This window comes from Streptomyces sp. NBC_00096 (assembly GCF_045041305.1).
Lineage (GTDB): Bacteria > Actinomycetota > Actinomycetes > Streptomycetales > Streptomycetaceae > Streptomyces.
Genome location: NZ_CP108221.1, coordinates 3,600,244 through 3,657,668, shown reverse-complemented (window position 1 = coordinate 3,657,668; position 57,425 = coordinate 3,600,244). Strand labels below are relative to the sequence as shown.

Annotated in this window: 49 protein-coding genes, 1 tRNA gene and 1 pseudogene (2 of these 51 only partly in view); 23 read left to right on the top strand and 28 right to left on the bottom strand. The window is 72.5% G+C overall.

All coding sequences use genetic code 11. The annotated features are described in order from the left end of the window. The 7 genes from topA to bldG form a co-directional block, all read right to left on the bottom strand. On the bottom strand, positions 1-846 hold the 5' end (the start) of the coding sequence (gene topA, locus OG904_RS16095) for a type I DNA topoisomerase (protein WP_405491482.1). It extends 1,953 nt beyond the left edge of the window; the window shows 846 of its 2,799 coding nt (coding positions 1-846); it begins with the start codon at positions 844-846; its stop codon lies off the left edge, out of view. A 608-nt stretch (positions 847-1,454) separates the two neighbouring features. After that, positions 1,455-1,652: a hypothetical protein gene (locus tag OG904_RS16090; protein WP_405491480.1), complete on the bottom strand. Its 198-nt coding sequence runs from the start codon at positions 1,650-1,652 to the stop codon at positions 1,455-1,457. A 149-nt stretch (positions 1,653-1,801) separates the two neighbouring features. Continuing rightward, positions 1,802-3,490, bottom strand: coding sequence for a methyltransferase (locus OG904_RS16085; protein WP_405491478.1), 1,689 nt, complete (start codon positions 3,488-3,490; stop codon positions 1,802-1,804). A gap of 377 nt (positions 3,491-3,867) precedes the next feature. Further along, positions 3,868-4,434 carry a small secreted protein gene (locus OG904_RS16080; protein ID WP_405491476.1) on the bottom strand — a complete coding sequence of 189 codons (567 nt, stop codon included), beginning with the start codon at positions 4,432-4,434 and terminating at the stop codon, positions 3,868-3,870. Between the two features lie 224 nt (positions 4,435-4,658). After that, positions 4,659-7,079 carry a sodium-translocating pyrophosphatase gene (locus OG904_RS16075; RefSeq protein ID WP_405491474.1) on the bottom strand — a complete coding sequence of 807 codons (2,421 nt, stop codon included), beginning with the start codon at positions 7,077-7,079 and terminating at the stop codon, positions 4,659-4,661. A 689-nt stretch (positions 7,080-7,768) separates the two neighbouring features. Next, positions 7,769-8,209, bottom strand: a complete 441-nt coding sequence (locus OG904_RS16070) for an ATP-binding protein (RefSeq protein WP_405491472.1) — start codon at positions 8,207-8,209, stop codon at positions 7,769-7,771. A 98-nt stretch (positions 8,210-8,307) separates the two neighbouring features. Continuing rightward, positions 8,308-8,649, bottom strand: coding sequence for an anti-sigma factor antagonist BldG (bldG, locus tag OG904_RS16065; protein WP_405491470.1), 342 nt, complete (start codon positions 8,647-8,649; stop codon positions 8,308-8,310). 144 nt (positions 8,650-8,793) lie between these two features. Here bldG and OG904_RS16060 point away from each other — a divergent pair. Further along, positions 8,794-10,163 (top strand): annotated as a pseudogene (locus tag OG904_RS16060) (DEAD/DEAH box helicase). A gap of 1,023 nt (positions 10,164-11,186) precedes the next feature. Here the strand turns inward: OG904_RS16060 and OG904_RS16055 are convergent. The 7 genes from OG904_RS16055 to ssd all read right to left on the bottom strand — a co-directional run bounded on the left by OG904_RS16055 (position 11,187) and on the right by ssd (position 16,591). Then, positions 11,187-11,558, bottom strand: a complete 372-nt coding sequence (locus tag OG904_RS16055) for an Rv3654c family TadE-like protein (protein WP_405491468.1) — start codon at positions 11,556-11,558, stop codon at positions 11,187-11,189. A gap of 412 nt (positions 11,559-11,970) precedes the next feature. Next, positions 11,971-12,300, bottom strand: a complete 330-nt coding sequence (locus OG904_RS16050; protein WP_405491466.1) for a TadE family type IV pilus minor pilin — start codon at positions 12,298-12,300, stop codon at positions 11,971-11,973. 10 nt (positions 12,301-12,310) lie between these two features. Beyond that, a complete protein-coding gene (locus OG904_RS16045; protein ID WP_112447489.1) occupies positions 12,311-12,508 on the bottom strand; it encodes a DUF4244 domain-containing protein in 198 nt (65 codons plus the stop codon). 75 nt (positions 12,509-12,583) lie between these two features. Then, positions 12,584-13,363: a type II secretion system F family protein gene (locus OG904_RS16040; RefSeq protein ID WP_405491463.1), complete on the bottom strand. Its 780-nt coding sequence runs from the start codon at positions 13,361-13,363 to the stop codon at positions 12,584-12,586. Next, on the bottom strand, positions 13,360-14,244 hold the full coding sequence (locus tag OG904_RS16035; protein ID WP_405491461.1) for a type II secretion system F family protein: 885 nt from the start codon (positions 14,242-14,244) through the stop codon (positions 13,360-13,362). Before OG904_RS16035 ends, OG904_RS16040 begins: the two co-directional genes overlap by 4 nt. Further along, a complete protein-coding gene (locus OG904_RS16030) occupies positions 14,241-15,389 on the bottom strand; it encodes a TadA family conjugal transfer-associated ATPase (protein ID WP_405491459.1) in 1,149 nt (382 codons plus the stop codon). Before OG904_RS16030 ends, OG904_RS16035 begins: the two co-directional genes overlap by 4 nt. Further along, positions 15,386-16,591, bottom strand: coding sequence for a septum site-determining protein Ssd (ssd, locus tag OG904_RS16025; RefSeq protein ID WP_405498049.1), 1,206 nt, complete (start codon positions 16,589-16,591; stop codon positions 15,386-15,388). The genes OG904_RS16030 and ssd overlap by 4 nt, the downstream gene beginning before the upstream one ends. A 490-nt stretch (positions 16,592-17,081) precedes the next feature. On the opposite strand from ssd, the gene OG904_RS16020 reads away from it, so the two are divergent. Then, positions 17,082-17,951, top strand: a complete 870-nt coding sequence (locus OG904_RS16020; RefSeq protein WP_405491457.1) for an HAD family hydrolase — start codon at positions 17,082-17,084, stop codon at positions 17,949-17,951. A gap of 461 nt (positions 17,952-18,412) precedes the next feature. Here OG904_RS16020 and OG904_RS16015 read toward each other — a convergent pair whose 3' ends face one another. Continuing rightward, positions 18,413-19,273, bottom strand: a complete 861-nt coding sequence (locus tag OG904_RS16015; RefSeq protein WP_405491455.1) for an oxidoreductase — start codon at positions 19,271-19,273, stop codon at positions 18,413-18,415. Between the two features lie 109 nt (positions 19,274-19,382). On the opposite strand from OG904_RS16015, the gene OG904_RS16010 reads away from it, so the two are divergent. After that, a complete protein-coding gene (locus OG904_RS16010; RefSeq protein WP_405491453.1) occupies positions 19,383-20,393 on the top strand; it encodes an ATP-binding protein in 1,011 nt (336 codons plus the stop codon). Here the strand turns inward: OG904_RS16010 and OG904_RS16005 are convergent. Next, positions 20,347-21,696 (bottom strand): hypothetical protein, encoded by a 1,350-nt coding sequence (locus OG904_RS16005; RefSeq protein WP_405491451.1) that lies wholly within the window; start codon positions 21,694-21,696, stop codon positions 20,347-20,349. The genes OG904_RS16010 and OG904_RS16005 overlap by 47 nt on opposite strands. A gap of 234 nt (positions 21,697-21,930) precedes the next feature. On the opposite strand from OG904_RS16005, the gene OG904_RS16000 reads away from it, so the two are divergent. The 5 genes from OG904_RS16000 to OG904_RS15980 all read left to right on the top strand — a co-directional run bounded on the left by OG904_RS16000 (position 21,931) and on the right by OG904_RS15980 (position 29,747). Continuing rightward, positions 21,931-24,339: a SulP family inorganic anion transporter gene (locus tag OG904_RS16000; RefSeq protein ID WP_405491449.1), complete on the top strand. Its 2,409-nt coding sequence runs from the start codon at positions 21,931-21,933 to the stop codon at positions 24,337-24,339. 175 nt (positions 24,340-24,514) lie between these two features. Further along, positions 24,515-26,518: an acetate--CoA ligase gene (gene acs / locus OG904_RS15995; RefSeq protein ID WP_405491447.1), complete on the top strand. Its 2,004-nt coding sequence runs from the start codon at positions 24,515-24,517 to the stop codon at positions 26,516-26,518. A gap of 291 nt (positions 26,519-26,809) precedes the next feature. Continuing rightward, complete coding sequence (gene nhaA / locus OG904_RS15990; protein WP_405491445.1) at positions 26,810-28,243, top strand: Na+/H+ antiporter NhaA; 1,434 nt, start codon at positions 26,810-26,812, stop codon at positions 28,241-28,243. A 53-nt stretch (positions 28,244-28,296) separates the two neighbouring features. Beyond that, positions 28,297-28,755, top strand: coding sequence for a phage holin family protein (locus OG904_RS15985; RefSeq protein WP_405491443.1), 459 nt, complete (start codon positions 28,297-28,299; stop codon positions 28,753-28,755). Further along, positions 28,752-29,747 (top strand): alpha/beta fold hydrolase, encoded by a 996-nt coding sequence (locus tag OG904_RS15980; RefSeq protein ID WP_405491441.1) that lies wholly within the window; start codon positions 28,752-28,754, stop codon positions 29,745-29,747. The genes OG904_RS15985 and OG904_RS15980 overlap by 4 nt, the downstream gene beginning before the upstream one ends. 408 nt (positions 29,748-30,155) lie before the next feature. On the opposite strand, the gene OG904_RS15975 is transcribed toward OG904_RS15980, so the two are convergent. From OG904_RS15975 to nth, 3 genes are all read right to left on the bottom strand, one after another. Beyond that, entirely contained in the window at positions 30,156-31,358 is a 1,203-nt protein-coding gene (locus OG904_RS15975) for a MarP family serine protease (RefSeq protein WP_405491439.1), read from the bottom strand. Positions 31,359-31,371: 13 nt separating this feature from the next. Next, positions 31,372-32,169 (bottom strand): NUDIX hydrolase, encoded by a 798-nt coding sequence (locus OG904_RS15970; RefSeq protein WP_405491437.1) that lies wholly within the window; start codon positions 32,167-32,169, stop codon positions 31,372-31,374. Between the two features lie 89 nt (positions 32,170-32,258). Continuing rightward, positions 32,259-33,062 carry an endonuclease III gene (nth, locus tag OG904_RS15965; RefSeq protein WP_405491435.1) on the bottom strand — a complete coding sequence of 268 codons (804 nt, stop codon included), beginning with the start codon at positions 33,060-33,062 and terminating at the stop codon, positions 32,259-32,261. 397 nt (positions 33,063-33,459) lie between these two features. On the opposite strand from nth, the gene OG904_RS15960 reads away from it, so the two are divergent. Both OG904_RS15960 and OG904_RS15955 read left to right on the top strand, forming a co-directional pair. Beyond that, positions 33,460-34,134 (top strand): Crp/Fnr family transcriptional regulator, encoded by a 675-nt coding sequence (locus OG904_RS15960; RefSeq protein ID WP_003981529.1) that lies wholly within the window; start codon positions 33,460-33,462, stop codon positions 34,132-34,134. Positions 34,135-34,248: 114 nt separating this feature from the next. Then, entirely contained in the window at positions 34,249-35,058 is an 810-nt protein-coding gene (locus OG904_RS15955; protein ID WP_405491433.1) for a nucleotidyltransferase domain-containing protein, read from the top strand. 82 nt (positions 35,059-35,140) lie between these two features. Here OG904_RS15955 and OG904_RS15950 read toward each other — a convergent pair whose 3' ends face one another. The 4 genes from OG904_RS15950 to OG904_RS15935 form a co-directional block, all read right to left on the bottom strand. Further along, positions 35,141-35,986, bottom strand: coding sequence for an MBL fold metallo-hydrolase (locus tag OG904_RS15950; RefSeq protein ID WP_405491431.1), 846 nt, complete (start codon positions 35,984-35,986; stop codon positions 35,141-35,143). Continuing rightward, positions 35,983-36,894, bottom strand: coding sequence for an NUDIX hydrolase (locus tag OG904_RS15945; RefSeq protein WP_405491429.1), 912 nt, complete (start codon positions 36,892-36,894; stop codon positions 35,983-35,985). The genes OG904_RS15950 and OG904_RS15945 overlap by 4 nt, the downstream gene beginning before the upstream one ends. A gap of 266 nt (positions 36,895-37,160) precedes the next feature. Continuing rightward, the gene (locus OG904_RS15940; protein WP_405491427.1) at positions 37,161-37,640 is read right to left on the bottom strand and encodes a RidA family protein; all 480 of its coding nucleotides are present in this window, start codon (positions 37,638-37,640) and stop codon (positions 37,161-37,163) included. Then, the gene (locus OG904_RS15935) at positions 37,637-37,801 is read right to left on the bottom strand and encodes a DUF4177 domain-containing protein (RefSeq protein WP_107089134.1); all 165 of its coding nucleotides are present in this window, start codon (positions 37,799-37,801) and stop codon (positions 37,637-37,639) included. Before OG904_RS15935 ends, OG904_RS15940 begins: the two co-directional genes overlap by 4 nt. A 76-nt stretch (positions 37,802-37,877) precedes the next feature. Here OG904_RS15935 and OG904_RS15930 point away from each other — a divergent pair, with 76 nt between their 5' ends. Further along, positions 37,878-38,858 carry an ArsA family ATPase gene (locus OG904_RS15930; protein WP_405491425.1) on the top strand — a complete coding sequence of 327 codons (981 nt, stop codon included), beginning with the start codon at positions 37,878-37,880 and terminating at the stop codon, positions 38,856-38,858. Continuing rightward, positions 38,855-40,219, top strand: coding sequence for an ArsA family ATPase (locus OG904_RS15925; protein WP_405491423.1), 1,365 nt, complete (start codon positions 38,855-38,857; stop codon positions 40,217-40,219). Before OG904_RS15930 ends, OG904_RS15925 begins: the two co-directional genes overlap by 4 nt. 29 nt (positions 40,220-40,248) lie before the next feature. Here the strand turns inward: OG904_RS15925 and OG904_RS15920 are convergent, their stop codons facing one another. Next, positions 40,249-40,599, bottom strand: coding sequence for a WhiB family transcriptional regulator (locus tag OG904_RS15920; RefSeq protein ID WP_405498047.1), 351 nt, complete (start codon positions 40,597-40,599; stop codon positions 40,249-40,251). Between the two features lie 386 nt (positions 40,600-40,985). Here OG904_RS15920 and OG904_RS15915 point away from each other — a divergent pair, with 386 nt between their 5' ends. After that, positions 40,986-43,295, top strand: coding sequence for a transglycosylase domain-containing protein (locus tag OG904_RS15915; protein WP_405491421.1), 2,310 nt, complete (start codon positions 40,986-40,988; stop codon positions 43,293-43,295). 167 nt (positions 43,296-43,462) lie between these two features. Next, a complete protein-coding gene (locus OG904_RS15910) occupies positions 43,463-43,927 on the top strand; it encodes a GatB/YqeY domain-containing protein (RefSeq protein ID WP_405491419.1) in 465 nt (154 codons plus the stop codon). Between the two features lie 102 nt (positions 43,928-44,029). Here OG904_RS15910 and OG904_RS15905 read toward each other — a convergent pair whose 3' ends face one another. Beyond that, positions 44,030-44,530 (bottom strand): hypothetical protein, encoded by a 501-nt coding sequence (locus tag OG904_RS15905; RefSeq protein WP_405491417.1) that lies wholly within the window; start codon positions 44,528-44,530, stop codon positions 44,030-44,032. 277 nt (positions 44,531-44,807) lie between these two features. On the opposite strand from OG904_RS15905, the gene OG904_RS15900 reads away from it, so the two are divergent. The 8 genes from OG904_RS15900 to OG904_RS15865 all read left to right on the top strand — a co-directional run bounded on the left by OG904_RS15900 (position 44,808) and on the right by OG904_RS15865 (position 51,198). Further along, complete coding sequence (locus OG904_RS15900) at positions 44,808-45,746, top strand: metallophosphoesterase (protein ID WP_405491415.1); 939 nt, start codon at positions 44,808-44,810, stop codon at positions 45,744-45,746. Positions 45,747-45,781: 35 nt separating this feature from the next. After that, positions 45,782-46,471, top strand: coding sequence for a Pr6Pr family membrane protein (locus tag OG904_RS15895; protein WP_405491413.1), 690 nt, complete (start codon positions 45,782-45,784; stop codon positions 46,469-46,471). A 40-nt stretch (positions 46,472-46,511) separates the two neighbouring features. After that, positions 46,512-46,585: transfer RNA gene (locus OG904_RS15890), tRNA-Pro, on the top strand. Between the two features lie 111 nt (positions 46,586-46,696). Further along, a complete protein-coding gene (locus OG904_RS15885) occupies positions 46,697-47,581 on the top strand; it encodes a pentapeptide repeat-containing protein (RefSeq protein ID WP_405491411.1) in 885 nt (294 codons plus the stop codon). Between the two features lie 130 nt (positions 47,582-47,711). Then, entirely contained in the window at positions 47,712-48,773 is a 1,062-nt protein-coding gene (locus OG904_RS15880) for a PucR family transcriptional regulator (protein WP_405491409.1), read from the top strand. A gap of 144 nt (positions 48,774-48,917) precedes the next feature. Next, on the top strand, positions 48,918-49,541 hold the full coding sequence (locus OG904_RS15875; RefSeq protein ID WP_405491408.1) for a metal ABC transporter ATP-binding protein: 624 nt from the start codon (positions 48,918-48,920) through the stop codon (positions 49,539-49,541). Further along, complete coding sequence (locus tag OG904_RS15870) at positions 49,538-50,428, top strand: metal ABC transporter permease (protein WP_405491406.1); 891 nt, start codon at positions 49,538-49,540, stop codon at positions 50,426-50,428. The genes OG904_RS15875 and OG904_RS15870 overlap by 4 nt, the downstream gene beginning before the upstream one ends. Next, entirely contained in the window at positions 50,371-51,198 is an 828-nt protein-coding gene (locus OG904_RS15865; protein ID WP_405491404.1) for a metal ABC transporter solute-binding protein, Zn/Mn family, read from the top strand. The genes OG904_RS15870 and OG904_RS15865 overlap by 58 nt, the downstream gene beginning before the upstream one ends. 99 nt (positions 51,199-51,297) lie before the next feature. Here OG904_RS15865 and OG904_RS15860 read toward each other — a convergent pair whose 3' ends face one another. Together OG904_RS15860 and OG904_RS15855 are read right to left on the bottom strand one after the other, a co-directional pair. Then, a complete protein-coding gene (locus OG904_RS15860; protein WP_405491402.1) occupies positions 51,298-53,034 on the bottom strand; it encodes a class I adenylate-forming enzyme family protein in 1,737 nt (578 codons plus the stop codon). Beyond that, a complete protein-coding gene (locus OG904_RS15855; RefSeq protein WP_405491400.1) occupies positions 53,031-55,007 on the bottom strand; it encodes a CoA transferase in 1,977 nt (658 codons plus the stop codon). The genes OG904_RS15860 and OG904_RS15855 overlap by 4 nt, the downstream gene beginning before the upstream one ends. Positions 55,008-55,175: 168 nt before the next feature. Between OG904_RS15855 and OG904_RS15850 the strand changes: the two genes are divergently transcribed. Next, on the top strand, positions 55,176-56,360 hold the full coding sequence (locus OG904_RS15850) for an acyl-CoA dehydrogenase family protein (RefSeq protein WP_405491398.1): 1,185 nt from the start codon (positions 55,176-55,178) through the stop codon (positions 56,358-56,360). A 611-nt stretch (positions 56,361-56,971) separates the two neighbouring features. Here OG904_RS15850 and OG904_RS15845 read toward each other — a convergent pair. Then, positions 56,972-57,425 carry the 3' portion of a sugar ABC transporter permease gene (locus tag OG904_RS15845; RefSeq protein WP_405491396.1) on the bottom strand. The gene runs 437 nt beyond the window's last position, so the window shows 454 of its 891 coding nt (coding positions 438-891); its start codon lies beyond the right edge, outside the window; its stop codon occupies positions 56,972-56,974.

Below are 57,425 nucleotides of genomic sequence, written 5' to 3'. Positions count from 1 at the left end.
GACGGCGAACGAGGTCTCCGCCAGCGCGGCGGCCAGCGCCCGCGCGTTCGTCTCGTCGAGGTGCAGCACCTCGCCCTTGAGCTGACCGGTCGAGCCGAAGTCGCGGCCCTGCGCGACGCGCTTGCCGTCGACCGTGTTCAGGCGGGCGACCAGCGTGGAGGGGTCGGACGGGTCGCCGGCGCGGCCGGTGGCGAAGGTGCCGGTCAGGTCCCAGTACTCGGCGGAGCGGAAGGCGATGCGCTCGCGCTCCTTCTCCACCACCATGCGGGTGGCCACCGACTGCACGCGGCCCGCCGACAGCTTCGGCATGACCTTCTTCCACAGGACCGGCGAGACCTCGTAGCCGTAGAGGCGGTCGAGGATGCGGCGGGTCTCCTGGGCGTCGACCATGCGCTGGTTGAGCTCGCGCGGGTTGGCGACGGCGTCGCGGATCGCGTCCTTGGTGATCTCGTGGAAGACCATCCGGTGGACGGGGACCTTGGGCTTGAGGACTTCCTGCAGGTGCCACGCGATGGCTTCGCCCTCGCGGTCCTCATCGGTGGCGAGGAAGAGTTCGTCGGACTCGGCCAGCAGCTCCTTGAGCTTCCTGACCTGGGCCTTCTTATCGGCGTTGACGACGTAGATCGGCGCGAAGTCGTGCTCGACGTCCACCCCGAGGCGGCGGACCTCACCGGTGTACTTGTCGGGCACCTCGGCCGCGCCGCTGGGGAGGTCGCGGATGTGCCCGACGCTCGCCTCGACGACGTATCCCGGGCCGAGGTAGCCCTTGATCGTCTTCGCCTTGGCAGGGGACTCGACGATGACGAGTCGGCGGCCGCCCTTTGCGGTCTCGCTAGTCGGGGACAACTTGGCTCTTCTCTCCGGTCGGCACTCGGTCGCAGTACGGCGACGCTGCGGAGTGTGACGGTACAACCCGCCCCCGTGTCAAACGGCAGAAGCCCGCAACGGCCACTCGAACGGTAACCCGACAAGTGCCATTTCTGCCGCCCGGATGTCGCGCCGGGCCCGCCGCACTCACCGGGCCGGGTGGCCAAAGGGCCGTCTGGCCCCGCCTCCGCACCCCTCCTCACGTCGGCGTTTACGGCCGTACGCACATCCGGGGAACCCGGCGAAACCCGGCGCGCAGCCGGGGGTACGGGCGGGGCGACCGGCTGCCCCGCCGGTGACGGCGCCCGTCCCGGGAGGGTCTGTACGCAGGCACCCGCCGCGGCGGCTGCGCGGGCCGGCGGGTCCCGGGCCGCTCGCCGGCCGGAGGCACCGCGACCCAGTGGCCCGGTGGCCCGGTGGCCCGGTGGCCCGGTGGCCCGGTGGCCCTGTGGCCCTGCCGCGTCGGGAGCCCGGCGTCACGGGCGCGGCCTGACGGGCGCCGCCTCACCGGCGTCACGGGCGCGGCGTCACCGCCCCGGCGTCACCGCCCCGGACCCGACCTCAGGACCGGCGCGACGAGAGCAGCGTCACAGCCGCCCGAGGCACCAGACCCCGAGGGCCAGCAGGGCCCCGCCGGCGAGCAGCGCCAGCGGTACGGACACGACGGGGCGCACGCCCTCGGCCACCGGCGCGCCGTGCCGGGCGCGCGCCCCCGTCCATGCCAGCAGAGCGGCCCCGAACAGCAGGAACACGGTCGCCGCGAAGATCGCCGGACCGCTCTCCATGCCGTTCCCCTCATCCCTGGGCCGCTCCCGGGATCCCCCCGGATCCCGCTGTCGCGGAGCATTTCAGGCGAGGGGATACACCAGCTGAACCTGGGGTTACATCCTGGATCCGGGCTGCCCGCGACGGCGTCGGCACACGCCCTCCGGGGCTACTCCCCGAAGCCCGGAGCGGAGCCGGGCGCGGAGCCCGGACCCGTGCCCGGACCGGTGTCCGGACCCGTGTCCGGAGCTGCCCCCGGAGCGGTGTCCGGAGCGCTGTCCGGAGCACCCCCCGGACCGGCGGCCCCCGTCAGCGGCTCCAGGAACCCCTGCTCCACCAGCATCCGGATCGCCTCGGGCGTCCGGTCCCGCAGGACCACCGGGTCCTCCTCCACCAGCTGCGCGATGGCGTCCAGGATCCGCCCCGCGCTCAGTGATCCGTCACACACCCCGGCGAAGCCGGCCCCGACCGTGTCGACCTTGGTGGCGCGCCGCATGCCGCGGTGCTGCCGGAGCACGACGTGTTCCGGATCCTCCGCTCCGGGCGCGCCGACCTGCTCCTGCACGACCTCCTCGGTCAGCCGGAAGTAGCCCGCGAGCAGGGCCGCGTCGTCGTGGTCTCGGAGGTAGTCCTGCCGGGCGAAGTGCGCGACGACGGCGTCCCCGAGCGGCTGTTCCACCGAGTGCGGCCACTCCTCGACCACGATCGACGGCTCGGCCGCGTCCGTGCGCCGCAGCGTGATCCAGCCGAAGCCCACCTCCTTGGTCTTGCGGGCCTCGAACTCGTCCAGCCAGTCCTCGTACCGCCGCTCGTACTCGGCGGGGCCGGTGCGGTGGTCGCCCGCGTCGCGCAGCCACAACTCCGCGTACTGCGTGACGTCCTGCACGTCACGCTGCACGATCCAGGCGTCGCAGCCGCGCGGCACCCAGCCCCGCACCCGGTCGTGCCAGTCCTCGCCGTCCACGTGCTGCCAGTTGCCCAGGAACTGCGCGTACCCGCCCGGGTTGAGCCGGGCTCCGGCCTCCTGGACCAGGGTCCGGCACAGGTCGTCGCCGCCCATTCCGCCGTCCCGGTAGGTCAGCCGCGCCCCGGGGGAGATCACGAAGGGCGGGTTCGAGACGATCAGGTCGTACGTGGCCGCGCCGACCGGCTCGAACAGGGACCCGGCGAGCAGCTCGGCCTCCGGGGCCCCCGACAGCGCCAGCGTCAACCGGGTGAATTCCAGGGCCCGGGGGTTGACGTCGGTCGCCGTGACCCGGGTGGCGTGCCGGGCGGCGTGCAGGGCCTGGATCCCGGATCCGGTGCCGACGTCGAGGGCCGAGCCGACCGGCGTACGGACGGTGATCCCGGCCAGGGTGGTGGAGGCGCCGCCGACTCCGAGGACCACGCCCTCCTCGCGGCTGCCGATGCCGCCGGCCCCGCCGACGGCGCAGCCGAGGTCGGAGACGATGAACCAGTCCTCGCCGTCCGGGCCGCCGTACGGGCGCACGTCCACGACGGCGCACACGGTGCCCTGGCCGTCCCCGCCGCCGTCAGGGGCTTCCTCCCGGCGCAGCCAGCCGTCGGCCAGCGCGGCGTCGACGGGCAGCGCGGCCGCGGCGTGCGCGTACGCCACCGGCTGCCGCAGCAGGAAGAGCCGGATCAGAGAGGCGAGCGGCCCGTCGCCGGCGCTCCGCGTGGCGCGCAGGGCGGGGACCGTCTCGCTGCGGGCCAGGGCGGCGTAGGCCGGGGCGCCGAGCAGGTCGAGCAGCCCGTCGGCGGTGAAGCCCGCGGCGAGCAGCGCGGCGCGGAGCTCGGCCGCGCGGGCCGACGAGGGGAGGCGGGCGGGCAGACCGGAGGGAAGGCTGGTGGTACTCACCCGCCCATTGTGGCCGCTGCGACCGCCGTTCCCCGCGCCAAACGGCCTGCGGCGCGGACGCCCGTCGCCGCCGGGAGCCGCCGCCCGGGCCCGGCGCCCCGGGACGGGCACCGCCCGTGCGGAGCTTCGTAAGGCCCGTGCCGCCTTGGCGGGCGGGCCGATCGTCCGCGCCGGGCGGTCCCCGGAAACGCCCCGGGGCGGCCGGGGTCCCGAAGGATCCCGGCCGCCCCGGTCCGCGTCGCGTCGGCGCGGTGCCGCGCGGCACCGCGCCGCGCGGCACCGCGCCGCACCCACCGCGTCGCACCCACCGCGTCGCACCCACCGCGTCGCCGCCGGCAAGGCAGCAGCGCGGCGGGCCGGCAAGGCGGCTGCCCGTGCTAGGACTTCGCCGGCGACGGCGTCGTCACCTGGCAGCCCTTCTGGCCGTTCATCGCCTTGTCCAGACCGCCCGCCTTGAGCTGGTCCAGCGCTTCCTTGCCGCCCTTGGTCGCTTCCTCCAGGCCGCTCGCCACGTCCTTGAGGCCCTCGGCGAACTTGCCCTGGTCCTTGGCGTCGAGGGCGTCCATCTTCGTCTTCAGAGCGGTGTAGCCCTTCGAAGTCGACTCGAACCCCATCACCGCGGCGGCCTGCGTCTTCTCGCCGTCCTTGACCGGTGGAACACCCGCGTTCTGCAGCGCCGTACCCATCGCCTTGTACGACCCCGACATGGTTCCGAAGGCCGCCGAGTCGGTCGTCTGGACCTCGTCGGGCTTGCTGCTCTCGGTCGCCACCCGCTTGATGTCGGCGTTCGCCTGCTCGATCTTCTTGAGCTCGGGCTGCCAGCTGTCGCAGACCTTCTTGGCCCAGGCGTCGGTCTTCTTGTCGCCGTCGTCCCCGCCGCAGCCGGACAGGACGAGCATCAGCACCGCACCGCCCGATACCGCGGCCGCAAGCTTCTTGTTCACCGGATTGGTCCCTTCGAAGACTCTCGGCCCGGAAGATACACGCCCGCCATCCGGGAAACGCAAAGGCGGACGGACGGCGCGTCAGTCCGCGCCCCCCGTCCGCCATTCGGGCGTACGGTCGAGTCAGGAAGAAACCCGGGTCGGAACCCAGGTCAAGTCCCGGGTCGGAACCCAGGTCAGGACCCAGGTCAGGACCTGGGTCAGGACCTGGATCAGGACCTGGATCAGGAAGAAACCGCCGCCGCCGGGTCGGCCTGCTGGGCCACCCGCTCGGCGGGCGCGCTCTCGTTCTCGCCCTCCCCCTCATCGCCCACGGCGATGCCGCGGCGCTTGGAGACGTACACCGCGCCGACGATGACGCCGATAGCGAGGACCGCGACGACGGCCCGCACGGTCGGGTTGGCGTCCGCGCCGTAGCTGAACTGCACGACGGCCGGGGCGATCAGCAGCGCCACCAGGTTCATGACCTTGAGCAGCGGGTTGATCGCCGGACCCGCGGTGTCCTTGAACGGGTCGCCGACGGTGTCGCCGATGACGACGGCCTCGTGGGCCGCGCTGCCCTTGCCGCCGTGGTGCCCGTCCTCGACGAGCTTCTTCGCGTTGTCCCACGCGCCACCGGAGTTGGCGAGGAAGACCGCCATCAGGGTGCCGGTGCCGATGGCTCCGGCGAGGAAGGAACCGAGCGCGCCGACACCGAGCGAGAACCCGACCGCGATCGGGGTGAGCACGGCGAGCAGCCCGGGCGTGGCGAGTTCGCGCAGCGCGTCCTTGGTGCAGATGTCCACGACGCGCCCGTACTCGGGCTTCTCGGTGTAGTCCATGATCCCGGGGTGCTCCCGGAACTGGCGGCGCACCTCGTAGACCACCGCGCCCGCCGAACGCGAGACGGCGTTGATGGCCAGGCCCGAGAACAGGAACACGACGGCCGCGCCCAGGATCAGCCCGACCAGGTTGTTGGGCTGCGCGATGTCCAGGCTGAGGTTCATCTCGTTGGCCTTGGCGCCGACGTCCTTGACCGCGTTCGCGATGGCGTCGTTGTACGAGCCGAAGAGCGCGGCCGCGGCGAGCACGGCGGTGGCGATGGCGATGCCCTTGGTGATGGCCTTGGTGGTGTTGCCCACCGCGTCCAGGTCCGTCAGCACCTGCGCGCCGGCGCCCTCGACGTCGCCGGACATCTCCGCGATGCCCTGGGCGTTGTCCGAGACCGGGCCGAAGGTGTCCATGGCCACGATGACGCCGACGGTGGTGAGCAGGCCGGTGCCGGCCAGTGCCACCGCGAAGAGCGCCAGCATGATCGAGGTGCCGCCGAGCAGGAACGCCCCGTACACGCCGAGGCCGATGAGCAGCGCCGTGTAGACGGCGGACTCCAGTCCGACCGAGATGCCGGCGAGGACGACGGTGGCCGCGCCGGTCAGGGAGGACTTGCCGATGTCCCGGACGGGACGGCGGTTGGTCTCGGTGAAGTAGCCGGTGAGCTGCTGGATCAGGGCCGCGAGCACGATTCCGATGGCGACGGCGACCAGTGCCAGGATCCGCGGGTCGCCGGAGTGGTTCGCGATCGTCGCGTCGTCGACGCCGACGAGCTCCTTGTAGGTGGCGGGCAGGTAGGCGTAGACGGCGATCCCGACGAGGATCAGCGAGATGACCGCGGAGATGAAGAATCCGCGGTTGATCGCGGTCATTCCGCTGCGGTCGGTCCGGCGCGGGGAGACCGCGAAGATGCCGATCATCGCGGTGACGACCCCGATGGCGGGGACGATCAGCGGGAAGGCCAGGCCCAGGTCGCCGAAGGCGGCCTTGCCGAGGATGAGGGCCGCCACGAGGGTGACGGCGTACGACTCGAAGAGGTCCGCGGCCATTCCCGCGCAGTCTCCGACGTTGTCGCCCACGTTGTCGGCGATGGTCGCGGCATTGCGCGGGTCGTCCTCCGGAATGCCCTGCTCGACCTTGCCGACCAGGTCGGCGCCGACGTCGGCGGCCTTGGTGAAGATGCCGCCGCCCACGCGCATGAACATCGCGATCAGTGCGGCGCCGAGGCCGAAGCCCTCCAGGACCTTGGGGGCGTCGGCGGCGTAGACGAGCACGACGCAGGACGCGCCGAGCAGGCCGAGGCCGACGGTGAACATGCCGACCACGCCGCCGGTGCGGAACGCGATCCGCATGGCCTTGTGGGAGACCTCGGTCAGGTCCTTGGCGGGCTCCCCCTCGGCGGGGGTGGCCTCACGTGCGGCGGCGGCCACACGGACGTTGGCACGGACCGCCAGGCGCATGCCGATGTAGCCGGTGGCGGCCGAGAAGAGGGCGCCGACGAGGAAGAAGGCGGAACGTCCCGCCCGCTGCGTCCAGTCGTCGGCGGGGAGCAGGAACAGCAGGAAGAACACGACGACGGCGAAGACGCCGAGGGTGCGCAGCTGCCGGCCGAGGTAGGCGTTGGCGCCTTCCTGGACGGCGGCGGCGATCTCCTTCATGGAGTCGGTTCCCTCGTCGGCGGCGAGCACCTGGCGGACCAGGATCTGCGCGACGACGAGCGCGGCGATTGCCACGGCCGCAATGACGATCACGATGAGCCGATTGTCATCAGTGAGTACTGCGGATGCCAGGTCAGTGGTGCGACCGGGCGCGATAGGGGTGAAGAGCCCCGTCATTCGTCCTCCTTGACGCGATGAGCTCAAGATGTGGACGGATTGTAGGGAGCGCGACCGGATCAAAACAGTGCGCGGGAAACGGAATTGGCCTGCACTTGCTCCTCACCAATAGATCCGGTCCCTCCATTACCCTCGAAAGTGGTAACGGGGCAAAGGCATTGACGCCTGATCAGCGACCCGGAAACCCCTGAAACCTGATCACGGAATTTGATCTACGGGCACACAAAAGACCCTGCTCGGCAGGGCCTTGAATAAGATCAGAAGATACGTCGGCACGCGCGGCGGAACATCATCGGCACCCACCCGCCCGGCACTCCCGACGCCCGCCCGGCACCCACCCGGTCCCCGCCCCGGACGAGCCGACTCCGAAAACCGACCGCACCCCGGGCCCGCCCAGGGTCACGGAGGGCAGCCGAACGCACCGAAGAGACGTGCCGGGGCCGGGACCGGGCAGGACGCACGAATACCCCGGCAGCGGCGCACAGGGCCACCGGGGCTGCCGGGTTGCACGGAGGGGCCACGACGGGTCAGGGGGCAAGGGGCAGGGGCCACGGACCACCGGTCACGGCCCTGCAGCCGGGGTCTGGAGCCGGGGGTCTGGAGCCGCGGCCTGGAGCCGCGCTCTGGAGCCGGCCGCCGTCTGCCGACCGCCTCGGCCGCCCGTATCCGCTCCCCGCCGGCGCGGGCCGCTACGGCAGCTCGGAGTTCCCCGAGACGGGCCACCTCATCCGGATGGTCCCGCCGGTCTCCCCGCTGATGACCTCGACGTCGTCGACCAGGCCGCTGATCACGGCGAGGCCCATCTCGTCCTCACCCTCGGCATCGGGGTCCAGAACGGCCTCGATTCCGGGCACGGCGGAAGCCGGACCGCCGGCCGGCCCGGGCACTTCGTCGCCGACCTCGATGGAGAACACCTTCTCCTCCTCGGTCAGCACCACCCGGACGGGCGCGGTCAGCCCGTTGCTGCGGTGCAGTCCGACGGCACGCGAACAGGCCTCGCCCACGGCGAGGCGGACCTCGTCGAGTACGGCTTCCTCCACACCGGCCCGGCGCGCCACGGCGGCCGCGACCAGGCGGGCCGTCCGGACGTGTTCGGGCTGGGCGCTGAAGCGCAGTTCAACGGTGGCCATGCGCGTCCCCCTCGGACTACGGGCGTGCCTTACAGGGGCCCGGACCGCTTGTGGCCCGGTACCCCCCGCTCCTCATCGGCTCTCGCCGGCGAGGTCCGTCAGTCGGTGGCGTTGACGGCTTCGTCCACCGAGTTGTGGATCGGAAACACCTTGGTCAGACCGGTGATTCGGAAGATCTTCAGGATGCGCTCCTGGTTGCACACCAGACGCAGCGAGCCCTCGTGCGCGCGGACGCGCTTGAGGCCTCCCACGAGCACACCAAGCCCGGTGGAGTCGAGGAAGTCCACTCGCTCCATGTCGACAACCAGGTGGTAGCTGCCGTCGTTCACCAACTCGACCAACTGCTCGCGCAGCTTGGGCGCGGTATACACATCAATCTCGCCACCGACCTCCACGACCGTACGGTCGCCGACAGTGCGAGTCGACAGGGACAGGTCCACGGATCCTCCAGCACCTTGCTATCGAGCGGCGCCCCCCAGGGGCCTCCCCACCCGAAGGTGGGCGAGGGATTGGCTGCCGCGATGGCATTCAATCACTTACCGGCAGGCGCGCACGACGCCTTCTGACCATTGTCCCGCACGCCGGTGACACACTCGGTTCCAATGGCCAACACTCACCGTCCCGGTCCGCCCACGGCACCCGAGGACATCAGACCCACCCCCGGCACGGTCCTGGACCGGCTGTCACGGGGGTCTTCCCGGGCTGCGCGCATCACCCATACGGAGCACTTGCCCCCTCGGGAGGGTCGTCATGCGGTCTGGCCCGATCGCATCCGAACTGATGTCGTAGCCGCGATTGCCGCCGCCGGGATCGACCATCCGTGGGAACACCAGGCCGCCGCCGCCGAGCACGCCCTCGACGGCGAATCCGTGGTCGTCGCCACGGGCACCGCCTCGGGCAAGTCCCTGGCCTACCTCGCGCCCGTGCTCTCCGCCCTCGCCGACGGTGCCGAGGCGCCCAACGGCAGGGGCGCGACCGCCCTGTACCTGGCCCCGACCAAGGCCCTGGCCGCCGACCAGCGCCGCGCCGTACGGGAACTGGCCGGCCCGCTCGGCAACGCCGTCCGGCCCGCCGTCTACGACGGGGACACCCCCGTCGAGGAGCGCGAGTGGGTGCGCCAGTACGCCAACTACGTCCTCACCAACCCCGACATGCTGCACCGCGGGATCCTCCCGGCCCACCCCCGCTGGGCCTCCTTCCTGCGGGCCCTGCGCTACGTCGTGATCGACGAGTGCCACACCTACCGGGGCGTCTTCGGCTCACACGTCGCCCAGGTCCTGCGGCGGCTGCGGCGGCTGTGCGCCCGCTACGGCTCCGATCCCGTCTTCCTGCTGGCCTCCGCCACCGCGAGCGACCCGGCCACCGCCGCCTCCAGGCTGACCGGCCTGCCGGTGGTGGAGGTCTCCGACGACGCCTCCCCGCGCGGCGAGGTCGTCTTCGCCCTGTGGGAGCCGCCCCTGACCGACCTCAAGGGCGAGAAGGCGAGGTCCTCGGCGAGGCCAAGCTGGACCTGCCGCCGCGCACCCTGCGCACCCGGGCCGTGTGGTGGACGGTCACCGAGGACCAGCTCGACGAGGCCCGGATCAACCCGGAGATCCTCGGCGGCGCCCTGCACGCCGCCGAGCACGCCTCGATCGGCCTGCTCCCGCTCTTCGCCACCTGCGACCGCTGGGACATCGGCGGAGTCTCCGTCCCGCTGCATCCCGACACCCTCCTCCCGACGGTCTTCGTCTACGACGGCCACCCGGGCGGCGCCGGCTTCGCGGAGCGCGCCTTCCACACGGCCCGCGCCTGGCTGACGGCGACCCGCGACGCGATCGCCGCCTGCGAATGCGAGGCCGGCTGCCCGTCCTGCATCCAGTCCCCGAAATGCGGCAACGGCAACGACCCCCTCCACAAGCGCGGCGCCATCCGCCTCCTCACCCACCTCCTCTCAGAACCCCCACCCCCCTGACCCCCAGACCCGGCCGCCCCCACACCCGCCCCGGCCCGGCGGCCCCCGCCCGAGTGCCCACCTGACCACTCCGGAGCCCCACACCCGAGTGCCCGCCTGACCACCTTCATCCCCACCCACATCCGCGCCCCGCGACCTTGCCGCCCCGTCCTAGGGCCTACCCGGCCAGCCTCTTTCCCCCTGCGCTCACCGGCCTGACCGCAACCCTCACAGCCCCGCACAGCAGCGCACCTGAGCGCCCACCAGCCGCGCGCAAGCACCTGCCCGGCGCCCCCGCAGCCCGGGGCCTTGGGCCCACCTGCCCGGCAGACCCCGCAGCCCCACCCGAGGGCCCACCTGCCCGGCAGACCCCGCAGCCCCACCCGAGGGCCCGCCTGCCCGGCCTCCTCCCCCACGCACACACCGGCCCGACCGGACCCTGCCGCGCCCACGAGGGCGCGCGCGAGCACCCTCCAACCCCACGCACGCACCGGCCTCGCGACCCTCGCCGCCCCCGCGCACGGGTGCGTATCCGACAGGCCCCGGCCCCGAGCCCGGCAGCCCCGGACGGAGGCGCTGAGAGGGCAGCTCGCGAGATGCGGGTACCGGTCCGGCACCGCTCACCCGGATGGGGGCGGGAGGGGCCCGGCAGGTGCCCCACAGGCCGCCACAGCACCCCTCCCGGCCTCGGGCGGGCACCGGTATCCGAGTGCCGGCCAACCCAGGCCGGCCGGCACTCCAGGGGGCACCACCGTTCCCCGCAGCACGACCGGGCGGGTGGGCGGGTCAGCCACCGCTACCGGGCCCCGCTCTTCGCACCAGGCGCAGGCGGCGAACGGCCGGGGCCGCTCGCCACCGACGACGGCTCGGCCGCTCCGTCCGCGGACGGCCCGGGTCGAGGCTCCATCCGCGGACGGAGCCTCGGTGCGGGTCGTATCCGGGCCGTGTCCGGGGCGCGGACCCGGGCCGGGAGAACCAAACATGGACCTCCCGCCGAATGGCTGATTGTCGACGCTGCGGAGGGCCTCGGGGCCGATCGGACGGTCATCGGCGGTCGCCAGCCAGCGGCGGGCCCGCGCGGGAGCGCACGGGCGGCCCGAAGGGACCTGTCGGGGCACGGGCCGTGACCTCCACGACCTCGCCCGTCACCACACACCCGACGATCCGCGCACCCTGTGCCACAGCCACCCGTGTCGCCGTGGCACAGGCGGCCTCCGGGCCGTGGGACCAGCTGACCGCCGCCGCGAGTGCGGCCAGATCGGCCGCCGCCGCGGCCCGGTGGCGCGCCACCACCGCCTGCCCCAGCAGGAGCACCCCGCCGAACACCGCCACCAACACGGTCGCCACCACCACACCCCACACCGTGGCCGACCCCCGCTCCCGCCCACCCGCAAGCCCCCGGCCCCAGCTCCGCACCCGACCCCCGCCCCTGTCCCTATCCCGGATCAAGACCCACCCCCATGCGCGTCCCCGTCCACGGCCCATGACTTGGACCCGTCCGCGGCCCCAGAGCCGGCCCGAGACCCGGCCCCGGCCCCGGCCCCGGCCCCGGCCCCGGGCCCGGGCCTGACCCCGGAGCAAGCCCAAGCCCCAGCCCAAGCCCCAGCCCGAGCCCCAGGCCTGGCCCCGGCCCCGGCCCAAGCCCCAGGCCCGGCCCGGCCCCGGAGCCAACCCAAGCCCAAGCCCAAGCCCCGGCCCTGGGCCTCGAACCCGGCCCAGGCCCCGGCTCGCACTCCGTCCAGCCCGTGGTGGTCGTCCCGTAACAACGCCCGGGCGCGCCCGCGGTCCCCACCCGGAACCCCGGCGAGGTCCCCGGGCTGCGACCCGGTCATGGCGGTGGTCCCACGGTGTCTTCGGCCAGAGCGGACGCCGCAGCTGTGAGGTGGATAGGCAGGGCGGCCGGGCCCGGGGCGGGGGCCGATACGCGGACCTGCCAGAGGTCACCGGTGCGTGACAGCTCCACCCGCGCCCCGGCCGGGGCGGCCGCCTCGGCCGCCGCCACCGCAGCGCCCGGAGGTTCGGACCGGGCCGCCGCCCGGGCACCGGCCCGGGCGGCGTCCACACACCGGATCTGCGCGGCGGCCGCCATCAACGCCCACACCAGCAGCGCTGCGAAGAGCACCAGCGCCGGAATCACCACTGCCGCCTCAGCCGTCACATATCCCCGGTCAGAACGGCGCATCGAGTGCCTTCCCGATGGTCGACTGAAGTGCCGTCGAGACCACTTCGCTCGTGACCACCTTGTACAGAACGGCCGCGAACGCACATGCCGCGATCGTGCCCATGGCGTATTCCGAAGTGGACATTCCCGCGTCGCCCGCACGGCCCCTCAGCGCCGCCCGAACACGAAACCAGATGATCCTCATGACAACCTCCCGTTGATTCAGCTTTTTGACGTGATCTCAGACAGCCGTCCCCGAAGCCGATTTCGGGCGGCCATTTCAGGTGCCGGACAGAAGATCGGAAGCCATTCCGATCACCACCGGCGCCACACCCAGCGCGAGGAAAGCGGGCAGGAAACACAAACCCACCGGTGCGGTGACGAGGACCGCCGCCCGCTGCGCCCGGGCTCCCGCCCGCCGCGCCCGGTCGGCCCGGAGCATGGAGGCGATGCGGGAGACCGGTTCGGCGGCCGGCGCCCCCGTACGGGCGGAGCGCTCCAGGCATTCGGCCAGCGCGCGGGCGCCCGGTATCTCCGCCAACCTCCCCCACGCGGCGCCCGGTTCGCCGCCGAGCCGCAGCTCCGCCCCGGCCGTCGCCAGCCGCTCGCCCACGGGGCCGCCCAGCGACTCCCCCACCACCTCGGCGGCGTCCACCGGCCCGGCTCCGGCCGCCAGGCAGGCGGCGAGCAGGTCGGCGGCGAAGGGGAGCTGGTGCTCCACCTCACCCGGGTCCACCCCGGTGGCGGGCCCGGGCCGCGCGAGCCACCACCGGACCCCGAGGGCCGCCGCGCAGCCGGCCACCACACCCGCGGGGCCGCCGATCAGCACCCAGAGCGCGGCCAGCACTCCGGCCGGACCGGCCCAGGCCGCCACCCCGCCGCGCAGCCGGGGTCCGAACAGCGGTCGCCGCATCGCCGCTTCCACCGCGAGCAGGCTCGTGAGCCGGCGCCGGGCCGCCCGCTCCCGGATCCGTGCCGCCACCGCCGATGCCGTGCACAGCGCCACCGCCGCGAAGCACAGCGCCATCCCCAGCCTGTGGATCGCGAAGCCGTCCTTCATCGCTCCCCCGCCCACACGATCCGCCGGCACCACAGCAGCCCCAGGGCCTCCAGCACCCCGCCCGCCAGCAGGCAGCCCCACCCCACCGGGGTGTGCAGGAGCACCCGCAGCGGATCGGCCCCCAGTCCGGTACCGATCAGCAGGCCGACCCCGGGCAGCAGGGCCAGCACCCCCGTCGTCGATCTGGCCCCCGCCAGCTGGGCGCGCAGCGACTCCTCCCGGTCCCGCTCCGCCCGCAACGCCCCTTCCAGCCGGTCCAGTCCGGCGGCCAGCCCCGCGCCCCCGTCGACGGAGACCCGCCAGCAGGCCGCCATCGCGGCCAGCCCTTCCGCGCCGGGCTCCCGGGCCGCCAGCCGCAGCGCCCCGGCCACGTCCCCGCCGAAGGCCGCCGCCGCCAGCACCCCGGCCTCCGCGGCTCCCGGCCCGCCGGGGCCGGACACCGTCCGGCGCATGGCCGCCGTCAGCGCCTGGCCGGGCTGGGCTCCGGCGCGCAGCTCGCCCACCACCGCGCCGCACAGCGCGGCCACTTCGGCGGCCCGCGCCGCCCGGGCCCGCGCCCGCTCCCGGGCCCGCAGCCACCGGCGCACCAGCGGCAGCGCCGCCGCCCCGGCCAGCAGCGGGATCACCGACCCGCCGAGCAACGCGAGCAGCAGCCCGGCCCCGAGGCAGGCCCACTCCCGGCGGCGCGCCGCCCGGATCCGGACGCCGATCACCAGCCGCTCCCAGCGCACCGGCCCGGCCGGTACCACCGGGCCCGCCCCGGCCAGCACCACCCTGGCCCGCCGCGACACCCTGTCGCCGCCGGCCAGTGACCAGGCGGCCGCCCCGGCGCACAGCACCCCGGCGAACACCGGCACCGGCACCACCGCCGCGGCGCTCACCGGGCACCTCCGAGGAGGGGGCGCAGCCGCTCCCAGCCCCGCTCCCGTACGAATCCCCGCGCGGCCCAGCGCAGCGCGGGCACGGTGACCACGAGCCCGGCGGGGTCCCGCTCCAGCACGTGCACCTCGGCGACCCGGCGCCGGCCGGCCCGGTCCCGTACGAGGTGGACCACCAGGGTCAGGGCGGCCGCCAACTGGCTGTGCAGGGCCGCCCGGTCGAGCCCGGCGGCCGTCCCGAGGGCCTCCAGCCGGGCCGGTACGTGGGCGGCGGCATTGGCATGAACCGTGCCACAGCCTCCCTCGTGGCCCGTATTGAGGGCGGCGAGCAGGTCCGCGACCTCGGCTCCCCGGACCTCGCCGACGACGAGACGGTCGGGCCTCATCCGCAGGGCCTGGCGGACCAGGTCGGCGAGGGTGACCAGACCGGCGCCCTCCTGATTGGCCGGCCGGGTCTCCAGGCGCACCACGTGCGGATGGTCGGGCCGCAGCTCGGCCGAGTCCTCGGCGAGCACGATCCGCTCCCCGGGGCCGACCAGTCCCAGCAGGGCGCTGAGCAGGGTGGTCTTGCCGGTGCCGGTCCCTCCGGAGATGAGGAACGACAGGCGGGCCTCCACCATGTCCCGGAGCAGCCGCTGCCCGCCGGGCGGGAGCGTCCCGGCCGTCACCAGTTCCTCGAGGGTGAACGCGCGCGGCCGCACCACCCGCAGGGAGAGGTACGCCGATCCGACGGCCACCGGAGGCAGTACGGCGTGCAGCCGGGTGCCGTCCGGCATCCGGGCGTCGACCCAGGGCCGGGCGTCGTCGAGGCGGCGCCCGGCGACGGAGGCGAGCCGCTGGGCGAGCCTGCGCACGGACTCGGGGTCGGCGAAGGTCACCCCGGTCAGCTCCAGCCCGCCACCGCGATCCACCCACACCCGGTCGGGGGCCGCCACCAGGACGTCGGTGACCTCGGGGTCGGCGAGCAGGGGTTCCAGGGGGCCCGCGCCGACCAGCTCGGAGCGCAACTCGGCGGCGACCCCCAGTACTTCCGCGTCGCCCAGCAGCCGGCCCTGTGCCCGCAGGGCCGCGGCCACCCTGGCCGGTGTGGGCTCCGCCCCGCTCTCGGCGAGCCGCTGGCGCACCGCGTCGAGCAGTACGGCGCTCATGCCGTCACCCCCTGGGCGGAGCCGAGCGCGCGCTGCCAGAAGCCGTCGCAGAAGCGGGCGAGGGCGCCCCGGCCGTGCGCTCCCGGCGGCTCGCCCTCGGCCACCCGGCCCGGGAGCCCCACCTCGACCGGAACTTCGCCGGCCAGCGGCACCCCCAGCAGCCCGGCGACGGCTTCCGCGTCGAGTCCGCCGGGGACGCGGCCCCGTACGACCACGCGGACGTCGCGGGCCACCATCCGCACTCCGGCGGCCACCCGGCCGGCCGCCGCCACCGACCGGAGCTCGCCCCGCACCACCATCAGCACCAGGTCCAGCTGCGCCAGCACCTCGGCCACGGCTTCGTCGACCCGGCGCGGCAGGTCGACCACGACGACCCCGCCCCGGCGGCGCGCGGCGGCCAGCACCGAGCGCATCGCGGCGGGCGGCACCACCACCCGGTCCCCCCGGTCCCAGCTGAGCACCCGCAGGGCGTGCAGCTCGGGCAGGGATTCCGCCAGGGCTCCGGCGCCGACCCGGCCGCGGGACGCGGCGAAGTCGGGCCAGCGCAGCCCTTCGGCGGTTTCGCCCCCGAGCAGCACGTCCATGCCGCCCCCGAGGGGGTCCGCGTCGATGAGGATGGTCCGCTCCCCGGCCCGGGCGGCCCGCAGGGCCAGGGCGCAGGCGAGGGTGGAGGCTCCGGCGCCGCCGCTGCCCCCGATGACCCCGACCGCGAGGGCGGGCCGCCCGGCTCCCTCGACGACATCGGCGATGCGGTCGACGAGCCTGCTCTCTGCGTCGGGGAGGGTCAGGACCTCCTCGGCGCCGATCTCCACCGCCAGCTGCCACACATGGGGGTCGTCCAGATCGCGGCCGACGAGGAAGACCCCACCGCGCCGGGGTGCGCCGCGCACCCGCCGTGCGGCGTCGGCACCGACCAGCACGAGCGGCGCCGACTCCCAGCCGACACCCGCGACACCCGCGGCGCCACCGCCGCTACCGGCACCGCTCCCCTCACTGCCACCACCGACTCCAGCTGCACCACCGCCACCACCGGTTCCGCTTTGCTCGGGCACCGCGTGCTGCACATGCGGCTCGGCTCCCGCCGCGGCGCACAGCCGCAGCAGGTCGTCGAGCAGCAGGGGGTCCTCGGTGATGATCAGCGGTCGTCCGCCGGCGGGCAGGGCCCCTCCGGCACCGGGATTCGGCCTGCCCCCGCCCGCCACCGCGAGATCCCGGACTTCACACGACTTCGATCCAGCCACGATCTCCGCCTCCTTCTCACCGCAAATCCAGCGCCGCGGACTTCGCGGCCGGAATCACCGTGACGGGATCGGGAAAAAGAAGTGGATCTTGATCGCAAACCGTGGACAGCCGCCCCATTGTGAATAACCCGCTCACCCCAACAGGTGAGTTCCGGAGCGCGCCGGAACGACTACGCACCGTGACGAGTTCGAGAGGTGAGGGCCTTCGCCGCGCGGGCCCCAGGAAGAGCGGGGTACCGGGGAATGAACCACTTGGGGTCGAAGGCAGGGACGCGAACCGCGTCCGGACATGCGACGACCCCCGCCGGGGGGGAGAGCGGGGGTCGTCCCCACGGTCCGACTCGGGGGGGGAGGAGCCAGACCGGGTTAGCACGGTCGCGAACGATCCGTGACTTCCATGGTGTACCCGAGAGGCTTCTCAGGCAAACCCACGCGCCGCACTTTACGCCGAATGGTGGGCGCATATGCTCGGGTCGTGGAAAATCAGCCCTTGCCGCACTCCTTGCCTCGCACCGCAGCCTTCTTCGACCTGGACAAGACGGTCATTGCGAAGTCGAGCACTCTGACGTTCAGCAAGTCCTTCTACCAGGGCGGCCTGATCAACCGAAGGGCCGTGCTGCGCACCGCCTACACCCAGTTCATCTATCTGGCCGGCGGCGCCGACCACGATCAGATGGAGCGGATGCGGGAGTACCTGTCCGCCCTCTGCAAGGGGTGGAACGTGCAGCAGGTCCGGGAGATCGTCGCCGAGACCCTTCACGACCTCATCGACCCGCTGATCTACGACGAGGCCGCGTCCCTCATCGAGGCCCACCACACGGCGGGCCGCGACGTGGTGATCGTGTCCACCTCCGGCGCCGAAGTCGTCGAGCCCATCGGGGAGATGCTGGGCGCCGACCGGGTCGTCGCCACCCGGATGGTCGTGGGCGAGGACGGCTGCTTCACCGGGGAGATCGAGTACTACGCCTACGGCCCCACGAAGGCGGAGGCCGTCCGCGAGCTCGCGGAGTCCGAGGGGTACGACCTCTCACGCTGCTACGCGTACAGCGACTCGGTCACCGACATCCCGATGCTGGAGGCGGTCGGACATCCGCACGCGGTCAATCCCGACCGGGCGCTGCGGCGGGAGGCAACGGCGCGGGAGTGGCCGGTGCTGGTCTTCAACCGGCCGGTGCGGCTGAAGCAGCGGGTACCGGGGCTGTCGATGCCCGCGCGGCCGGCACTGGTCGCCGCCGCGGCAGTGGGCGCGGCCGCGGCCACCGCCGGACTGGTCTGGTACGCGAGCCGGCGGCGCGCGCTCGCCGCTGCCGCGCTGTCCTGACCAGACGCGACCCGACCCGGCCCGGCCAGACGTGACCCCGCCTGGCCTGGCCTGACCTGACCTGACCTGACCTGACCTGACCTGCAAGGACACAGGCTGTCCGATAAGTGCGGAGATGTCCCTGAATGCAAAGAAATGCGGCCAGGGGTTTCGCTCGGCACCGAAGCGGAGTACAAAGGAGTCAACGGCCCGCGAGACCAAAGAACATCCGAGAGGATCATCTTTAAAACGCAGTAAGGCCCACGGACCGAAGCATGAACGCCGAGCACCCACGCGACGTCGACCCGTCGATTACGGGCCAGCCGCACCAGGTAACGGGCAAAGTCCCCGACCTGATGGGCAACTATCGAGGACGCTTGGTAACTGGGCGTAAGTGCCAGCGGCGACACCAGAGCGGTACGGTGTCGCCGCAACCCATTGCCCGCCGCCCCGCGTTACGGCGCCCACGGGCCAGGCCCCGGTCAGGCCGCGCCGCGCTGGAGCGCCTCGCAGACCGCCGTCGATTCGCGGACTCCGAGCTCGATCGCGCGGCCGCAGTGCGCGATCCAGGCCGACATCCCCTCCGCGGTCCCCGAGACGTAGCCCCCGAAGGCCTCCAGGTAGGCGTCCCGGCCCTGTTCCGCGTGACCGACCTCCGCCGGACAGATCGCCTTCGGGTCCAGACCGCTGTTGATCAGCACGATCCGCTCCGCCGTCCGCGCCACCAGGCCGTTGTACGAGCCGAACGGACGCAGCGCGAGCAGCTCGCCGTGCACCACCGCCGCCGTGACCAGGGCCGGTGCCGAGCCACCCGCGATGATCAGCCCGGAGAGCCCCTCCAGCCGGCCCGCCACCTCCTGCGCGTCCGGGAGGGGCAGGTCGATCAGCGGCTCGTCCACCGGTTCGCCGGCCAGGCGCGGCCGGCCGACCGTGTCACCGTCGGCCGTGGAGCCCGAGGCCACCAGGTGGAGCCGCGCCAGGACCCGTAGCGGCGACTGGCGCCAGATGCTCAGCAGCTGACCCGCCTCCGCCGTCAGGCGCAGGGCGGCTCCCACCGCGCGGGCCTCCGGCTCCGAACCGAAGTCGGACCGCCGGCGGACCTCTTCCAGCGCCCAGTCCGCCCCCGACAGGGCCGCGCTCCCGCGCGCTCCGCGCAGCGCGGCCTCCGAGGCGACCGCCCCGGAGCGGCGGCGCATGACGCGGTGGCCGTAGACCCGGTCCACGGCCTTGCGCACGGAATCCACGGACTCGGAGACGCCGGGAAGACCGGCCAGCGGGGCCAGCGGGTCGGCAGGGGCGGAAGCGGCGGAAGGAACGGCGGCGGAACCGGAGGCGCTACTCATAAGTAGGGAGCCTACGCACTGCTCCCCCCTAGCACCGACCCCTCCTTGGAGTGGTCTTCTTCACTCAGGCACACCACACAAAGCCACCAACCCACTACCCTTCGTGAACATGAAGATCGCTTTCGTGGGGAAGGGCGGCAGCGGCAAGACCACGCTGTCCTCCCTTTTCATCCGCCACCTCGCCTCCAATGAAGCCCGTGTCGTCGCGGTGGACGCCGACATCAACCAGCACCTGGGCGCGGCGCTCGGGCTCAGCGAGGACGAGGCGGCCTCGCTGCCCGCGCTGGGCGCGCACCTGCCCCTCATCAAGGACTACCTGCGGGGCTCCAACCCGCGCATCGCGTCCGCCGACACGATGATCAAGACCACTCCGCCCGGCACCGGCTCCCGGCTGCTGCGGGTCGACGAGGACAACCCCGTCTACGAAGCCTGCGCACGCACCGTGCTGCTCGACGGGGAGCCCGTGCGGCTGATGGCCACGGGGCCGTTCACCGAGTCCGACCTCGGGGTGGCCTGCTACCACTCCAAGGTCGGCGCGGTCGAGCTCTGCCTCAACCACCTCGCGGACGGCCCGGACGAGTACGTCGTCGTCGACATGACGGCCGGCTCGGACTCCTTCGCCTCCGGCATGTTCACCCGCTTCGACGTGACCTTCCTGGTGGCCGAACCGACCCGCAAGGGCATCTCCGTCTACCGCCAGTACAAGGAGTACGCGCGGGACTTCGGGATCACCCTCAAGGTCGTCGGCAACAAGGTGCAGGGCCCGGAGGACATCGAGTTCCTCCAGGACGAGGCCGGTGAGGACCTGCTGGTCACCGTCGGGCAGTCGGACTGGGTCCGGGCGATGGAGAAGGGCCGCCCGGCCGCCTTCGAACTGCTGGAGGCCACCAACCGGCTGGCCCTCCAGGCGCTGCAGGACGCGGCGGACGACTCCTACGCGCACCGCGACTGGGTGCGGTACACGGAGCAGATGGTCCACTTCCACCTGCGCAACGCGGAGAGCTGGGGCAACGCGAAGACCGGGGTCGACCTGGCGGAGCAGGTCGACCCCGGTTTCGTCCTACGGGAACTGCTCACTCCTCGTTCTGGCTCGCTCCAGCCGGCTCCGCAGCCGGCTTGACCCCGGCGGGGGCGGCCGGCTTGGCCGGCGGCCCCGCCGTCAGGAACTTGTTCCAGCCCTCCTTCGGCGCCTCGCCGACGTCGAGGGTGCGCATCCACTCAAGGGTCTTGGGGTCCTGGGCGTCCAGCCAGTCCGCCAGCTCGCGGAAGGGCACGCAGCGGACCTCCTTCTGGGTGCACATGGTCTTGATGGAGTCCTCGACGGCGTGCATGTAGGTGCCGCCGTTCCAGGACTCGAAGTGGTTGCCGATGATCAGCGGCGCGCGGTTGCCCTGGTAGGTCCGCTCGAAGGCCTTGACCAGGCCGTCGCGCATCTGCTCACCCCAGTACGCGTGCTGCGAGGGGTCGCCCTGCGTGGTCGTGCCGGACTGGTTGACCAGGTAGTTGTAGTCCATGCTGAGCGTCTCGAAGGCGCGGCCCGGCATGGGCACCAGCTGCAGCGGGATGTCCCAGAGGCCGTCCGTCTTCTTCGGCCAGATCTGCTTGCTGATGCCGCTGGAGTCGTAGCGGAAGCCGCCCATCTCCTTCGCCGCCAGCATGAAGTTCTTCTGGCCTTCGAGGCAGGGGGTGCGGGCCCCGATCATCTCCTTCTCGTAGTCGAAGGGGAGCGCCTCCATGTCCTTGAGGGCGGGCGAGTTCGTCTTCCAGTTCTTGACGAACGACTTCGCCTGGTTGATCTCGCTCTTCCACTCCTCCACGGACCAGGTGCCGACGCCGCCCTCGGGTCCGCAGAAGTGGCCGTTGAAGTGGGTGCCGATCTCATTGCCCTCCAGCCAGGCCCCGCGCACCTGGGTGGCGGTGTCCTTGATGCCCTGGGGGTCACCGAAGCCGATGTCGGAGCGGCCCGAGGAGTGCTGGGGCGCGGTGTAGAGGGACCGCTTCTCCTCCGGGAGCATGTACACGCCGCTGAGGAAGTACGTCATGCGGGCGTTGTACTTCTTGCCGACCTCACGGAAATGCGAGAAGAGCTTCTGACTGTCCTCTCCCGCCCCGTCCCATGAATAGACGACGAACTGCGGCGGCTTTTCGCCGGGCTTCAGCTTCTCCGCCCGCCGTACGTTCGGCTGCAGGCCGGTGTACGAGGTCGAGCCGTCGCCGATGAGCCGCTTTACGCTGCCCGGGGCCGGTCCCTCCGGGGCCGCGGCGCCCTTCTTGGCCGCCTGACCTCCCGGTGACGGCTGCCGGGCGGGCTCCGAGGCACTGCACCCGGCCACTCCCATGACCAGCGCCGTGGCGACCAGACCGCCGGCGATCTTCTTCGTGGCGGTCTTCTTCGTGGCGGTCTTCTTCGTGATGGCAGTCATCCGCCCACCTCTTCCCTCGCAGTTCCATCGCAGGACTTCCGCGCCGCAACGTCCCACGAGGTCCGTTTTTAGGAAGGTGTGACAAGCCGTACTAAATGCTTAATCACTCTTGAGCGCTAATTCCTAGGCCGTTTGACCCCATCTTCTACCGCAGACCTTTACTCTCCATTACCGTTCATTTACCGAGTGTTGAGACTCCCGCCACTTCACCCCTCCCCCGAGGAGACGGGACCTATGACAGCCACCCCCGCACCCACCTCCCCTCCCTCCACCGACGACCGCTCCATCGCCAAAGACCTCTCGGCCTCCATGGCCGTCTTCCTGATCGCCCTGCCGCTGTCCCTCGGCATCGCCCTGGCCACGGGCGCCCCCCTCCAGGCGGGGCTCGTCGCCGCGGCGGCCGGCGGGATCGTGGCCGGACGGCTCGGTGGGGTTCCGCTCCAGGTGAGCGGCCCCGCGACCGGACTCACGGTCGTCACCGCCGACTTGATCCAGCACTACGGGTGGCGCACCACCTGTGCCATCACCGTGCTCGCCGGCTGCTGCCAGCTCGGCCTCGCCGCGCTGCGGACCGCCCGGTCCGCGCTGGTGGTGAGCCCGGCCATCGTCCACGGCATGCTCGCCGGAGTCGGCGTGACGATCGCGCTGGCCCAGCTGCACATCGTGCTCGGCGGCACTCCGCAGAGCTCCGCCCTGGCCAATGTCCGCGGACTGCCCGACCAGTTGGCCGCACTGCACCCCGCCGCACTGGGGGTCAGCGTGCTCACGCTGGCGGTCCTGCTCTGCTGGCCGCGGCTGCCGGGACGAACGGGCCGGACCCTGCGCAAGGTGCCGGCCGCGCTGGCCGCCGTTGCCGTGGCCACGGCCGTCGCCGCCCTCACCGGACTCACGCTGCCCCGCGTGGACCTGCCCTCCTGGCGCAGCCACGCACTGCCCGAACTGCCCGAGGGCCCGGTGCTCGGCATCATCGCCGCCGTCCTGACCGTCACCCTGGTCGGCAGCGTGGAATCCCTGCTCTCGGCCGTCGCCACCGACAAGCTGATCGCCTCCGGGCGCGGCACGGGCGAACGCCCCGCGCGGGCCGACCTCAACCGCGAACTGCGCGGCCAGGGCGCGGCGAACATCGTCTCCGGGGCCCTGGGCGGGCTGCCCGTCGCGGGCGGCGCCGTCCGCAGCATGGCGAACGTCAAGTCCGGTGCCGTCAGCCGCCGGTCGACCATGCTGCACGGACTGTGGGTGCTGCTCGCCGCCGGGCTGCTCGTCCCCGCCCTCGACCTGATCCCGCTGGCCGCGCTGGCCGCGCTGGTGATGGCGGTGGGCGTACAGATGGTGAGCGCCACGCACCTGCGCACGGTCACCCGGCACCGCGAGATCCTGGTCTACGCGACGACCATCGCGGCCGTGGTGCTCGGCGGGGTCCTGGAGGGCGTCGCCATCGGCATCGCGGTGGCCGTCGCCGTGGCCCTGCACCGGCTCGCCCGGACCCGGATCACCATCGAGCAGCTCGACAGCGGGGTCCACCGGGTGTGGGCGCGCGGGCAGTTGACCTTCCTCGCGGTCCCGCGGCTGAGCCGGGCCCTGAACCAGATCCCGCACGACGGGCACGCGGTCATCGAGCTCGACGGCTCGTTCATCGACCACGCCGCCTACGAGACGCTCCAGGACTGGCAGGACTCCCATCTGGCCCACGGGGGCTCGCTGGAGGTCACGGGCCGGTCGGGGGCCAGGATCGCCGAAGCCGAGCAGGCCCAGCGGGCCGAGCTCGCGCAGCGGGAGCAGCGGGGTGCGCAGCGCGGGGACCACCAGTGCTGCCGGCCCTGGACGCCGTGGCAGAACCACTGCGACCACCGGGCCACTGGTGCCCGTACGGCCACCGCGCCCGCCGCCGAGCCCGCCACCGCCACCACCCCGGCGCAGTCCTCGGCCACCGCCAAGATCGCGGCCCCGGCCACGCCCCGCCGGCGCGGCGCCGGGCAACTGGCCAGCGGGATCAGCGCCTTCCAGCGGGACACCGCGCCGCACGTCCGCGACGAGCTGGCCCGGCTGGCCCGTGAGGGGCAGCGCCCCTCGCAGCTCTTCCTCACCTGCGCGGACTCCCGCCTGGTGACCAGCATGATCACGGCCAGCGGACCCGGGGACCTGTTCACCGTCCGCAACGTGGGCAACCTCGTCCCGCTCCCCGGCGCCGAGTCCACGGACGATTCGGTCGCGGCGGCCATCGAGTACGCCGTGGACGTGCTCCAGGTCGACAGCATCACGGTGTGCGGGCACTCGGGGTGCGGGGCCATGCAGGCCCTGCTCAACTCCTCGCCCGGGGCGCCCATGACCCCGCTGCGGCGGTGGCTGCGGCACGGACTGCCGAGCCTGGAGCGGATGGCCAGCCGCCATCACGCCTGGGCCCGGATCTCCGGCCGGCTGCCGGCGGACGCCGTGGAGCAGCTGTGCCTGACCAATGTGGTGCAGCAGCTGGAGCACCTGCGGGCCCACGAATCGGTGGCCCGGCGGCTCGCCGAGGGCACGCTGGAACTGCACGGGATGTACTTCCACGTCGGCGAGGCGCAGGCCTACCTGCTGTCGGAGGGGGAGGACTTCTTCGACTGCCGGGTGTTCGACACCGTCGGCGCTGGTGCGCTGCGCGGCTGAACGGGTAGTGCCGGACCGGGCGGGAGCACGCGAACCGATACGCTCCCGTATCCGTGCCACTCAGTGGCCCCTTCCCCTGCCCTGCAGCGGGAAGGGGCCACTCGCGCGTGGGCCCAGCCGAGTAATAGGTCTACACCAATTTCCGGCAACCCCTTGTCACCTGGGCCATTGACTGATGAGGTATGCCGGGGACACAACGGACACCCTGGGAAAGGGACATGTCGTGAGCAACGAGAGCCTGGCCAATCTGCTCAAGGAGGAGCGGCGGTTCGCACCGCCCGCCGATCTGGCCGCCGCCGCCAATGTGACTGAGGCCGCGTACGCACAGGCCGACGCGGACCGGCTGGGTTTCTGGGCCGAGCAGGCGCGGCGGCTGAGCTGGGACACCGAGCCGACGGAGACGCTCGACTGGACCAACCCGCCCTTCGCGAAGTGGTTCGCGGACGGCAAGCTGAACGTCGCGTACAACTGCGTGGACCGTCACGTCGAAGCCGGCAACGGCGACCGCGTGGCCATCCACTTCGAGGGTGAGCCCGGCGACAGCCGCTCCCTCACCTACGCCGAGCTCAAGGACGAGGTCTCCAAGGCCGCGAACGCCCTGACCGAGCTGGGCGTACAGGCCGGCGACCGCGTCGCCGTCTACCTGCCGATGATCCCCGAGGCGGTCGTCGCGATGCTCGCGTGCGCCCGCGTCGGCGCCGCGCACTCCGTCGTCTTCGGCGGTTTCTCCGCCGACGCCGTCGCCTCCCGCATCCAGGACGCCGACGCCAAGCTGGTCATCACCGCCGACGGCGGCTACCGCCGCGGCAAGCCCTCGGCCCTGAAGCCCGCCATCGACGAGGCCGTCGCCAGGTGCCCGCAGGTCGAGCACGTCCTCGTGGTGCGCCGCACCGGCCAGGACACCGCCTTCACCGAGGGCCGCGACGTCTGGTGGCACGAGATCGTCGAGCGGCAGAGCGCCGAGCACGCGCCACAGGCCTTCGACGCCGAGCACCCGCTCTTCATCCTCTACACCTCGGGGACCACGGGTAAGCCCAAGGGCATCCTGCACACCTCCGGCGGCTACCTCACGCAGGCCTCGTACACCCACCACGCGGTGTTCGACCTGAAGCCGGAGAGCGACGTCTACTGGTGCACCGCCGACATCGGCTGGGTGACCGGGCACTCCTACATCGTCTACGGGCCGCTCGCCAACGGCGCCACCCAGGTGATGTACGAGGGCACGCCGGACACCCCGCACCAGGGCCGGTTCTGGGAGGTCGTGCAGAAGTACGGCGTCACCATCCTCTACACCGCGCCCACGGCGATCCGCACGTTCATGAAGTGGGGCGACGACATCCCCGCGAAGTTCGACCTGTCGAGCCTGCGCGTCCTGGGCTCGGTCGGCGAGCCGATCAACCCCGAGGCCTGGATCTGGTACCGCAAGCACATCGGCGGCGACCGCTGCCCGATCGTGGACACGTGGTGGCAGACCGAGACCGGCGCGATGATGATCTCCCCGCTGCCCGGTGTCACCGAGACCAAGCCCGGTTCGGCGCAGCGCGCGCTGCCCGGAATCTCCGCCACCGTCGTGGACGACGAGGCGAACGAGGTTCCGAACGGCGGTGGCGGCTACCTGGTCCTCACCGAGCCGTGGCCGTCGATGCTCCGCACCATCTGGGGCGACGACCAGCGGTTCATCGACACCTACTGGTCGCGTTTCCCGGGCAAGTACTTCGCGGGCGACGGCGCCAAGAAGGACGACGACGGCGACATCTGGCTGCTCGGCCGGGTGGACGACGTGATGCTGGTCTCCGGTCACAACATCTCGACCACCGAGGTCGAGTCGGCGCTCGTCTCGCACCCCTCGGTCGCCGAGGCGGCGGTCGTCGGCGCGAACGACGAGACCACCGGCCAGGCCATCGTGGCCTTCGTCATCCTGCGCGGCAGCGCCTCGGAGACGGACACCCTGGTCGCGGAACTGCGCAACCACGTGGGCGCCACGCTCGGCCCGATCGCGAAGCCAAAGCGGATCCTGCCCGTGCAGGAGCTGCCGAAGACCCGCTCGGGCAAGATCATGCGCCGGCTGCTGCGCGACGTGGCCGAGAACCGCGCGGTCGGCGACGTCACCACGCTCGCGGACTCCTCGGTCATGGACCTGATCCAGAGCAAGCTGCCGGCCGCCGGCAGCGAGGACTGAGGTCCGGCACCACCCGCACTACCTGCACCACCCGCACCCCCGCAGCACCCGCAGCACCCGCAGCACCCGCAGCACCCGCAGCACCCAGTGGAACAACACCGTGGAAGGGGCATCCCGCGCGCGACGCGCCGGATGTCCCTTTCGCACATAAAGTGACGATCACCGGATACGCCCACGCGTGCACCCTGTAAAGTATTAGACGGTTAAAGAATTACTCCACAGGGTGCGCCGGGAAGTCTGGTCGGCAACGTGCTTCGCCATGCCGTCCAACCCACCCCGGAGGTGCCACCCGTGGCCGCGCCCACCCCCACCGACAACCAGAGCCGCAAGCTCCTCGGCCGCCTGTCGCTGCCCGAGCGCCGCTTCGTGGCCGACGCCCTGCGCGCCGAAACGGTCGGCGGAGTCCTCCTCCTCGTGGCCGCGATCGCCGCACTCATCTGGGCGAACGTGCCCGCCGTCTCGGCGAGCTACGACAGCGTCCGCTCCTTCCACATAGGCCCCGGCGCGCTCGGCCTGGACCTCTCCCTCCAGCACTGGGCCGCCGACGGCCTGCTCGCCGTCTTCTTCTTCGTCGCCGGCATCGAGCTCAAGCGCGAACTCGTCGCGGGCGACCTGCGCGACGCCACGGCGGCCGCGCTGCCCGTCATCGCCGCCATCTGCGGCATGGCCGTGCCCGCGCTGGTCTACGTACTGATCAACGTGCTCGGCAACGGCTCGACCGACGGCTGGGCGGTCCCGACCGCCACCGACATCGCCTTCGCGCTCGCCGTCCTCGCCGTCATCGGCACCTCGCTGCCGTCCGCCCTGCGCGCGTTCCTGCTGACCCTGGCCGTCGTCGACGACCTGTTCGCCATCATGATCATCGCGGTGTTCTTCACCAGCGAGATCAATTTCCTGGCACTGGGCGGCGCCGTCGCGGGCCTGCTCCTCTTCTGGTTCCTGCTGCGCGCCGACGTCCGCGGCTGGTACGTCTACGTCCCGCTCGCCCTGGTGATCTGGGGCCTGATGTACAACAGCGGGGTCCACTCCACCATCGCCGGTGTCGCCATGGGCCTGATGCTGCGCTGCCACCGCAAGGAGGGCGAGGCCCACTCCCCCGGCGAACACATCGAGCACATGGTGCGGCCCGTCTCGGCCGGCCTCGCCGTCCCCCTCTTCGCCCTGCTCTCGGCCGGCGTCTCCCTCTCCGACGAGTCCATCGGCCAGGTCTTCACCCGGCCCGAGACCCTCGGGGTGGTGCTCGGCCTCGTCGTCGGCAAGACGCTCGGCATCTTCGGCGGTACCTGGCTCGCCGCCCGCTTCACCAAGGCCGAACTCAACGACGACCTGGCCTGGCCGGACGTCTTCGCCGTCGCCTCGCTCGCCGGAATCGGCTTCACCGTCTCGCTCCTGATCGGCGAACTGGCCTTCACCGACGACCCCGTCCTCACGGACGAGGTCAAGGCCGCCGTCCTGATCGGCTCGCTCATCGCCGCGATCTTCGCGGGCGTCCTCCTCAAGATGCGCAACCGCAAGTACAGGGCCCTCACCGAGGACGAGGAGCGCGACGAGGACCTCGACGGCATCCCCGACATCTACGAGCAGGACAAGCCGGACTACCACCTGCGGATGGCGAAGATCTACGAGGCCAAGGCCGCGGAGCACCTGCGCAGGGCCGAAGCGGCGGCCGCCGCCGCGGGCGAAGCACCGGGCGGGTCCAGCGCCGACGGCGGCCGTCCGGCATGATCTGACTGACGACAGGACAGCCGTCGCCTGATGGACGACAGAGGGAGAGAGCGATGAGCGCAGTGGACCAAGGGGCCCCAGGAGCCGAGCGCACACTCGGCCAGCTGGTCGCCTCGGCCACCGCCGAGATGTCCGCCCTGGTGCACGACGAGATCGCCCTCGCCAAGGTGGAGATCAAGCAGGACGTCAAGCGCGCGGGGATCGGCAGCGGGGCCGCCATCGCCGCGGGCGTGCTCATCCTCTTCTCCCTGCCGGTGCTGAGCATCGCCGCGGCGTACGGGATCCACAACCTCGGGCTCGGGCTGGCCTGGTCGTTCCTGATCGTCGGGGGCGCGTTCTGGCTGCTCGCGGGACTGGTCGGACTGCTCGCCGTGGTGAAGTTCAAGAAGGTCAAGCCGCCGACGAAGACCATCGCCTCGGTCAAGCAGACCGCGGCCCTCGTCGGCACCGTCAAGCCGCACGCGCGGTCGGTCAGTGACAACGCCGTGGGTGTGGCACGCTCGACCTCATGACAGCCCCCTCGCCGGATTCCGGCACGTCCGGTACTCCCGGCACTCCCGGCACTCCCGGTACGCCCCCCACCGCCGCCACGGCGGCACGGATCGACATCCCCGGCGGGCGGGAAGTGACCCACCGGGACGTCGCGGCCAACGGGGCCCGGTTCCACGTCGCCGAGCTGGGCGACGGACCGCTCGTGCTGCTCCTGCACGGGTTCCCGCAGTTCTGGTGGACGTGGCGGCACCAGCTGACCGCGCTCGCCGACGCCGGCTACCGGGCGGTCGCGATGGACCTGCGCGGGGTGGGCGGCAGCGACCGCACCCCGCGCGGCTACGACCCGGCGAACCTGGCGCTCGACATCACCGGGGTCGTACGGTCCCTCGGCGAGCCCGACGCCGCCCTCGTGGGGCACGACCTGGGCGGCTACCTCGCCTGGACGGCGGCGGTGATGCGGCCCAAGCTGGTGCGCCGGCTGGTGGTGTCCTCGATGCCGCACCCGCGCCGCTGGCGCTCGGCGATGCTGTCCGACTTCGGGCAGACCCGTGCCAGTTCGCACATCTGGGGCTTCCAGCGGCCGTTCGTTCCCGAGCGGCAGCTCGTGGCCGACGGCGGGGCGCTCGTCGGCCAACTGATCCGGGACTGGTCGGGCCCCCGGCTCCCCGAAGAGGACGACGTCGCGGTGTACCAGCGCGCGATGTGCATCCCGTCCACCGCGCACTGCTCGGTGGAGCCGTACCGCTGGATGATGCGCTCCATGGCCCGGCCCGACGGTCTGCAGTTCAACCGGCGCATGAAGCGGCCGGTGCGGGTGCCCACGCTGCACCTGCACGGCTCGCTCGATCCGGTGATGCGGACGCGGAGTGCGGCGGGGTCCGGGGAGTACGTCGAAGCCCCGTACCGCTGGAGGCTGTTCGACGGACTCGGCCACTTCCCGCACGAGGAGGACCCGGTGGCGTTCTCGACCGAGCTGGTCAACTGGCTCAAGGATCCCGAGCCGGACCGCTGAGCCGAGCGGCCGCCGAACGGCCCCGCCAATCGGCTTCACCGAACGACCCAGTCGAACGACTTATATGACAAGCATTCAATTGCCCGGCGCATAGGCCAATTGGCCGCCCCCAACGCGATTACCGACCTTGGGCCCCGGGCACAGCTCGAAGTATGGGCTGGACGCACGACTACGGTGACACCGCACACGAACGCCGCTCGACGGTCACGCCGGGCACGCACAGGGGGCAGGGCCGCGAAGGCTACGACGACCCCCGACTAGGGATTCCGCGCATCCTGCGCAGGCGGGCCCGCTGGGTCTCGGCCCGGCTGAGGCACCAGCGCACGTAAGCGCACCCCCGAAGGGCCGCGGAGGGCCCGCGGGGCCGGCGGAGGGCTCCGTGGCCCTCCGTAGGGCCCCGTAGGGCTTCTAGAGGGCGCAACCCTGGGTGTCGACCCGCCGGTCGGCCGTCTGCCCGATCCGGATGTCCTCGCGGATCTCGTCCGCCGTCAGGGCGTAACCGGTGTTGGGGTCGTCGAGGGACTTCGCGAAGACGACCCCGTACACCCTGCCCTCGGGCGTCAGCAGCGGGCCGCCGGAGTTGCCCTGACGGACCGTCGCGAACAGGGAGTAGACGTCCCTCCGCACGGTTCCCCGGTGGTAGATGTCCGGACCGTTGGCGTTGATCCGGCCGCGGACGCGGGCCGAGCGGATGTCGTACGCACCGTTCTCCGGGAAGCCGGCGACGATCGCGTCGCTCCCGCTCGCCGCGTCCTTGTCGGTGAACTGCAGCGCGGGCGCCTTCAGCTTGGGCACGTCCAGGACGGCGATGTCGCGCGCCCAGTCGTAGAGCACGACCTTGCCGTCGTACAGCTTGCCCTCGCCGCCGACCTGCACGGTCGGCTCGCCGACCCCGCCGACCACGTGCGCGTTGGTCATCACCTTGCCCGGCGCGAAGACGAAGCCGGTGCCCTCCAGCACCTTGCTGCACGAGGGAGCCGTGCCGACGACCTTCACGATCGAGCGCTTGGCGTCCTCGGCCACGGGGCTGTGCGCCAGCGCCGGGTCGGGGGCCTTGACCTCGGTGATCGGCTCGTTGGAGAACGGGCTGAAGACCTGCGGGAAGCCGTTGCGGGCGAGGGTGGAGCTGAAGTCCGAGAACCAGGTGTTCGCCTGCGCCGGGAGCACCCGCGAGACGCCGAGGAGCACCTTGGAGTTGCGGACTTCCTTGCCCAGGGTGGGAAGTGACGTGCCGGCGAGCGCGGATCCGATCAGCCAGGCCACCAGCAGCATCGCGACCACGTTCACCAGGGCGCCGCCCGTCGCGTCGAGCGCGCGGGCCGGGGACCAGGTGATGTGGCGCCGGAGCTTGTTGCCCAGGTGGGTGGTCAGCGCCTGGCCGATCGAGGCACAGATGATGATCACGACCACGGCGATCACCACGACCGTGGTGGACACCTGGGTGCCGTTGTCGGTGACCCGGTCCCAGATCAAGGGCAGCAGGGACACGGCGACGAGACCACCGCCGAGGAAGCCGATCACCGACAGGATGCCGACGACGAACCCCTGGCGGTAGCCGACGACCGCGAACCATACGGCGGCGAGCAGCAACAGGATGTCCAGCACGTTCACATGGGCCACCGTCTCATGCGCGCCAGTCGAGGGGGACTTCCCGCGACCGGTCCCAGGGGCGCTCCCAGCCGGCGAAGTGGAGGATCCGGTCGATCACCCCGGCCGTGAAACCCCAGACCAGAGCGGACTCCACGGTGAAGGCCGGGCCGTGGTAGCCGCGGGGATGCACGGCCGTGACCCGGTGCGCCGGGTCCGTGAGATCGGCCACGGGCACCGTGAAGACGCGGGCGGTCTCGGCCGGGTCGACGGCACCGACCGGGCTGGGGGTGCGCCACCAGCCGAGCACCGGGGTCACGACGAAGCCGCTGACCGGGATGTAGAGCCGGGGCAGCACCCCGAAGAGCTGGACCCCGGCCGGATCCAGACCGGTCTCCTCCTGCGCCTCGCGCAGGGCGGCGCGCAGCGGACCGGTGGTGTGCGGGTCGCCGTCCCCGGGATCGAGGGCGCCGCCGGGGAAGGAGGGCTGGCCGGGGTGCGAGCGCAGGGTGCCGGCCCGCTCCATGAGCAGCAGCTCGGGGCCCCGGGGGCCTTCGCCGAAGAGGATCAGCACGGCGGACTGGCGGCCGCCGCCGTCCTCGGGCGGCAGGAACCGGCTGAGCTGCTGCGGCCGGACCGTCCGCGCCGCCTCGACGACGGGGTCGAGCCAGCCGGGCAGACCGTGGGCGCTCAGGGCCGTACTGCCACCGCCCCGGCCGCCGTCGCCTTGCCCGTCGTACGGGGGCTCGTACGGGGCCTCGTACGGGCCCTCGTACGCGGTGGCCGCGCGCGGCACGGCGGGCTCCGCCCGGTGGTTCTGCGTGGCCCCGGTCATGGGCACCCCTGTCCGTTGTTCCCCACACCCCGGCCAACGCGGCGCGGGTGGCGATTCGTTCCTTACCGGTGCGGCTCCGCTGCCGGGGCTCACATGCCGGCGGGGCCGGGTCTGGCCGGCAGCCCCGGGTAGTCCGGCGGCGGGCTCAGGCGCTGCCCGGGCTGGCCGCCCTTCTCGTACTTCAGCAGCTTCGCCGCCTTCTCCGGGTCGGTCTCGCCCTCCCCGTAGGCCGGGCAGAGCGGGGCGATCGGGCAGGCGCCGCAGGCGGGCTTGCGCGAATGGCAGATCCGGCGGCCGTGGAAGACGACGCGGTGCGAGAGCATCGTCCACTCGCTCTTCGGGAAGATCGCGCAGATCTCCGCCTCGACCTTCTCCGGGTCCTCCTGCTCGGTCCACTTCCAGCGCCGCACCAGCCGCCCGAAGTGGGTGTCGACCGTGATCCCGGGGACTCCGAACGCATTGCCGAGGACGACGTTCGCCGTCTTGCGGCCGACCCCGGGGAGCGTCACCAGGTCCTCGATGCGGCCGGGGACCTCACCGCCGAAGTTGTCGCGCAGCGCCTGCGAGAGGCCGAGGAGGGACTTGGCCTTGGCCCGGAAGAACCCGGTCGGCCGGATGATCTCCTCCAGCGCCTCCGGGACCGCCTGGGCCATGTCCTCGGGGGTCGGGTAGGCGGCGAAGAGGGCCGGGGTCGTCTGGTTCACGCGCAGGTCGGTGGTCTGCGCGGACAGGACGGTGGCGACCAGCAGCTCGAAGGGGTTGCGGAAGTCGAGCTCCGGGTGGGCGTAGGGGTAGACCTCCGCGAGTTCGCGGTTGATCCTGCGCGCCCGCCGCACCATCGCCAGGTGGCTCTCGGGCTTCGCCCCGGCCTTCTTGACCTTGCTCTCTGCCATCCCCGAAGGCTACGCCGCGCAGCCCGTCGGCCGTGGGCGGACGTGACCTCCGCCCGGCCGGGGTTTCTTGGCCGAAGCTTTGCCCTGGAGTGGGGGCGACTGCTCCGGAGGGGCCCCCGCCAAGGTGTGTTCGCCCACGGCTGAATTCGGTGTCTCCGTCACTCCCCCGGACCCCTTGGCCTGTGCTCCCACCGGCCTGTTGGACACCGGGCAGGTCCGGGGCCCACCGGCAACACCCACCCAGGACCTCAGGTAACACCATCCCGATCGGCCTCTCGCCGCACAGCACACCCGTACGTCCGGCATCCTTGTGATGAACGTGATTGATCGCACTGTTTGAGCCGTCCGGCAAAATGGGGGAGCGATCCCCCGGCTGGTCGACATAGGAGAGAGACTCGTGGACGACGTACTGCGGCGTGCCCCGCTCTTCGCGGCGCTCGACGACGAGCAGGCCGCGGAGCTCCGCGCCTCCATGGGCGAGGTGACCCTCGCACGTGGTGACGCCCTGTTCCACGAGGGCGACCCCGGTGACCGGCTGTACGTCGTCACCGAGGGCAAGGTGAAGCTGCACCGCACCTCCCCCGACGGCCGCGAGAACATGCTGGCCGTCCTCGGCCCCGGAGAGCTGATCGGCGAGCTGTCGCTGTTCGACCCGGGCCCGCGCACAGCCACCGCCACCGCGCTGACCGAGGTCAAGCTGCTCGGTCTGGGTCACGGCGACCTCCAGCCCTGGCTGAACGCCCGGCCCGAGGTGGCGACCGCGCTGCTGCGCGCCGTCGCGCGGCGCCTGCGCAAGACCAACGACCAGATGTCCGACCTGGTCTTCTCGGACGTTCCGGGCCGTGTGGCCCGCGCGCTCCTCGACCTGTCGCGCCGCTTCGGCGTGCAGTCGGAGGAGGGCATCCACGTCGTGCACGACCTCACGCAGGAGGAGCTGGCCCAGCTCGTCGGCGCGTCGCGCGAGACCGTGAACAAGGCCCTGGCCGACTTCGCGGGCCGTGGATGGCTCCGCCTGGAGGCCCGCGCGGTCATCCTGCTGGATGTGGAGCGGCTGGCGAAGCGGTCGCGCTGACGCCCGCGGTCACTGGCTTAAGGGGTCCTGCCCGGTCGGGCGGGGCCCCTTTGCCTGTCTGGAATCAGCCCCGGCCGGGGCTGATTCCAGACAGCTCTCGGGCACAGTGGACCCATGGAGCACAAAGGCCTCGACGCATACGGGTACTTCGAGCGCGAGGGGTCCCTCGGGCAGGTGCGGGCCGCCTTCGTGCCGGTCGTCGCCGCCGCGCGCGAGCGGATCGCGGAGGCCTACGGGCCACGGCTGCACAGCGCCTACCTGTACGGGTCCGTGCCGCGCGGGACGGCCCGGCCCGGCCGGTCCGACCTCGACCTGCTGATCGCCCTGCACCACGAGCCCTCCGACGAGGACCGCGACACCACCGAGGTGCTCGCGCGCGCTCTCGACGAGGAGTTCGACGCGATCGACGGGGTCGGCGTCCTGCTGTACGGCAAGGACCGGCTGCTGAGCGAGCAGGAACGTTACGACCTGGGCTGGTTCCTCGCCTGCCTGTGCACCCCGCTGCTCGGCGCCGATCTGGCCGAGCACCTGCCCCGCTACCGCCCGGACGGCCTGCTCGCCCGCGAGACCAACGGCGACCTCGCCGAGCTGCTGCCCCGGGTGCGGGACAGGATCCGGGCGGCGGCCACCCCGGACGAGTACCGCAAGCTGTGCCGGGGGGTCTCCAGGCACCTGGTGCGGACCGGGTTCACGCTCGTCATGCCCCGCTGGGGCGGCTGGACCAGCGACCTCGCCGAATCCGCGGAGGTCTTCGCGCGGTACTACCCCGAGCGCGCCGACCAGATGCGGGCCGCGGCCGCCGCCGCGCTGGACCCGGTCGCGGACCCGGCCGTCCTGCGGGCCTACACGGAGGACCTCGGACCGTGGCTCGCGGAGGAGTACACGGCCCGGCACGGGAGGAAGACGCCCCGCCCGGAGGACTAGACGGCCCCTCCAGCCCCTCCGACCCCGCTCACCCCTCTGGCCCCACTCACCCCTTTGGCCCTTCCCGCCCCGGCAACCCCGCTCAGTCGGACCTGCCCGGGATCAGGCCGTGGTCCCGCAGGTACTCCAGCTGCGCGCGTACGGACCATTCGGCGGCCGGCCACAGCGAGCGGTCCACGTCCGCGTAGACGTGGGCGACGACCGCCTCGGGGGTGCTCAGTCCGTTCTCGACCGCCGTCTCGACCTGTGCCAGGCGGTGGGCCCGGTGGGCGAGGTAGAACTCGACCGCGCCCTGCGCGTCGTCCAGCACCGGCCCGTGGCCCGGGAGCACCGTGCGGACCCCGTCGTCCACCGTCAGCGAGCGCAGCCGGCGCAGGGAGTCCAGGTAGTCCCCCAGGCGCCCGTCGGGGTGCGCGACGACCGTGGTGCCGCGCCCCAGGATCGTGTCGCCGGTCAGGATCGCGCCGTCGGCCGGCAGGTGGAAGCAGAGCGAGTCCGAGGTGTGGCCGGGCGTCGGGACCACCCGCAGCTCCAGGCCGCCGGTGCGGATGACCTCCCCCGGGGCCAGGCCCTCGTCGCCGAGGCGCAGGGCCGGGTCGAGTGCGCGGACGTTCGTACGGGTCAGCTCGGCGAAGCGGGCCGCGCCCTCCGCGTGGTCGGGGTGGCCGTGCGTGAGCAGGGTGAGCCCGACCCGCTTGCCGGCCTCCTCGGCGGCCTTGATGACCGCCCGCAGGTGTACGTCGTCCAGCGGGCCCGGGTCGATGACGACGGCCAGGTCCGAGCCGGGCTCGGAGACGAGCCAGGTGTTGGTGCCGTCGAGGGTCATCGCGGAGGCGTTCGGGGCCAGGATGTTCACCGCTCGGGCGGTGGCGGGCCCGGAGACGACCATTCCGCGGGGCTGGCCGGGCAGGGCGGCGGCATCGGTCATGCGGGGGCTCCTCCGGGGCTCGCGACGCGGACGCGCTTGGTGAACTCCTCGTGGCCCGGCCAGCTCAGCACGAGCTCGCCGTCCGTCAGGGTGGCCCGGGCGAGGACCGGCGTCAGGTCCTGCGCGGCGGCCGCGGCGAGGGCGTCGGCCGGACTCGCGTACGGCTCCAGGGAGCGCAGGGTCGTGATGGTGGGCGGCATCATCAGCAGCTCGCCCTTGTCGTACCCGGCGGCGGCGTCGGCGGGACGGATCCACACCGTGCGGTCGGCCTCGGTGGAGGCGTTGCGGGTGCGCTGGCCCTCGGGGAGGGCCGCGACGAAGAACCAGGTGTCGTACCGGCGCGGCTCGAACTCCGGTGTGATCCAGCGGGCCCACGCCCCGAGCAGGTCGGAGCGCAGGACGAGGCCCCGGCGGTCGAGGAACTCGGCGAAGGACAGCTCACGGGCGACCAGGGCCGCGCGGGCTGCCTCCCAGTCCTCGCCGGTGGTGTCGCCGACGACGGTGTCCGCGGACTCGCCGGCGAGCAGCACCCCGGCCTCCTCGAAGGTCTCCCGGACGGCTCCGCAGACGATCGCCTGGGCGGTGGCCGGGTCGGTTCCCATCCGCTCGGCCCACTCGGCGCGGCTCGGGCCGGCCCAGCCGATGAGGTGGTCCTCGTCACGGGGGTCCACGCCGCCGCCGGGGTACGCGTACGCGCCTCCGGCGAAGGCCATCTCGGCCCGGCGGCGGAGCATGTGCACGGCGGGGCCCGCGGGGGTGTCGCGCAGCAGCATCACGGTGGCCGCGCGCCTCGGCTCCACCGGGGTGAGCGAACCGTCCGCGAGCGCGCGGATGCGGTCGGGCCACTCCGGGGGGTACCACTGGCCTCCGGCGGAGGGCTCTTGCTGACCGTACTGACCATTCGGCATGGCGGGATGCTACGGCCATCCGGCCCGATGTTCGAGGGGTGCTCTAGGACGCACCGCTGCGAGGGGGGGCGCCCGGCTGCGGACGTGCCGCTGCGCGGGGCGGAGTCCCCTCCCCGCCCTTCGCCCGTACCCCGGGCTGCGCCCGGACCACCCGGGGCTCCGCCCCGGACCCCGCTCCTCAAACGCCGGAGGGGCTGGATCGTGCCCTACGGGCAGGATCCAGCCCCTCCGGGGCAGACGTGCGGTCCCTCAGGACCACGCCGGGGTCAGGCTTCCGGTACCAGCTCGACCTGGATCTCGACCTCGACCGGGGCGTCCAGCGGGAGGACCGCCACGCCGACGGCGCTGCGGGCGTGGACGCCCCTTTCACCGAGGACCTCGCCCAGCAGCTCGCTCGCGCCGTTCAACACGCCCGGCTGGCCGGTGAAATCGGGGGCCGAGGCCACGAAGCCGACGACCTTCACGACACGCGCGATCTTGTCGAGGTCACCCACGACGGACTTCACCGCGGCCAGCGCGTTGAGCGCGCAGGTAGCGGCCAGTTCCTTGGCCTGCTCCGCCGAGACCTCGGCGCCGACCTTGCCCGTGAGCTTCAGCTTGCCCTTGACCATCGGGAGCTGGCCCGCGGTGTACACGTGGGCGCCCGAGCGCACGGCCGGCTGGTACGCGGCCAGCGGCGGGACGACATCGGGCAGGGTCAGGCCCAGTTCGGCGAGTCGTGCTTCGACGGCTCCGCTCGCGCTCATGCCGACTTCTCCCGCTTCAGGTAGGCCACGAGCTGCTCGGGGTTGTTCGGCCCGGGGACGACCTGGACGAGCTCCCAGCCGTCCTCGCCCCAGGTGTCCAGGATCTGCTTGGTGGCGTGGACCAGCAGCGGGACGGTCGCGTATTCGAACTTCTTGGTCATGGAGGCGAGCGTAGTACCTGTCACAGGGGCACCCGCCACCACCGCCACCGCCCCGGAGCAATTAGGCTCGGGCTCTGTGAGCAGGCTCCAGGTGGTCAGCGGCAAGGGCGGCACCGGCAAGACCACGGTCGCCGCCGCACTCGCGCTCGCCCTCGCACGCGAGGGCAGGCGGACTCTTCTGGTGGAGGTCGAGGGCAGGCAAGGTCTCGCACAGGTCTTCGGCGCGGAGGCGCTCCCCTACGAGGAGCGGAAGATCGCGGTCGCCTCGGGCGGCGGCGAGGTGTTCGCGCTCGCCATCGACGCCGAGCGGGCGCTGCTCGACTACCTCCAGATGTTCTACAAGCTGGGCTCGGCCGGCCGCGCCCTCAAGAAGCTCGGCGCCATCGACTTCGCGACGACCATCGCGCCGGGGCTGCGGGACGTGCTCCTGACGGGCAAGGCCTGCGAGGCGGTGCGGCGCAAGGACAGGACGGGGCGGTACGTCTACGACCACGTGATCATGGACGCTCCGCCGACCGGGCGGATCACCCGCTTCCTGAACGTCAACGACGAGGTGGCGGGCCTGGCCCGGTTCGGGCCGATCCACAACCAGGCGCAGGCCGTCATGAAGGTGCTCAAGTCCTCCGAGACGGCCGTGCACCTGGTCACGCTGCTGGAGGAGATGCCCGTGCAGGAGACCGCCGACGGCATCGCCGAGCTGGAGGGGGCCGGCCTGCCGGTGGGACGGGTCGTGGTCAACATGGTCCGCCCGCACCACCTCGACGAGGACGCCCTGCGCGCCGCCTCCGGCGAGCGCCGCTCCGACGTCTCCAGGGCGCTGTCCCGGGCGGGTCTGGGCAGCGCCCGGCGCGGCGGGCTGGCCGAGCGGCTGGTGGACCCGCTGCTCGCGCAGGCCGCGGAGCACGCGAGCCGGGTGGAGCTGGAGCGCGCCCAGCGCGCCGTACTGCGGGAGCTGCACGTGCCGACGTACGAACTTCCCCTGCTCGGCGCGGGGATGGACCTGGCCGGGCTCTACGGGCTCGCCGCGGAGCTGCGGAAGCAGGTGGGCGAGGAATGAGCAGGGCCACCCCTACGGACACGAAGATGGACGCTCCGCCGCGGCTGGCCGTGGACCGGCTGCTGGACGATCCGCAGACCCGGATCGTGGTGTGCTGCGGCGCGGGCGGGGTCGGCAAGACCACGACCGCGGCGGCGCTCGGGGTACGGGCGGCCGAGCGCGGGCGCAAGGTGGTCGTCCTGACCATCGACCCGGCGCGCAGGCTGGCCCAGTCGATGGGGATCGACTCGCTCGACAACACCCCCCGCAGGGTGAAGGGCGTACAGGGCCCGGACGGCGGCGAACTGCACGCCATGATGCTCGACATGAAGCGGACCTTCGACGAGATCGTCGAGGGCCACTCCGATCCCGAGCGGGCGCAGGCCATCCTCGCCAATCCCTTCTACCAGTCCCTGTCGGCCGGCTTCGCGGGCACGCAGGAGTACATGGCGATGGAGAAGCTGGGGCAGCTGCGGGCCCGGGACGACTGGGACCTGATCGTCGTGGACACCCCGCCGAGCCGGTCCGCGCTGGACTTCCTGGACGCTCCGGGGCGCCTCGGGTCCTTCCTGGACGGGAAGTTCATCCGGGTGCTGATGGCTCCGGCGAAGGTCGGCGGCCGAGCGGGGATGAAGTTCCTCAATGTCGGCATGTCGATGATGACGGGCACGCTCAGCAAGCTGATGGGCGCCTCGCTGCTGAAGGACGTGCAGACCTTCGTGGCCGCCATGGACACCATGTTCGGCGGCTTCCGCACCCGCGCGGACGCGACCTTCCAGCTCCTCCAGGCCCCCGGTACGGCGTTCCTCGTGGTCTCCGCGCCCGAACCGGACGCGCTGCGCGAGGCGGCGTACTTCGTGGAGCGGCTGGCCGCGGAGCGGATGCCGCTGGCCGGGCTCGTACTGAACCGGGTGCACGGCAGCGGCGCCGACCAGCTGTCGGCCGAGCGGGCGTTGGCCGCCGCGGAGAATCTTGAAGAGGGCCGCATTGTCGATCAGGAGTCCGGGAAAGCTGGACTTCGTGACTCCACCGATGCCGATGCCGACACCGACAGCGCCACCGACCCGGCCGCCCGCGCGGGGCGGGAGACCGACGCCATAGACGCTGACGTCCCGGACGTCGACGCAGAGCACGCCGCGGACCACGTCGCGGACGCCGACGCGGACGCCGACGTGGACGAGATCACGGCAGGACTGCTGCGCCTGCACGCGGAGCGCATGCAGGTCATCGCGCGCGAACAGCGCACGCGTGACCGCTTCACCTCGCTTCACCCCGAGGTGGCGGTGGTTGAAGTGGCCGCCCTGCCCGGCGATGTGCACGACCTCGCCGGGCTGCGGGCCATCGGAGAGCGACTCGCGGCCGGGGTTCCGGCCGGAGCGTAGGCGTTCGTACGACGGGGCGCCCGGGTGGTCTACCCGGCTGCCGCGTACGTCTCGTACGGAACGTCGCTCTCAGCGTCGACATCCATGGCGAGGATGCCCGTACTGCGCTCGTACTCCGTGCGGGCGGTTTCGAGCAAGCGCCGCCACGAGGTGACGGTGGGACGCCGGCGCAGCAGCGCACGTCGTTCCCGCTCGGTCATTCCGCCCCATACTCCGAACTCGACACGATTGTCGAGCGCGTCGGCCAGGCATTCGGTCCGCACCGGACATCCGGTGCACACCGCCTTGGCCCTGTTCTGTGCCGCTCCTTGAACGAACAGTTCATCCGGATCGGTAGTGCGGCAGGCTGCCTGCGCACTCCAGTCGGTAACCCAGCCCATCCCGGCGCCGTCCTCTCCCGAATCGAGGCTCCCCCACGGCGGTAGCGGCATATTCACCGCTGCCAGTTGAGGACGTTACGGAAGGCGAGCACAGTGCAACACCCCCGACGGGCCCAATCTTGAATGGTCCGAACGGACTATGGGTAAGCGGCAGATCACCCGACGGAGTGATCCTGCGACATGCCCGACCATTCCGGCGATTTGGGTGAAATCGGCGGGCCGAGGTGATCACCACAGGCGAGATTCGGACATGCGTCCACCCCATTCGGGAAGGGTGAAAAACAAGCCGAGGGGTTGATGTCCCACCGCACTGCTGTGACAGTTGGGGACAGCTTAGGCCAAGGCATTCGCGTGTGTCCGGCGAATGAGAACGTAGGCTGCCCTCTATGGGAAAGAAGCGCTCGGGCGGCGGGCTCACGGGGCCACAGCAGGCCGCCAAGTTCCTCGGTGTGTCCGTTCTCTCCGGAGTTGTACTCGCGGGCATCGCGATCCCGGGGGCAGGCGCCCTGGGGCTCGCGGCCAAGGGAACGGTCGAGGGGTTCGATGAGATCCCGGCCAATCTCAAGACACCGCCGCTGAGTCAGCGCACGACGATTCTGGACGCCGAAGGTGGCCTGATCGCCACGGTCTATTCGCGGGACCGGCAGGTGGTCCCGATCACGGCCATCTCCCCGTACATGCAGAAGGCGATCGTCGCGATCGAGGACTCTCGTTTCTACGAGCACGGCGCGGTCGACCTCAAGGGCATCCTGCGCGCGGTCAACCGCAACGCCCAGGAGGGCGGCGCCGCGCAGGGCGCCTCGACGCTGACGCAGCAGTACGTGAAGAACGTCTTCGTCGAAGAGGCCGGCGACGACGAGACGAAGGTGCGCGAGGCGCAGGAGAAGAGCCTCGGCCGCAAGATCCGCGAGCTGAAGTACTCGATCCAGGTCGAGGAGGAGCTCGGGAAGAAGAAGATCCTCGAGAACTACCTCAACATCACCTACTTCGGCCAGCAGGCGTACGGAATCGAATCCGCCGCCCAGCGGTACTTCAGCAAGCCCGCCAAGGACCTGACCCTGGACGAGTCCGCGCTGCTGGCGGGCGTGGTCCAGTCGCCGAGCCGGTTCGACCCGGTGAACGACGTGCAGGAAGCGACGAAGCGCCGCAACATCGTCCTCCAGCGCATGGCCGACACGAAGGACGTCTCGCAGGCTGAGGCGGACGCGGCGAAGGCCAAGCCGGTCCAGCTGAAGGTGACCAAGCCGAAGAACGGCTGCATCACCGCGGTCAAGGGCGCCGGCTTCTTCTGCGACTTCGTCCGCAACACCTTCCTCGACGACACCGCCTTCGGAAAGACGCGCGAGGAGCGGGCGAAGGTCTGGAACCAGGGCGGCCTGACGGTCCGCACCACCCTGGACCCGCAGTCGCAGGACGCCGCCAACGAGTCCATCAAGGACCACGTGGACGCGGACGACAAGGTCGCGTCCGCCATGACCGTGGTCCAGCCCGGCACGGGCCGGGTGCTGGCCATGGGCCAGTCGATGCCGTACGGCTTCGGGAAGAACGAGACCCAGATCAACTTCTCCGTCGACAAGAAGATGGGCGGGTCCGCCTACGGCTTCCAGGTCGGCTCGACGTTCAAGCCGTTCATCGCGGCCGCGGCCCTGGAGCGCGGCATGGCGCCGACGCAGGTCTACCAGTCGCCGAACTCGATGGACTACCCGAGCCCGGTGCAGAAGTGCGACGGGTCGAACTGGCTCAACCTGCCGGGCAACGACCACAAGCTCGCCCGCGCCAAGAACGAGACCGAGGACGAGGTCGGCCCCTACGCGCTGAAGACCGCGATGGAGAAGTCGATCAACACCTACTTCGTCGAGATGATCAGCGAGATCGGCCTCTGCCCGGTCACCGAGATGACCCAGAAGCTCGGTGTGGTGCAGGGCAGCGGCGTGAAGGTGCCCGAGGCGCCCTCGATCGCCCTCGGCTCCGCCGAGTTCTCCCCGCTGACGATGGCCAACGCGTACGCCGCCTTCGCCAACCGGGGTGTCTACTGCACGCCGGTCGCCATCGAGTCGATCACCGACTCGCACGGCAAGGCGCTCACCGTGCCGAAGTCCAAGTGCGACCGCGCGATGTCCGAGACGACGGCCGACACCATCAACACCCTGCTGCGCGGTGTGGTCGACTCCGGTACCGGTGAGCGGGCCGGACTGACCAGCCGCGACAGCGCGGGCAAGACGGGTACGACCGACGGCCGCTTCAACGCCTGGTTCGTCGGCTACACGCCGAACATGTCCGGCGCGGTGTGGGTCGGCTCCGGCGGTGCCAAGAAGGTCTCGATGGAGGACATCACCATCGGCGGCCAGTACTACCCGAAGGTCTTCGGCGGTGGCCTGCCCGGCCCGATCTGGAAGGACGCGATCACCGGCGCGCTGTCCGGCCGCGAGGCCCCCTCCTTCGTCACCGTCGGCATCCCGGAGCCGAGCCTTCCGACCGGCGGCTCGCGGCCCAGCACCAACCCGGGCAAGCCCGGGAACGGGAAGCCGAACAAGCCCGGGAACGGCAAGCCCGGCGACGGCAAGCCCGGTGACGGGCGGGCCGGCGGACAGACGGCCGCCGGCGGCACCGGCGGCGGCCCCACGGACGGCGGCGCGACCGATCCGCTGGGCGGGGTCACGATCCCGCCGGGGCTCATCGGCGGCGGGAACCGGTAGTACGCGGGGCCCGGCGGGCAGCCGGTCCGCCACCCGTCCGCCTCCTGTCCGGCTCTGTCCGCCGCTCGTCCGCGACCCGTCCGGCGGCCCGTCCGGCGGCTCGTCCGCGGCCCGTCCGCGGCGATATCGCGTTGACCGTGTTCGTACCCGAACGTTAAGAAGGACGCATGACAACGCTCAAGGCCAAGCTGCAGGAAGACCTCACCTCCGCGATCCGGGCACGCGACGAACTGCGCGCCTCGACCCTCCGTCTCACCCTTACCGCGGTGACCCGGGAGGAGGTGGCCGGCAAGGAGGCCCGCCAGCTCTCGGACGAGGAAGTCCTCAAGGTGATCGCCAAGGAGGCGAAGAAGCGCCGCGAGGCCGCGGAGGCCTTCGCCCAGGGCGGCCGGACCGAGCAGGCCGCGCGGGAGGTCGCCGAGGGCGAGCTCCTCGACGCGTACCTGCCCAAGCAGCTCGGCGACGACGAGCTCACCGCGATCGTGACCCAGGCCGTCGAAGAGGCGAAGGCGGCCGGGGCCGAAGGTCCGCGGGCCATGGGCGCCGTGATGAAGATCGTCAACCCGAAGGTCGCCGGGCTCGCCGAGGGCGGCCGGGTGGCGGCCGTGGTCAAGCAGCTCCTCACGGGCTGAGCACCACCACGGGGGTACGGCGGAGGGGCCGGGTGCATCGCACCCGGCCCCTCCGCCGTACCCCTGCCGTACCCCCGGCCCCAGGCCGGCGGCCTAGACGGCCTAGTACCAGGCGGTGCAGTACTCGTCGCCCGACGGGTTGGTGGCGCAGGCGCGCATCATGTGGGTCGACGGGTTGTAGTACATCGGCGTACGGGTCGCCGTGTAGTTCGCACCGGACGCCGCGGACCAGCCGCTGGCGTAGCCGTACCGCACGCCGAGGCCCCAGGCGCAGGGGGAGCCGCCGCTCTTGGGACAGCGGTCGACGGAGACCTTCCAGTTCTGCCCGCCCGAGGCGTTGGGGAAGCGGAGCCGGCCCCAGCTGTAGTCGTCGCCGTCGGTCTTGCCCCAGCGCAGCTCGAGCGTGAAGCTGTTGCCGACGTCGTCAGGGCCGTAGGTGGTGTTCGGCCCCTGCTGCCAGGTCTGGATGTTCGGGTCGTGGCCGTCGCAGCCGAACCCGGTGCACCCGGCGGCCGCGGCGGACGTCGCCATGGTGATGCCGAGTACGAGGGCGGCCAGAATCGTGCCGATGACCGACGCCGTCCTGGAAACTGCTTGCTTCACGCTTCCCCCAAAGATCCGCGGTGCCTGGCTGAAATTCGGTTCACCTTAGGGCCCCGACCGAACGTGTGATCAAGCGACTTTCCGCCATGTCCGCACCGGGCTGTCCGGAACTCATCTCTTCACTCCCACCCCAACGGACACACCGCTGTCATTGAGCTGCGGCGATAAGACCCGCCCGGGCGGGGCACGGAGAACCGCATCCCGCCGGAATGGCTCGTATTCGACGATCGGACGACCGAACTGCGATCCACGGGCCCGGGTCTGCGAACATGAGGACATGCGTGCGCGTTACGGAGTACCCCTGAAGGTCACCGCCGGGATCGCCGCGGCGGGGGCCGCCGGCCTGGCCTATGCCGCCGGTTTCGAAGCGCGGTCCTTCCGCCTGCGCCGGGTCACCGTGCCCGTGCTCCCGCAGGGGATGCGACCGCTGCGCGTCCTGCAGGTCTCGGACATCCACATGGTCGGCGGTCAGCGCAAGAAGCGCGCCTGGCTGCAGTCCCTGGCCGGACTGCGCCCCGACCTCGTCGTGAACACGGGCGACAACCTCTCCGACACCGAGGGCGTGCCCGAGGTGCTCGACGCGCTCGGCCCGCTGATGTCCTTCCCCGGCGTGTACGTCTTCGGCTCGAACGACTACTACGGCCCCCGGATGCGCAATCCCGGGCGCTACCTGATCGAGAAGACCCAGGGCCGGCACGGGCTGAACGGCAATGCGCCGGTCGTCGGCGCCGTCCACAACCCGTGGGAGGGAATGCGGGACGCCTTCGACGCGGCGGGCTGGCTGAACCTCACCAACACCCGGGGCCGGCTCAAGCTCGACGGGCTGGAGCTGGCCTTCACCGGCCTGGACGACCCGCACATCAAGCGCGACCGGTACGCGAAGGTCGCGGGCGGGCCGGAGGTGGACGCGGACTTCTCGATGGCCGTCGTCCACGCCCCGTACCTGCGCGTCCTGGAATCCTTCACCGCCGACCGCTACCCGCTGATCCTGGCCGGGCACACGCACGGCGGGCAGCTGTGCATCCCCTTCTACGGGGCGCTCGTCACCAACTGCGACCTGGACACGAAGCGGGTCAAGGGCCTCTCGACGCACGAGGCGGAGGGGCAGCGCGCGTACCTCCACGTGTCGGCGGGCTGCGGCACCAACCGCTTCACCCCGGTGCGGTTCGCGTGCCCGCCCGAGGCGACACTGCTGACGCTGACCCCGAAGGCCTGACGCGTACCGGCCGGCCGGCCGAGTACGTTGACAAGATGATCACACCCGCCGCTGCACGCCTCCCGACCGTCGCCTTCCGCGCGCTGATCGCGGCCGCGGCGCTCACCGGGCTCGTCATCGAGTGCGCGTACGGCAGTGTGCCCTTCGTCCTGAGCTTCTTCACGATCTGGACGAACATCCTGGTCGCGATCGTCTTCACGCTCTCGGCCGTCCGCGCCCACCGGCGCGAACCGGACGTGGCCCCCCTCTGGCGGGGCGGGGTCCTCCTCTTCATCCTGATCACCGGGCTGGTCTTCCACCTGGTCCTGGACAACCCGTCGAGCTCCTTCAACGTGGTCGAGGACCTGGACAAGCTCTCCGGAGCGAAGGCCGTCGCCAACCAGCTCCTCCACACGGTCACCCCCATCGGCGCCGTCCTGGACTTCCTCCTCCTGACCACCCCCCGCACCCTGCGCCCGCGCCACGCCGCGCAGTGGCTGGCGTACCCCCTGGTCTACGTGATCTTCGCGCTGGTCCGCGGCGCCCTCCTCTCCCCCGGCGTCCCCCATCGGTACACGTACCCCTTCATCGACGCCGCCCAGTACGGCTACGCCCGGGTCGCACTGAACGCGGCGGTCCTGGGCGCCGCCTTCTACGCCCTCGGCCTCGCCCTGGTCGTGGCGGACCGCTACCGCCCGCCCCGTGAAAACCGGATTTCGTCTCCGGCCGAGGGTCCGCTAAAGTAATCGATGTCGCCAGGGCAGCAAGCGCTGCAGGGGTGGACATCGGGGTGTAGCGCAGCTTGGCAGCGCGCTTCGTTCGGGACGAAGAGGTCGTGGGTTCAAATCCCGCCACCCCGACGCTGAAGTACCAGGTGAGAGCCGGTGCAGAGAAATCTGTGCCGGCTCTTTCTGTATTTGGGCGGCTGACTGAGTGACTACGGGGCCGCGTGTCTGGACATGATGTGCCGCATGAAGCGGACCCTTCGGGCGGTTGCCCTCTTCGGTGTCTTGGCCGGCTACTTGATCCTGATGTGGCGGGGCCCGTGGATGGTTGACGGGGGTCATCTGCGCACGCAGAACCTCCAGCCGGCCGACGGGGTGATCGTCACCGGCTTCAGGACCACCCTGGTCGCCCTCGGGGCCGGGGTCATAGCCTGCCTGGGCCTGTACTACACGCACCACTCCCTGCAGCACACGCGCGCCCGGGACCGGGAGCAGGCCGAGCTCACGCGCGAGGGGCAGGTGACGGACCGCTACGTCGAAGCCATCAAGCTGCTGAGCGGTGACCACCCGACCCAGCGCCTCGGCGGCATCTACAGCCTCGAACGGATCATGCGCGACTCGGCGAAGGACCATACGACGGTCGTCGCGGTGCTCGCCGGGTTCATACGGCAGCACGCGCGCCTGCCGGAAGGCGGCGGACCGGGATCCGGGCCCGTCACCGAGGAGATCCAGGCCGCCCTGACCGTGCTGGGCAGGCGCCCGGCACGGGAAGAGCCCACCAGGCTGGACCTCCGCCGCACGAACCTGCCGGGCGCCGACCTCACCGGCGCCCGGTTCGGGCGCGCCCGCCTGGCCGACTGCGACCTCAGCCACGCCGATCTGCGCGACGCCGACCTGGAGAACGCCTGGCTCCCCGGGGCCGACCTGACCGGCTCGTTCCTCACGAAGGCCGTTCTGAGCAGGGCCAACCTGCGCGGGGCGGGCCTCGACGGCGCCGTGATCTCCGGCGCCCGGCTGCGGGACACGGACCTGCGCGGCACCGACCTGCGCCGGGCGAAGGGGTACGGCGGCGCCGAGCAGCTCGGGACGGCCCTCACCGATGCGACGACGGCTCTGCCCCCCTCGGGGTGATCCGGCGGGAGTCCCAGCGCGTTCCTGATGCCGGGTGACGGCCCGTCCGGGCGGTCTGCAACCCTTGACGCTCGCACGTCAAGAGGGCGAAACCGGCCCGCTGAGAACCCATCAGGAACCAGGAGAAACCGTGGCGGCCCGTGAGATACCCGAGGACTGCCTCGACGGCTACCAGCCGATCCTGGCCGAGGTCTGCGCCACCGGGCGGCGGCTCACCCGCGACGAACTGGAATCGCGCCGCGCCGCGGGGGAACGCGCCGCGGAGGCCGGTTGCTCGCTTCGCGACCTGGTGCGCGCACACCTGGCCACGACCCGCGCGGCCTGCCCCGGACTCTCCCCCGCCTCCCTGGACCACGTCCTGGCCGCGGTCGAGCAGGTCGTCGACGCGCTCGCCGAAGGCCACGAGCGGGCCCAGCTCCTGGCCGTGCGCCAGGAGGAGGCGGCCCGGCGGGAGTTCATCGACGACCTCCTCCACGGCCGCCGCGACCCCGGGCACCTCGCCGAGCGCGCCGAACGGTTCGGGCTGCTGCTCTCCCACACCCACGCGGTGGCGGTCGCGAACGGTCCGCAGGCCTACGACGACGCGCATCCCGCCATGCGGAGCGTGGAACGGGCCCTCGCCGGACGGTTCGGGAACCGGCGGATCCTGCTGACCGCCAAGGACGGGCGCCTCCTGTGCGTCGCGCCGGGGGACCAGGACGACGTCCTCGTGCACTTCGCCGAGCAGGCCCGCGCGGCGACCCGGGGCGGGCAGGTGGCCATCGGCCGCGCGCATCCCGGGGCGGGCGGGGTGGTCCACTCCTACGAGGAGGCGCTGAACGCCCTCGACCTCGCCGGGCGCATGAACCTCGAAGCCCCCCTGCTGCGCGCCGCCGACCTGCTCGTCTTCCCCGTCCTCACCCGGGACCGGCAGGCCATGGCCGATCTCGTCCTCAGCGCGCTGGGGCCGCTCAGGAAGGCCCGGGGCGGAGCTCCGGTGATGCTCGACACCCTGGCCGCTTACTTCGACTCCGGCTGCAACGCGGCGGAGGCCGCGCGCCGGCTGAGCCTGAGCGTGCGGGCCTTCACGTACCGCCTGGAACGCATCCAGCAGCTCACCGGCTCCAGTCCGGCCGATCCGGTACAGCGCTACACCCTGCAGACCGCCGTCATCGGGGCCCGGCTGCTCGACTGGCCCGCCCGGGAGCTGTGACCGTACCCACGCCGAACCGGGCCGCACCGAACCGGGCCGCACCAAGCCGCGCCGCACCACCCCGAAGATCGCTGGAACTGGGGGACCCCGCCCACCGACCAACTCCGTGTGGGGACGGGACCGGTGACGGCGGAAGGGCGTGGGATGGGCGGGCTGGACGTGCGGATGGAGGGGGTGGGGTGCCGCCACGGCCGGGTCGAGGCCGTGACCGGGGTGGATCTGAAGATCGCGGCCGGTGAACGCGTCGCCCTGACCGGGACCAACGGCTCGGGCAAGACCACGCTGCTGCGCGCCGTGCTCGGCCTGCACCCCCAGGTCAGCGGCACGATCCTGGTCGGCGGCCGCGACACCGACGCGGCCTGGCGGCGCCGGGTCTGCGCGTGGATCCCGCAGAAGCCCGCCGCCGGACGGTTTCCGCTCCTCGGCCGGGAGCTCCTCGCCAGCAGCGGGGACCCCCGGGCGGCCGCCGAAGCCGCCGACCGGCTGGGCGTGGCACCGCTGACCGGGCGGGCGCTGCACACCCTGTCCGGAGGCCAGCTGCAGCGGATGTACCTGGCCCGGGCCATCGGGTGCGTCGCCGCCGGAGCCGGAGTGCTGCTCGCCGACGAGCCGACCGCCGCCCTCGACTTCGCCGGGCAGGACGAGGCCGCCGACGTGCTGGCCGCGCTGCCCGTGACGCTCGTCGTCGTCACGCACGACCGGGCCCTCGCGGAACGCTGCGACCGGGTACTGGAGATGGCCGCGGGCCGGCTGCGGGAGGTCCGGTGAGCGCCACCCTGGCGGCCGGCGCCGACCTCGGCACCCTGCTGCAGCTGGTCCCCGTACAGCGGGCGGGCTTCGCCCTGCTGCTGGCCGCCGTCGGGCTGCCCGTGATCGGGGTGGTCATCGTCGGGCTGGACATCATGCCGGTCCGCTTCGCGATGATGCACGTCGCTCTGCTGGGCATCGCCGTCGGACTGCTCGCGGGACTCGACCCCATGCTGTGCGCGCTGGTCGCCTGCGCGCTGGCCGGGGCCGGTGTCGCGCCGCTGGCCCGGACGCCGGACGGGCTGTCGGGGGCCATGGGGCTGCTGATGAGCCTCGCGATCGCCGCCGCGCTGCTGGTCCTGGCGGTCTCCGGGGTGAACGCCTCGGGCGCCTTCGCCCTGCTGTGGGGGTCGATCCTGTCCGTCGGGACCGCCGATCTCGTGGTGCTCGGGGCGCTGGCCGTCCTCGTACCCGGGCTGTTCTGGTGGCGGCGCCGCGATGTGGCCCTGCTGCTGTACGACCGTGAGCTCGCGCAGTGTTCGGGCGTGCCGGTGCGGGCGCTGACCGCCGTACTGCTGGTGCTCGTCGCGGTCGCGGTCGCCGGGGCCATCAAACTCACCGGCGCCCTGCTGGTCGACGCCCTGACCCTGCTGCCCGCACTGGCCGCGCGCCGGCTGGGCACCTCACTGAAATCGATCACCGGATGGGCGGTGGGGATCGGCGTCTTCGTGAACCTGACCGGCTTCCTCATCGCCCTCCGACTGGACTGGCCGCCCGGTCCGGTCCTCGTCCTGACCGCGGGGGTACTCGTCCTCGCGGTGCACCTCGTACCCGAACGGAGAATCAGCTCATGGCGTCGCGAACCCGCGTCCGCAGCACTGCCCGCAACACCCTCCTCCTCACACTGACTTCGGCCCTGGCCGCCCTGGCCACCGGCTGCGGCAGCACCGACAGCAAAGGGGACGGCGGCAGTGGCGCCCAGGCCAAGCGCGGCAAGCCCGTCGTGGTGGTGACGACCACCTGGGAGGGCGCCTTCGCGAAGGCCGCCGGTGCGCAGGACGTCAAGGTGATCGTGCCGCAGTCCGTGCACCACGCGCCGGACTACGACCCCAAGCCCTCCGACCTCGCCGCCGTCGCCTCGGCCGACTTCGTGCTGTACGCGCCGTTCGAGCCGTACGCCGCGAAGATCAAGGAGGCTGCCGGTTCGAAGGCCGAGCTGGTGGAGGTGGCCCTCGACAACGACGCCGACAAGGTCAAGGCCGAAGTCGCCCGGCTGGGCAAGCTGTTCGGCACCGAGGCGGCCGCCGCGAAGTGGACGGCGTCCTTCGACACCGAGTACGGCCTGGTGGCCAAGGACGTTCAGGCCGCCTGGCCCGGCGGGAAGAGCCCGGCGGTCGTGAGCCAGGTGTTCTCCACCTGGTCCGCGAAGCTGGCGGGCGCCACCACGGTCGGTACGTACGGTCCCGAGGCGGTCACCCCGGCGCAGCTGGCCGAGCTGTCCGCGAAGAAGCCGGCGCTGGTGCTGGACAACGCGCACATGTCGACCGGGACCGTCCTGCCCGACTCGGGCGCGCGGCAGGTGGAGATCGTCAACTACCCGGGGGCCGACCTCGACTTGCTGCCGGTCTACCGCAACGCGGGGGCCGAGCTGAAGAAGGCCATGGGGAAGGCCGGGTAGGCCGGGTAGGCCGGGGCCGGCTGAGCCGGTGGAGCGGGCTGAGTGAAGCCGGCTGAGTGAAGCGGGCGGGGCGGGCCACCGGGGCCCGCCCCGCCTTCGTTACGCGCCCACCGCGGCGGCCGTGGCGGCCCTCGCACCGGCGGTCACGGGGGCCGGACCGGCAGCCGCCAGCCGCTCGCGCAGGGCGGCGCGGTCGGGTTTGCCGGCCGGGGTCAGCGGCAGCTCCGCCAGCACCAGCAGGCGTTCGGGGTGCTTGCGCAGCTCGAGGCCCTGCCGCGTGAGGTGTGCGCCCAGCGACTCGAGGGTGAGGGCCGGTTCCTGCCCGCCGCGGGGGACCACGCAGGCGGCGAGGCGCTCGCCCATCAGCTCGTCCGGCACTCCGACGCAGACGACGTCACGGACCCGGGTGTGGGAGGAGAGCGCCCGTTCCACCTCGGCGGGGCTGATGTTGGCGCCCCCGCGGATGACGACGTCCTTGAGGCGGCCGACGACGTGCAGGACCCCGCCCTCGTCGATCAGGCCGAGGTCCCCGGTGCGGACCCAGCCCCCGGGGGTGCGGTAGCGGGCGTCCAGATCGGGTGAGGCCACGTAGCACATGGGGGTCATGGGGCCGCGCGCGATGATCTCCCCGACCTGCCCGTCCGGGAGGTGCTCGTGCGTCTCGGCGTCGGCGATGCGGATGTCGGCGACCCGGGGGTCGGGGCGGCCGGCGGCGATGCCCGCGCCGACACCCGGACCCTCGGCCGGCGCAGTGAGCCCGGTGTGGCAGTTGACCCCGTCGGCCGAGCCGTAGAGGTTGACCACCGGGCAGCCGAAGGCGCGGCTCGCGCTCTCGGCCGTGGTCTCGTCCAGGGGCGCGCCGCCGAGGACCACGGCGACGGGCGCGGGCAGCGGCGGGACGGCGCCGGAACCCGCCGCTTCGGCCTCCGCCGCCTCCGCCTCCAGCCGGTCGACCATCATGCGGACCATCGTGGGCACCCCGAGCACGTGGGTGGGCCGGTGTTCGCGCACCGCCGCGAGGGCCGCCTCCGGCGTGAAGTGGTCCAGGACGATCAGGGTTCCGCCGTGCCGGGCGAGGGTGACCGCGGTGCCGCTGGAGCCGAAGGCCGAGGCGAGCGGCACGAGGAACAGGCAGCGCGGCGGCGTACCGTCGGGCATCAGCGAGGCGAGGAAGTTGCCGCGGCCGCCGGCGAGCGCGTTGTGGGAGTACGCGATCATCTTCGGCTCCGCCTCCGAGCCGGACGACACCAGGATGCGGGCGGCGCTGTCGGGGTCGGGCCGGGAGGGGACGAAGGCGGCCGGGTCGGAGCGCAGCAGCATCGAGAGCTGAATCGTTCCTTCGGGTGCCGTGCCCGCCGGTCCGGCGGCGATGACATGGCGCAGCGCGGGCAGCTCGGAAACCAGGTCGCGCAGTTCGGCGGCGTGGTGCACCCCCCGGTGCTCCACGGCGGCGATGACCGCCACGGCCTCGGCACGGCGCAGCAGGCACCGGGCCTCCTGGCCGCCCCGGCCCACGGGGAAGGGCAGGGCCACCGCTCCGAGCGCGGCCAGGGCGAGGTCGGCGGTGACCGCGTCGCGCCCGCTGGGCAGCTGGACACCGACCACGTCGCCCGGCCGTACGCCGAGGTCGGCGAGGCCGGTGGCCAGACATCGCACCTTGCGGTCGAGCGCGGTGTAACAGAGCTTGCCCTTGGCGTCGACGATCGCGGTGCGGTGCAGATCGGCGATCTGGCGGGCCCGGAAGAGGCTGTAGAGGTCGAGGTCGGGGCAGGTGCCGTCGACCACCCACGAACGGCGGAGGCCAACGGGCAGCAGATCGTGCAGGGCGACGGTCATACGAAGCTCCAGGGGTCGGGAACGGCGGGGGCACCGTGCGCGTCCCGGCTGATCGAGCCGGCGAAGCGCGGGTCGTGGTGCAGGTCGGCCAGGTCGGTGGTGACGGCGGTCGCGTGCAGGCCGTGCGCGCGCAGCGCCCGTACGGCGTCCTCGGTGGGCAGACCGGCGAGGCCGTGGGCGGTGGCCGCCCGCGCACAGGCCGCGGCGTCCGCGTCGGTGGGGGCGACCCAGCCGTCTGCGGTGCGCAGCGGCGTACGGAACCCGGCGGGCCGGCGGGTGCGCCCCCCGCTCCGGGCGCGGCGCAGGGCCGGGGCGGTGAGCAGGTCGGAGGCGCCGAGCAGCGAGGAGTCCACCCGGACCCCCCGCCCGGTGCGTTCGCGCAGCAGCAGCCCCGCGAGGACGGCCTCGGCGCCGAGCAGCCCGCCCATCACGTCGAGCAGGGTCATCAGCGAGGGCGCGGGCACCTCGCCCTCGGGACGGGCGGCTTCGCCGACGCCGGTGCGGGCCTGGACCATGAAGTCCGTACCCATCGGGGCATCGGCGATCCGGCCCGTGCCCCAGCCGCCGGTGTACGCGTACACGAGCGCGGGGTTGACCCGCGCGAGGTCGCCGGAGTCCAGCCCGAGCTCGGCCGCCTTCCCCGGAGCCCAGTTGTGCAGGAACACATCGGCTCCGGCCGCCAGCTCCCGCAACCGGAGCCGGTCACCGGGGGACTTGATGTCGATCTCCACGGCGCTCTTGCCCCGGTTCAGCGCCAGCCAGCGGGCGGAAACTCCCGAACAGGCGGGCGGCATGCCGCGCAGCGGATCGCCGCCCGGCGGCTCGATCCGGATGACCTCGGCGCCGAGCAGCCCCAGCAGGTGGGCGGCGAGCGGCGCCTGGACGCGGCGGCCGGCCTCCAGCACCGTCAGCCCCGCGAGGGGGCCTCCGATCGCGGGCGCCGGCCTCGGCACGTGGGCGCCGGAGCCGTACGGGGCCAGGGTCCAGGGGGCGGGCCCGTCGTGCTCGGCGGCCCCGTCCTGCTCGGCGGCCCGTTCGGCGCCCCGCTCGGCCAGGCTCCGCAGCCGGCAGACCTCGGCCCCCGAGGCGGCCGCAGCCTCCCGGATCCGCTGCCAGCCGTGGGCCCGGGTGGTGGCGTGCAGTGCCTCGGGGAAGGGGGCGCACGCGGTGGCGTACCGGAACTGGAAGGGCCGCCAGCCGGCCCGCATCGCGTCGGCGGGGGCCTCCAGGGCGCGCCAGAACCCGGCCCAGGCGCCCGGGTCCAGGGTCTCCAGCTCGAAGAGGGTGCCGTCGGCGGCGGTGAAGGGGGGCCCGCCCGGCGCGAGCTCGGCGGCCTCGCCCTCATCGGCGCCGGTCGCGGCCAGGTACTGGGACACGACCAGGAGGCCGGAGCGGTCTACGTAGGTGTGGGCGTGGGGGTGGGGGTGGGGGTGGGGGTGGGCGTGGGGGTGGGCGTGGGGGTGGGCGTTCGGGTGCGGGTGGGGGTGTCCGTTCCGGTGCGGGTGCCCGGCATTGGCCTGGCCGCCCCTGGCCTGGGCCAGCAGGCCGGCCAGCAGCGCCTGGGTGGTGAGGATGGCCGTGGCGGTGACGGCGTAGTCCACGGCGAGGCCGCGCGGTACGCCGTCGCGGCGGCCGTGGACGGCCATGATCCCGCTGGCGGCCTGCGCGGTCGCCTCGTCGGTGACGGGGGTGCCCGTGGGGACGGACGGGCCCGATGACCAGGAGACGGTGGCGGAGGCGGAGGCGGAGGCGGGGGCGGAAGAGCCGGTGCCGAGACGGGTCCCGAACTCCTCGTCGGCCAAGGTGATGCGGGCCGCGCCCCCATCGCCTCCCGCGTCCCCTCCCGGCTCCCCCACGGCTCCCAGCAGCCTCAGGTGCCCGGCCACCGGGCCGGCGAGCGCGGTCGGTCCCGAGGCGGTGAAGCGCAGCCCGTCGAGCGGCCGAGCGGTCTGGGTGACGGCTGGTGACGCCATGCCTCTCCTCTACTTCTGGCCCGGCGGTGGACCGGGACCGCAGATGATCCGGATGATCCGTACGCGGGAACCAGGGGGCGCACGCGCCCGACCAGTTCCACGGGAAGGCAGTCGCACTGCCGTTCCCACGGGTTCCCGGCAGGCTGGAGGAAAGTGGTGGAGTACCGAGTGACCGAACATGGAGGAGACCCGGGCACCGACCGAACCCGCTCCGAGCCGGAACTGCGGGAGCGCGTGCGCGAGTTCGTGCGCGAGCGGGTCATGCCCTACGAGCCCGTACTGGACGCGGGCGGCCCGGCGGCGGCAACCGCCCTGCGGGAGCTCCAGATCGGGGCGAAGGAGGCGGGCCTGTGGGCACTGCCGCTCCCCGCCGAACTGGGCGGCCAGGGAGTCGACCTGTCGCAGTACGCGCGGTTCGCCGAAGCCGAGGGGGCCAGCGACCACGGACCGGCCGCCCTGGGATCGGCTCCGCTGCTGGACGTCACGATGCTGTGGCGCCACGGCAGCGAGCGGGTGCGCGCGCTGTACCCCGGGCGCCTGACGGCCGGCGAGCTGCGCGCCTGCTACGCCATGACCGATCCGGAGACCCCCGGCACCGACCCGTTCCTGACGACCACGCGCGCCGTCGAGGAGTGCGACGGGAGCTGGACCGTGAGCGGGCGCAAGTGGTTCACCTCGCACGCCGCCGAGGCCGACCTGGTCACCGTCCTGGCCCGCACCGACGGACAGCAGGGTGACCGCACGGGCCTGTCCCTCCTCCTCGTCCCCACCTCGGCTCCGGGCTTCCGCGTGGTGCGGGAGCTGCCCGTACTGGGCGCGTCGGGCCAGTGGGAGATCGAGTTCGACCGGGTCCGCGTGGACGCCGACCACCTGCTCGGGGAACGCGGCCAGGCCCTCGCCATCGCCGGGGAACGCCTCCAGCTGGGCCGCACGCTGCGGTGCCTGCGCTGGCTCGGCCAGGCGCAGCGCGCCTTCGATCTCATGTGCGCGCGCGTGAACTCCCGTACGGGGTCGCGCGGTCCGCTGGGGGGCCACCAGCTCGTCCAGAGCCACGTCTTCGAGTCACTGCTGGCATTGCGCACGACCCGCCCGATCGTCCACGAGGCCGTGGCACGGATCGCCGCCGGGCTGGACGCGCACGTCGAGGTGGGCCTGGCCAAGGTGGCCGCCGCCCGGACGCTCCAGCAGGTGACGGACGCAGCCATCCAGGTCCACGGCGCGGCGGGCCTCGGCCCCGACACCGCCCTCCCCGCCCTCTACCGCTCCGGCCGCACCGCCCGCATCTTGGACGGGCCGGACGAACTGCACATCAGTGGGGTGGCTCGGAGGGTGTTGGGGGGGTATGGGGGGTAGGGGGTGGGGGTGGGGGGGTGGCTGGGCTGCGGGTTGGGCGGGGGCGTTGAGGGGCGCCGGGGGGAGCCCGGCAGTCCAGTGTCCTTTCGGTGCGGGCCGGCCCGTCAAGGGCGCTCCCTGCGGTCGCGTCGCTTCGCGATGGCCTTCGGCCACCCTTGACCGACCGACCCACCCCGAAATGCCACAAGACTTCCGGGTTCCCCCCGGGGAACGGCCGGGAGGGACGGATACGGAGGAGCGGCCGGATCAGGGATGTCCATGCCCCCTCCGGCCGGTGCGACGATCCGAACCCGTCACTGGTCGGGACCGCCCAGCCGGACGGTATGGACGCCCGGGACGGTCAGAACGCCCAGGACCGGGCGGTCGGACACCCTTCCCGAGACTTCGCACGGCCAACCGGACCGTAAGGACGACCACCACCCCTTCGCAGGGTCGGTGGGCGCATCAGATCGCTACACACTCTCGCTCGGCTTAGCGACTGCCGACCGTCCGTGGGTGATGTGGGTGTCATGGGTGTCATGGGTGTCATGGGTGTCATGGACGGGGGGCGCGGTGCTGGTCACACGTAGCGGTCACACGTCACGGTCAGGAATCACGGTCACATGTCGTGGTCACACGTCACGGATGTCCACCAGGCCGGTCAGCTCGGCCAGGCCCAGTGCCAGGAAGAAGTCGCCCCAGATCAGTTGGTGCCGGAGGGCGATGCCCTTCTCTGCGTCGTAGCAGCCGTCCAGCAGTCTGCCCCGGGACAGGTGTCCGTCGACCAGGCGTTGCAGGATCTCGGCTGCGCGGTGCGCGTGGTGTGCGGCGTGGGGGCCGGGGAGGCGGGCGAGTTTCAGGAGGGCTACGGCCGTGATGGCTGCGGCTGATGTGTCCTGGGGGCCGTCGGGCCGTGCATCGTCGGCCGGGGGGACTAGGGGTGTCCCCGGCCCCGTCCATGAGGTCGCCAGTTGTTCCGCCAGTGCCTCTGGGCTCCCCGGCAGTTGCTCGGCGACGGCGGGGCGGTGCAGTACGTCGGCCAGTGCGAGCAGCAACCAGGCCCGGCCCCGGCTCCAGCCGGGCACT

Coding starts and splice junctions, on each gene's coding strand:
- OG904_RS16090 (WP_405491480.1), bottom strand. CDS start 1,652: ATGGAGAGCGGTCCGGCGATCTTCGCGGCGACCGTGTTCCTGCTGTTC.
- OG904_RS16075 (WP_405491474.1), bottom strand. CDS start 7,079: ATGACGGGGCTCTTCACCCCTATCGCGCCCGGTCGCACCACTGACCTG.
- OG904_RS16070 (WP_405491472.1), bottom strand. CDS start 8,209: ATGGCCACCGTTGAACTGCGCTTCAGCGCCCAGCCCGAACACGTCCGG.
- OG904_RS16045 (WP_112447489.1), bottom strand. CDS start 12,508: ATGAGGATCATCTGGTTTCGTGTTCGGGCGGCGCTGAGGGGCCGTGCG.
- OG904_RS16040 (WP_405491463.1), bottom strand. CDS start 13,363: ATGAAGGACGGCTTCGCGATCCACAGGCTGGGGATGGCGCTGTGCTTC.
- OG904_RS16030 (WP_405491459.1), bottom strand. CDS start 15,389: ATGAGCGCCGTACTGCTCGACGCGGTGCGCCAGCGGCTCGCCGAGAGC.
- OG904_RS16020 (WP_405491457.1), top strand. CDS start 17,082: ATGGTGGGCGCATATGCTCGGGTCGTGGAAAATCAGCCCTTGCCGCAC.
- OG904_RS16015 (WP_405491455.1), bottom strand. CDS start 19,273: ATGAGTAGCGCCTCCGGTTCCGCCGCCGTTCCTTCCGCCGCTTCCGCC.
- OG904_RS16010 (WP_405491453.1), top strand. CDS start 19,383: ATGAAGATCGCTTTCGTGGGGAAGGGCGGCAGCGGCAAGACCACGCTG.
- OG904_RS16005 (WP_405491451.1), bottom strand. CDS start 21,696: ATGACTGCCATCACGAAGAAGACCGCCACGAAGAAGACCGCCACGAAG.
- OG904_RS16000 (WP_405491449.1), top strand. CDS start 21,931: ATGACAGCCACCCCCGCACCCACCTCCCCTCCCTCCACCGACGACCGC.
- acs (WP_405491447.1), top strand. CDS start 24,515: ATGAGGTATGCCGGGGACACAACGGACACCCTGGGAAAGGGACATGTC.
- OG904_RS15985 (WP_405491443.1), top strand. CDS start 28,297: ATGAGCGCAGTGGACCAAGGGGCCCCAGGAGCCGAGCGCACACTCGGC.
- OG904_RS15980 (WP_405491441.1), top strand. CDS start 28,752: ATGACAGCCCCCTCGCCGGATTCCGGCACGTCCGGTACTCCCGGCACT.
- OG904_RS15970 (WP_405491437.1), bottom strand. CDS start 32,169: ATGACCGGGGCCACGCAGAACCACCGGGCGGAGCCCGCCGTGCCGCGC.
- nth (WP_405491435.1), bottom strand. CDS start 33,062: ATGGCAGAGAGCAAGGTCAAGAAGGCCGGGGCGAAGCCCGAGAGCCAC.
- OG904_RS15955 (WP_405491433.1), top strand. CDS start 34,249: ATGGAGCACAAAGGCCTCGACGCATACGGGTACTTCGAGCGCGAGGGG.
- OG904_RS15950 (WP_405491431.1), bottom strand. CDS start 35,986: ATGACCGATGCCGCCGCCCTGCCCGGCCAGCCCCGCGGAATGGTCGTC.
- OG904_RS15945 (WP_405491429.1), bottom strand. CDS start 36,894: ATGCCGAATGGTCAGTACGGTCAGCAAGAGCCCTCCGCCGGAGGCCAG.
- OG904_RS15940 (WP_405491427.1), bottom strand. CDS start 37,640: ATGAGCGCGAGCGGAGCCGTCGAAGCACGACTCGCCGAACTGGGCCTG.
- OG904_RS15935 (WP_107089134.1), bottom strand. CDS start 37,801: ATGACCAAGAAGTTCGAATACGCGACCGTCCCGCTGCTGGTCCACGCC.
- OG904_RS15925 (WP_405491423.1), top strand. CDS start 38,855: ATGAGCAGGGCCACCCCTACGGACACGAAGATGGACGCTCCGCCGCGG.
- OG904_RS15920 (WP_405498047.1), bottom strand. CDS start 40,599: ATGGGCTGGGTTACCGACTGGAGTGCGCAGGCAGCCTGCCGCACTACC.
- OG904_RS15915 (WP_405491421.1), top strand. CDS start 40,986: ATGGGAAAGAAGCGCTCGGGCGGCGGGCTCACGGGGCCACAGCAGGCC.
- OG904_RS15910 (WP_405491419.1), top strand. CDS start 43,463: ATGACAACGCTCAAGGCCAAGCTGCAGGAAGACCTCACCTCCGCGATC.
- OG904_RS15900 (WP_405491415.1), top strand. CDS start 44,808: ATGCGTGCGCGTTACGGAGTACCCCTGAAGGTCACCGCCGGGATCGCC.
- OG904_RS15895 (WP_405491413.1), top strand. CDS start 45,782: ATGATCACACCCGCCGCTGCACGCCTCCCGACCGTCGCCTTCCGCGCG.
- OG904_RS15885 (WP_405491411.1), top strand. CDS start 46,697: ATGAAGCGGACCCTTCGGGCGGTTGCCCTCTTCGGTGTCTTGGCCGGC.
- OG904_RS15875 (WP_405491408.1), top strand. CDS start 48,918: ATGGGCGGGCTGGACGTGCGGATGGAGGGGGTGGGGTGCCGCCACGGC.
- OG904_RS15865 (WP_405491404.1), top strand. CDS start 50,371: ATGGCGTCGCGAACCCGCGTCCGCAGCACTGCCCGCAACACCCTCCTC.
- OG904_RS15860 (WP_405491402.1), bottom strand. CDS start 53,034: ATGACCGTCGCCCTGCACGATCTGCTGCCCGTTGGCCTCCGCCGTTCG.
- OG904_RS15855 (WP_405491400.1), bottom strand. CDS start 55,007: ATGGCGTCACCAGCCGTCACCCAGACCGCTCGGCCGCTCGACGGGCTG.